Genomic DNA, 57,671 nt, shown 5'->3' on the forward strand with positions numbered 1-57,671 from the left:
AACGAAACTCAGCGGCACAGTGCGGCACTCAAAAGTGCAGGTCAGAACCCCGTCAGCCTATTCCCACTCGGTGGTTATAGTTTTGCCGTCTCGTCACTCCAGTTGCACCCAGTTTTCGGCGGCATCTCGAAGTGAGTGCCGCTGAATGACGCGACGTCGCGTTTCATCGGCTTCGGGGACAAAAGCTGGGACAACTTCAAAAACCATTTTCAAACTCAGAGTATTGAGTTTTTATTTTTGTCCCAAGGGGCACGGAGAGCCGCCTTTGGAGGCTCGATATCGCCGAAAAACGCCCGTTTTGAAACTCAACCGCCTTTGAGCCTGCAAACCACCAGCTTCAACAGTAAGTGAGTCGACGCGGGTGGCTTACGAGCCGTTCACAAAACCGCAGGCCACAGGTCTTTGTCAACGATAAGCAAAGTGAATAGTCTCAGGTGGCTTGCCCATGAGTTGGCGTAAGCCTGTTTAGCAAAAGGCTAATCGGACACGACAGGCCGCCCGCATGGCGACGGCGTTTCCCGTGCGGGCACAAACAGCCCTGCGTGCCCTGTCGCGCGATATCCCAATGCGACGTTCAGAACCCTACCCGCCAAGCAGCCACCTCGCGAAATTCAGCACGAGCACGCCCTCCCGGGTATGGGGCTCATGCCTCGTGCGAGTGATGAGAATCTTCGGGAATGCATCCCCGATGGATAGAATCGGCGCAATCTCCCTCTCGAGCGTCGAATCGGCGCCGATATCGTCGCTCACATACACTTTCCTTCCCGGTTTCGAAACTTGGAAGGCAGTATGCGCAAGGATGCGTCGAGGTGCGATCCCAGTCGTACCATGCCAGCAGAGATGTCGAGGCACATTCGTTCATGCTGCAATGCGGGCATCGGAGATGAAAAACAGCCCGTCGGGTAGTCATGGGCGTGCGGGAGCCCGCATCAGTAACCTGCCTCCTCGGTTGTCCCTTCTTTGCATGGTCGTCTACATAAAGGAGGAACCAGCCATGCAGATCAGCATGCTTGCCCTTCTTGGGTCACGGACCGGGGAGGCGAGGGCCTCCGTCGGGACCGCCCCGAGCAACCGGCATATCCAAGGAATGACAAGGCTCGATCGCTGTGCTGGTCAGGATGCCGAAGCGGGCCGTCCGCCAATCGGAATGCGGGTCAGGATGCTGCAACGTGATTCCAGCTGCAGGATACGGCTCCTTTGCGGTTGCCGCAAAACCTGCTGGCAACATTCTTACTATCCGAATGATGTACGCATCCCTTGGGATCGTTTCGCCTGACCAGGGCCATCTTCAGCGCCTCATCGGCCAGCTCGGCAGGCGCCTCTTCCACGCGTAATAGCCCTGGCGGGTCACCTATGCAACCAAAGATACAAAAGGAATCGAATGGCCAGAGAGGATTGCCCTTTCCGATGGTCGATTCTTGACAAGCAAACTCAAGCCTCGTTAATATTACATGGTTTGCCAGACCGAATTAACAAAGGAGGGGTGTCGTGGTTGGTCTTTTCCGCACGTGGATGAGCGCCTAGAAAGCGGCGCTGTTGTGGCGTCGCGCTGTTTTTCTGCACGCCATTTCACGATTGGACATAACCATGATATTTGAAACCTCTCGGCGCAGGTCTGTTTCGCTGTGCCATTCATGGCAATTTAAGATTTGTTTCGTATGGGGCGGGGAGCTCGTGTCGACATTGACGAGCTTGATTCTCCAAATGGGTCTCATTTGGCATATCGCCCTCACGACAGAATCATCTTCCCTCCTCTCCCTGGCATCGTTAGCAGGCTTTCTGCCGATTGCTTTGTTCGGAGTCCTTGCGGGCGCCGTTGTCGACAGGCTGCCTTTGAAACGTGTTCTCATCGGCGCCGACCTCTTCGTTGCCGCGGTGGGCGCCGCCTTGGCGATTGCCTCGTTGGCCGGCAGCTTACCTGCGTGGTCAATACTCATCGCCCTGTTTCTCCGCGCAGCTGGCACTTCGTTCTACACGCCGGCCTCCCAATCCCTCACGCCCCATCTCGCCCCGCCAGAGCATCTCGTTCGCCTATCGGGAGTGATGCAGGCGATTCAGTCCGCCGGATACATTCTTGGCGCCGCGCTCGCGGCAGTGATTTATCCTGTGGCGGGCATTACCGCCATGATTGCCCTCGACGTGCTGGGGGCGCTTTTCGCTTCTCTAGCTGTCCTCGCCGCTCAGATAGACGCAGGAGGACTCGACGAAGCCGACCGCAGCTCGTCCTTTTCCAATAAAGTTCGAGAACTTTTCTCTGAGATTTCGGACGGCTACAAGCTGATCAGGGGATACAGGGGGCTGTTCGCCCTTCTTTGGTGCGGGTTCGTCTTCGCTTTCGCGTTCTCCCCACTCGCGGCATTGTTCCCAATAATGACCTTGGGACATTTTGGCGGTAGCACGGGGGATGCTGCTTTGGTGGAGGTCCTTTTCTCCGCAGGCATGCTGGCTGGGTCCGGCATTTTGGCGGCCACGGGAGGGTTCCGCAATAAGTCGCTCACCATGGTCGCCGCGATCGCCGGCTTCGGCGTCGTCGCAATCGCATCCGGATTGCTCGGCCCGTCGATGTTCGCCGTTTTCCTACCGGCGAGCTTTCTTATGGGCGCATGCTCCCCGTTGTACGCGGGAACCCAGACTGCCCTTATGCAGGAGCAGATACCTCCTGAGTACCTAGGCCGCGTTTTCGGCCTCTACGGAACCATCATGGCGTGGGCCATGCCCATGGGCCTCGCGGCCCCCTCCGTTTTTGCGGATCTGCTTGGAGCTCCGTTATGGTTCGTCGGCTCTGGAGCGACCATGGTACTGCTTGCGATGGCTATGCTGCTTGCTCCGAGCGTCCGAAACGTGGGGAAAAGAGATACCGGGCGGATTCAATAGCCCAAGTATTCGAAAAAAAGAGGCGGCAGCCATCGGTTCACGCGTCAGCCTTCAAGCCCTTGCGACGACGAGGTATTGCGCCGACATCCCACATCGCGCTCCTTATTCGTCGCCAACTATCATTTTCGGATTTGCCGGCTTGCGCAAGGTCAAAACGCTCGCGCCGGCAATTGGGCAAAGGCGAAAAATCGACGTGAGCAATCTTTTTTGGCATAGCTGCGCTTCCAGTAAAAGGCTAATACACAAAAGGCGGTTCAACCTATGGAACTCATAGTCAAAGCTAAAGACATCTTTTTGGAATATGCCGGCCGCGATATCCTGGATATCGAAGAGTTGGAAATCTACTCCTACGATCGCATCGGCTTGGTGGGAGACAATGGCGCAGGCAAAACCAGCCTGCTTAAAATTCTGAGCGGCAATCTTACCATTGCGGACGCCGACGTCAGGCGCTTCGGCAGCATTGCCCTCATCGGCCAACTCGATGAACTCGACCTTGATGCGGCTCAGGACAGTGGTGAGATGCTCTCCCGTCTCAACGTCGCCGGAGTGGCGCAGGAGACGATGAGCGGCGGGGAGGAAACACGCGCCAAGATTGCCTCTGCACTCTCCCAGCATGCAAGCGCGATCTTCGCCGACGAGCCTACGAGCCACCTCGACCAAGACGGCATCCGCCTTCTCGTCGGACAACTCAAGGCATTTGATGGGGCTCTGCTCATCGTGAGCCATGACCGTCATTTTCTCGACCAGGTGGTAGACAAGATCTGGGAGCTCAAAGACGGCGGTATTTCCGAATTCTGGGGTGACTACTCCGACTATCTGCGACAGAAAGAAGAAGAGCGCAAAGCTCAGGCGACTCGATACGAAGAGGCGATGCGCGAGCGCGATCGCCTCGAAGCCGCCATCGAAAAACAACGGAAAAAAGCACGGCAGGTCGACGCCAAGCGGAAGGCTGCGAAAAAAAGCAACGAGTATGCAGGTCGATTGGGGCATCAGAAAGCAACCGGCACCAAACAGAAGAGGATGTACCAGGCGGCTAAGGACATGGAGAAGCGCCTCGAAGCGCTCGAAGGGATTGAGGCCCCAGATAGCATTCGCGCCGTGCGGTTCCGCCAGAGCAAGGCCCTGGAACTGCATAGTAAATTTCCCATCTCGGCAGACGATTTCAGCTTGAGCTTCGGCAACTGCATGCTCTATGACCACGCGAAATTCGAGATACCGCTCGGTGCCAAAGTGGCCATCACCGGTGGCAACGGTACAGGAAAGACCAGCCTGCTGAAGGCAATCGCTCGACGCGCCGACGGTATCAACATCTCTCCCAAGGCAGAGATCGGTTACTTCGAGCAAACAGGCTACAAGTTCGACGCCCGTCAGTCTGCGATCTCGTTCATGCAGGATGGTTGCGAGTACAGCATGACCGAAATTCGAGGCATCCTCGCCTCTATGGGAATCGGACCGCGCGACCTGACAAAGGACGTTGGCGTTCTCTCGGGAGGCGAAGTCATCAAGCTGCTACTCGCGAAGATGCTGCTGGGCAGATACAACATCTTGCTCATGGACGAGCCTGGAAATTACCTGGACATCAAGAGCGCCGAAGCCCTCGAGCAGATGATGAGCGCCTATGCCGGAACGATAGTGTTCGTCTCCCACGATAAGAGGCTGGTCGAGAACGTCGCAGACATTGTCTACGAAATAAAGGACACCAAGCTAGTCAAAATCTTTCAGCGCGAATAGCCCTAAATGAGCAAGAAATAATCCCCGAACGGAGACAAGGGAGTAAAACGGCAAAGAAAGAGCCTCCGTCCCAACGCAGGGAACGGAGGCTCTTTAATCGCTTTTACTCATCTCCGTCGCTGGTGGCTTTGTCATGACTCTCGTACGAAACGAAACTCAGCGGCATAGTGCGGCACTCAAAATCGCAGGTCAGAACCCTGTCGTCCTACTCCCACTCGACAAATTCAAGTATATGAGGAAGTATTTCTCTTGAATTTACAGGTAAAATATTCGCAAATTTGCTAATATTTTACCTGCTATTTTCGGCTGTCAATTTTCTTAGTATCAAAATAGTATCACAAGAGGCTGGAAAATGCAACAGAATTATGTGGAGCTCTACATAATTCTGTAACCTTCTTTGCTGTGGTGTATCAAGTAATCTTACTGAACATATGGCGCACCTTGTCCAGGCGGCTGTTTGGACGGCGGGGCTGGATGACCGGCTCGCCGACAGCGGCCTGATACCCTTTCAGTTCTGTAAGACATACGCTCCGCCCGTTGGTGTAAAAGGCCAGATCAGTACGGTATGCCTGTATATAGCGGGCGGGAATTTCGCCAGTAAAGACAACTTCATCCTTTTTTACCTGGGCCGTTTCGATGGTGGCACAGTATTTCGGTGCATCATGATAAGCCCTGGAAAGGTATTCCTGGGGCGCATAGAGGGTGAAGGAGAGATAAGGTTCCAGCAGCTGCGTCCCCGATTCCTTCAATGCCTGTTCCAATACAATCGGGGCCAATGAGCGGAAGTCCGCCGGCGTGCTGACTGGACTGTAATAAAGCCCGTATTCAAAGCAAATCTTACAGTCCGTTACGTTCCAGCCGAACAAGCCCTGCTCCAGCCCGTAACGGATACCATCCCTGACAGCGTTTTGAAAACTCTGGTTCAAGTATCCCAGCGAAACCCGGCTCTCGTATTGTACGCCGGAGCCAAGCGGGAGTGGTGTAACAGACAGTCCGATAGATGCCCAAAACGGGTTGGGCGGCACCTCGATATGGATGGTGTGGCTGGCTGCTTTGAGCGGCCGCTCCATATAAATGAGGGTGGGTTCCTTTACCACTGTTTCAATCTTGTATTTTTCCGACAGCAAAGCGGAAACGACCTCCAACTGCACCCGGCCCAAAAAAGAAAGAATGATCTCATGGGTGATGGAATCCACTTCGCAGCGCAAAAGCGGGTCAGTATCCGCAAGTTGCGTAAGAGCGTCCAGCAGCCGTTCTCTTTGCGCTGCCGTTTTCGGCGCAATCGTCGTCCGCAGCATGGGGAGGGGGGCCTCGCGCCACCTTTTACGAGGGAGCCGGGTTTGATCCCCTAATACATCGTTTAACCTCACGCTGTCGCTGGGAAGGATAACAATTTCGCCCGGATAAGCGGTGTCTGTCCGAACAATTTCCCCTTTGGATGGAATACGCATCTCTGTGATTTTCAGCTTTTCTCTCCCGGCCAGGGCCACCGTATCCCGCAGGCGCAGCGTTCCGCTGTATAGCCGCAGATAGACACGCCGCTGGCCGCAATCGGTGTACTCAACCTTGAAAACGCTGCCGCATAGGGTGGCGCTCCCCTGTTCCCCAATCGGTTGGAACAGTCCTGTCACCGCATCCATCAACGGTTGAATGCCAAGGCCCTTTTTGGCGCTGCCATGATAGACCGGAAACAGGGAGGCTTCTTGAACCCGCCGCTGTTCCTCCCGCGCAAGTTTTTCCTGGCTGATTGGTTCTCCTGCGATATACTTTTCCAATAATGCATCGTTATTTTCGATGACCGCATCCCATGCTTCTATGTCGGTATTTTCCTCCAGGACTATTTCCGGGGACAGCGACACCGTCTGCTTGATGATAATATCGGCGGAGAGCTTATCCCGAACAGACTGAACCACGCTCTGCAAATCAACGCCAGCCTGGTCGATCTTGTTGATAAAGATAACGGTGGGAATGTTCATTTTCCGCAGGGCATGGAACAGAATACGGGTCTGGGCCTGCACGCCATCTTTCGCGGAGATCACCAAGATGGCCCCATCTAAAACAGCCAAAGAGCGGTACACCTCCGCCAAAAAATCCATGTGGCCGGGCGTATCCACAATGTTAACTTTACATCTGTGCCACTGGAAGGAAGTGACTGCCGCTTGAATGGTAATCCCACGCTGCCGCTCCAACAGCATGGTGTCCGTCCTCGTTGTCCCTTTTTCGACGCTCCCTGGTTCTGAAATGGCTCCACTGGCATATAGCAGACTCTCCGTCAAGGTCGTCTTTCCAGCGTCTACATGGGCAAGAATCCCGATATTGATAATGTTCATGTCTATCCTCCATACAAGGCCCGAATGGGCGCAAAAATCCCCAGCGGCTAATACTTTTACCGCTGGGGATCATGACTTCGGACACACAAAAACACACACGGCTTACATAAGCTGCTGTCCGTCACGATATTTGCTTAAAAGGCAAAAGTATTCTTAAATTGGGTACAAAAACCAAGCCCCTGCAAGGGGCAAGCATTTTTGCGCCCATTATCAAATTTTATTTAAGAATACCTTGCCGCATATTTGGTAGACTCCTCAAATCAGGATAATAACAGTATATCATAGTGCGCTCTAAAAAACAAGAAATTATTTTACCCGATTCCCCAAATAAAACTGGAGGGCATTCACTGGAACACCCTCCATTTTTGGTGATTATCGCAACCGAATCAGGACGCCAGGCTAGGCGGTGAGCTCCGCTCGCACCTGCGTATGCTGAGTTTTTACTCCCCATTGCATGCAAAGGCATTTTCGACGCACCCGGGGAGTAAATGACGCAGTGGCTTACACGGCGGCACGCGGTAGTACGCCGCGGCATTTCCCCTGATTACTCCCGTTTTCATTGAGACGGAAAGATTCTTTACTCCCCATTAGCCACCTGGGGTAACGCCGTACGGAGACCGCAAAAACGCCCATTGAGTTCGATTTGAGTTTCACAGGCCACGAGACGGTCCCGTTTTGCCCTCGGAGACAAAAATCGCGCGTCTACTCACTTGGGATGAATCCTTACTCCCGTTCCTCCGAATGCCGCACCGTGCCTTGCCGTCTTGAAACACGGGGGAGTAAATTGCGAAATCGCAGGTGAAAGGGAGTAAAACGACAAAGAAAAAGCCTCCGTCCCAACGCGGGAACGGAGGCTCGGTTATCGTATTTACTCACCAACATCGCTGGCGGCTTTGCCATGACTCTCGTACGAAACGAAACTCAGCGGCACAGTGCGGCACTCAAAAATGCAGGTCAGAACCCTATCAGCCTACTCCCACTCAATCGTCGCGGGGGGCTTGGGCGTGATGTCGTAGACCACGCGGTTAATACCCTCGACCTCGCTCACAACGCGGCTCGAAATCTTGCTCAGCACGTCGTACGGAAGCTTGGCCCAGTCCGCGGTCATGGCGTCGGTACTCTCGACCGCGCGCAAAATAATGGTGTGGCCGTAAGTGCGCTCATCGCCCATCACGCCAACCGAACGGATGCTCGGCAACACCGCAAAATACTGCCAGCAGGCGTGCTCGGAGTTGCGCTTACCCGTTTGCTCAAAGAGGCGCTGGTTGTAGGCATCAAGCTCTTCTCTGACGATAAAATCAGCGTCCTTGAGCGTCGTGAGTTTCTCGTCGGTAATTTCGCCAATAATGCGAATAGCAAGGCCAGGGCCTGGGAATGGCTGACGATACACCATGGAATCGGGCAGACCCAGCGCGCTACCCAAGGCGCGGACCTCGTCTTTGAAGAAGTGATCCAGCGGCTCGACCAAATCAAAACGCACGCCTTCGGGGAAGGGAATCAGATTGTGGTGGCTCTTAATCGTGGAGGCCTTACCACCTGTTTTACGTGCGCCGCTCTCGATAATATCGGGGTAAATGGTGCCCTGTGCCAAATACTTCACGCCATCGAGCTTTTGCGCTTCCTCGAAGAAGACCTTCCAGAACTCGCGGCCAATGATGCGGCGCTTTTTTTCGGGATCGGTTACGCCCGCAAGCAGGCGCGCGTAGCGCTCTTCGGCGTGCACGTGCACCAGCGGAATATCAAACTCGTGGGCAAAGACTTGCTCGACGCTTTCGGGCTCGCCCTTGCGAAGCATGCCGTGGTTAACAAACACGCAGGTCAACTGGTCGCCCACCGCGCGATGCACGAGTGCTGCGGTCACGGCGGAATCCACGCCGCCGCTCAGCGCCAGGATGACTTTATCGGAGCCAATGTGCTCGCGGATCTCGGCAACCTTTGCTTCGATAAGGTTGTCCATCGTCCAGTTTGGCTCAAGTCCGCAAATCTTAAAGAGGAAATTCGAAAGCATGGTTTGCCCGTAGGCGGTGTGATTGACCTCGGGATGGAACTGCGTTGCAAAAAGACGGCGCTCGGGATTTTCGTACGCAGCAATGGGGCAGGTCTCGGTGCTTGCCGTAAGCGTAAAGCCCTCAGGAAGTCTGTCGACGGCATCGCGGTGGCTCATCCACACGGTTTGCTCGTCGGAAGGCGTGCCTTCCAACAGCTGCGACTCACCGTGGCGCGTCAGAGTTGCGGGACCATACTCGCCCTTCTCGGTATGTGCAACGCTACCACCGAGCGTGGCTGCCATGATTTGCTCGCCATAGCAAAAGCCGAGGATCGGCAGACCCAAATCAAAAATGGCGGGATCCATACTGGGGGCGTCTTCGGCATACACCGAGGCGGGGCCTCCCGATAAGATCACCGCTGCAGGTTCCATAGCCGCGAGCTCAGACGCCGAAATATCGCAGGGCACAAGCTCGGAATATACATGCAAATCGCGGACGCGACGTGCGATGAGCTGACCATACTGTGCGCCAAAATCAAGAACGACAACACGCTGAGACGTGCTCGAGGTGCTTGACGCACATGAGGCGCTCGATCCGCTCGGGACGTTCGACGTGTTTGAAGTATGTGAAGTGCTAGAGGCCATAGATACTCCTTTGAAGGTTGTGACAAGCGAGCGAATATCCGTGCGTGGGTGCGGCGGTGCGCACACTGCAACATAGCAATTTTATGCAGCATATAAATAAAACGCTCGTACTCGCTATAATAAACGATTATATGTGTTGAGACGACCATAAACGACTACGGAAACGGCTCATGTAAAACAAACGCATAAGTCGTTCGTTAAGATCCGAGAAGCCCGCAAGCTGGCGCCCACCGTGCTCGTACTCACTGTGTTCGTACCCACGGTGCTTGTACTGCACATGCCTGCACTGCACTTGTGCCAATCACGCTCGCACCACGGGATTCTCGGGACCTAAAGGAGCTTTTTGTGTTTCGTAAGACTAAAAATACCGATGAAGCAGTCGCATCATCTGCAGCGCACAACACGCCAAGCACGACGCATGGCGTTTCTCGTGGTGCCGACGCCCTCAATCGCTACCAGCAGCTACGCAAAAAGCGCTCACGCATAAGCATCCTAAAGCGCATTCTTGCAGGTATTGGCGTTGCAGCAACGCTTGGTATTATCGCCATCGCACTGTACATCGGCTATATTAACGCAACCCTGCAAAGCGGTATCGATAAAAACCTCCTCAAGCAACTGCATATGACCGAGCCCGGCAGCACTTTTTACATGCTGCTACTTGGTGTCGATAAGGACCAGAATCGCGTCAACAGCAAGGAGTACGGCAAGGATCCGCACGCGTACCGCTCTGACTCGATTATGCTTGTGCGTGTGGATCCCAAAAATAAAAAGGTGACCTTGGTATCTATTCACCGCGACACGCTCGTGGAACTCAAGGGGCACGGCAAACAAAAGATTAATGCCGCCTATTCGATTGGCGGGCCTGCCTACGCGACTGAAGTGATTTCTAAATTTGCGGGTGTGCCCATCTCGCACTACGCCGACATCGACTTTGACAATTTTGTTTCCGTGGTCGATAGCATCGGCGGTATCGAGGTGACCGTTCCCAAACGCGTCAACGACAAGAAGGGCACAGGCGAGGTGGTCGAGGCTGGCAAGCAGGTGCTCAACGGCAAGCAAGCCTTGGTTTTGTGCCGCGCGCGGCACGCCTACGATGCCTATGGTGACGGAGACCTGTATCGCGCCGCTAACCAGCGCATGGTCATCTCGGCCATTGGTAAAAAGATTCTCGAGCTCGACCCCGTGAGCATGACCAATGCAATTGCTAAGCTTGCAAACGCCGTGACAACCGACATGGACGTGAACACCATTGTTGGTCTTGCAACGCAGTTGCGCGGTATTAATACCGAGAAGGACATCTATTCTGGCATGGAGCCTACGACCTCGCGTTATGTCAATAACACCTGGTACGAGATTTGCAACACGAGCGCCTGGCAAAAGATGATGCAGCGCGTTAACAAGGGACTTTCGCCTTACGAGCGTCCAGAAGATAACCCCACCATTGGTATTGCGGGTGTTTCGGGGGGCTTTAGCAACACGCCGACAACGGGTAATGAATCGACGACGCCCAACGGTACCAACCCCAACGGTACCAACCCCAACGCCGCTGGCACCAATACCCAGGCGAATCGTTCGGGACGTGTGCGCGTCTTAAATGCTGCGGGAACAAATGGTCTTGCAGGACGCATTAGTGCGACTCTCAAAAATCGGGGCTTCAATGCAAAACCTGGTAACGCTAACACCACGTATAAAAAGACGATCATCGTGTACAACGGCGATAACGAGGCAACTGCCCAAGCCATTAATGATACCTTGGGTGGCGGCATTAAGGTTGTCAAGAATAACGGCCAATATGCCACAGATTATGACGTTTTCGTTATCGTGGGTGCCGATAAGAGCAAGCAGCGGTAGAACTTACACGTTTTCTTGAAGGTAGACCATAAAACACTCCGCCATAAACCGAAAGGCTTTGAATGCACCTCACAAAACTTTTTTGAATCGTGGGGTGCAAAATGGGCGAAGAACCTAGAGTCGTAAAATTCTCAGCGCTACAGAATCATCGGAAACTTATCAAATAAGGCTATAGTGCTTCAATATCCATCTGTACTTCGTAATTTTTTCACAGAGAAACCCTTACTAAAGGTTAGACACCATTAGCTTGAAAGACTTTGTTCAATGGTTGTAGCTGACAGTAAAGCTACACGTTAAATCTAAAGTGCATGATATCGCCATCCTGAACAACGTAATCCTTGCCTTCCATGCGCAAACGACCAGCGTTTTTACAGCCAGCTTCTCCATTGTAGGCAACGTAGTCCTCAAAGCTCGCAACTTCAGCTTTAATAAAGCCTCGCTCAAAATCTGAGTGGATCACACCAGCAGCCTGTGGAGCTTTAGCACCCACGGGAATAGTCCATGCCTTGACTTCCATCTCACCCGCAGTGAAATAACTTTGCAGTCCCAACAAAGAGTAGGCTTCTTGGGCCAGCGTCTCAAGTCCGCTTTTTTCCAAGCCGAGCGAATCAAGATACTCACGCGCATCCGCAGGGTCAAGGTCAGCAAGCTCTGCTTCTATCTCGGCACACACGGCAATCGGCTTTTGTCCATCCAGCATGTCGAGCTCAGTCTTTAAGCCATCTTCATCGGTGTTGGCAACATACAAAACGGGTTTCATCGTAAGCAAAAACAAATCATGCGCCGCGATCTTCTCGTCATCGCTCATATCCATCTGAGCGGCACGGTAACCTTCATTGAGCCATGCCTCCAACTTGCGAGCAATCTCGAGTTTGGACAGGTTGTCCTTATCGCGCTTGGCCTCTTTTTCGAGCTTTGGTAAGGCTTTTTCCAGCGTTGCCAAGTCTGCCAAAATGAGCTCCGTGTTGATAATCTCGACATCGGAAGCTGGATCCACGCGCCCCTCAACATGCACGACGTCGGGGTCTGAAAAATAACGAACAACCTGGCAGATAGCATCGGTCTCACGAATGTTTGCCAAAAACTGGTTGCCCAGGCCCTCGCCCGCATTGGCGCCTTTGACCAAGCCGGCGATGTCGACAAATTCCACGGTAGCGGGCACAATGCGCCCAGGATTCACGATGTCGGCAAGGGTTTGCAGACGCGCGTCAGGCACATCAACAATGCCGACGTTGGGGTCGATCGTGGCAAAAGGATAGTTGGCGGCCAGCCCCGACTTACGCGTCAGCGCCGTGAACAGGGTCGACTTACCAACGTTGGGCAATCCTACAATACCTATCGACAAAGCCATCTTCGTGTACCTTTCTTATGCGTGCGCAGCTCTCGTGTGCAATAGCTTTCGCTTGCAGCAATCCCCGATCACGCAAACTCGCTTCAAGCTTGCTGCGTCATAATCACTTGAAATAGTCGCTGCTTAGTATAAGGGATAAACTAGCGCACGTCCTCAGCGGCATCTCCTATATGCGAAATAACACGCAATCCCTGCCGAGAAGATCGTCGAGTTTGTCGAGCATGACCAATAATTGCGGGGGCTGCGGAGGCCTTGTCGGCGTGTTTTTGGGTGCGCCCATTAGCACTCTTTTCGGCGCTCTGCTCGGCTCGCTCGTCGACGCATGCATCGGTGCGCTGATTAATACGCTTATCGGCAATATATACTAGCAGCGGTTCGTCAGGCGCGAACGCGGGCGCTGTGGTGGATGCTGATGTATTTTGGTTGGGCGTACTGGGAGCGCTTGCTGAAGAGCGGCGCTGCACCTCGTTGGTATTCTCGTCAACACCAGCGGCAGCCGCGCCAGACGCGCTAGCATCATCACGCACCAGCTCACTCGAGGCAAGTTCGTCGGCGCCGTCTGCTAAGACGCGCAGGGCAATGCCCACCGAATGCGCCGTGACGCCCTTCTCGCCAGCATCGTTCATCAAGACCTTAAAACTGCGCATAAGCTGCTGCTTTCCTTTTTGTGTCAGGGCATGCAGTCGCTCACGTTGACGAGCAAGTGCCGCTTCTTCTCGCTGTTTGACGGGGTCTTTGACGACAAGCGCCGCGGGGTCATACGGCTCCATAAACAGCGCGCCTGTAGGGCAGCTGCGCACACACGCGCTGCAGTCCATGCAGTAGATGGGCTCGACCGACACGCGCCCTCGATCGTTCATGTCGATGCAATGAGTGGGGCACACATCAACGCACAGATCACACGAGGTGCACTTAGTACTATCGCACACGGCGGTGCGCGGCGAAAAACGATCTGCCAGGCGCGGGTGATCTTGCAGCGCTTTGAGCAGCAGCTGTCGTTTTTGCACAATAGTGCGCTTGCGGCGCGATGAACTCGTCTCGCCCGTTATACGCTCGAGCGACGTTTGCAGCTCGTCAATGCGACGGCCGTGCTCCTGCAGTTTTTGCTGCACGCTCACAGCGCCTGCAACCAACGGATTATGCATCGCGAGCATCGATTGCCCCGCCCGCAGCGCATTGTTCACAAATTGCTGACGCTCGTAGGAGCGCTTTTTAGCATGATTGAGTTTGCGTGGATTGGTCTCGAGACCCACGCTGCGACCCGAGAGCTTCTCGGCACGCGCAATATAAGACATGTAGCAGGCCTCGCCCGTGGTGGTACGACAGGTATCGCACACGCCCTTGGGCAAAAAGACAGACAGGTTGGAATAATCCACCAACACCGAGAACCACACCTCAGCGGGCACGGCCCCCACGCAGGGCAAAAGCACTTCGTTTTCGGCGGGGTGGCGGCGCAAGGCGCGGGTGCAGGTCACGTAGCACATCTCGTGCGTTGCCGCAGCCTCGACAATGCGGTCATACAGCTGGCGCGCCGAATGGTGCGAATCGGTAAAGGCATCCGTCGGACACGCTGCCACGCACAGACCACACTTGCGGCACGCGTCCGAAACGCTAATCGCGCTCTTCTCGATAGTAATGGCCCCAACAGGGCAAACGCCCAAACAAGCCGAACACGCACCCGCATCGCGCGTCATGCAACGCGTGCAGGGAATGGTGTTTGCGCGGGGAGTAAATTTGTACGTATCGGGATTAAATGGAGTTTGTTGGCTGGAATCATCCAAGATGCGACCGAGCGCGTCCAACGGATTGGAAAGCGCGCTCAGATCGCTTTGCATATCTATGAAGCTGTCGAGAAGATCATGTCGTCCGTCAGCCATACAGTAAGCGCTCCTAGCGCAAGAACTTCTCGACCTCGGCCGTAATGCTGGGTGCATCAAAGCCGTAGTGACTCAAAAGCTCGAGGGCGGGACCCGACTGGCCAAACTCATCGCGCATACCAATGCGATGCACGGGTACGGGATGATGCTCGCCGAGTGTCTCGGCCACAGCGGAACCCAAACCACCAATGATGGAGTGCTCCTCGATGGTCACGACCTTGCCCGTCTTCGTGGCGCTTGCCACAATAAGCTCCTCGTCCAGAGGCTTAATCGTGTGGATGTTCACGACCTCGGCCGAAATGCCGTCTGCCTCAAGCGCGCGAGCGGCATCCAATGCTGCCGAGACCATAAGACCTGTGGCCACAAGGGTCACGTCCGAGCCTTCGCGCAGCACAATGCCGCGGCCCAGCTCAAAGTGGTAATCGGGATTCGTGTTAATAACGGGCGCAGCCAAGCGGCCAAAGCGCATGTACACGGGGCCCTCGTACTCGTAGGCAGCTTTCACTAAAGCACGCGCTTCAATATCGTCGGAGGGGCATGCCACTACCATGCCAGGGATGGTGCGCATAAGCGCAAGATCCTCATTGCACTGGTGAGTAGCGCCATCTTCGCCAACCGAAATACCCGCGTGAGTGGCGCCAATTTTAACGTTAAGGTGCGGATAGCCGATGGAGTTGCGGATCTGCTCAAAGGCACGACCCGCGGCAAACATCGCAAAGGTGCTCGCGAAGGGAACTTTACCTGTGGTAGCAATACCAGCAGCAAGACCCATGAGGTTAGCCTCAGCAATGCCTGCATCCAAAAAGCGTTCGGGGAATGCTGTTTTAAACATGCCTGTCTTGGTGGCTTCCGCAAGGTCAGCATCCAAAACGACCACATCATCGTGCGCGTGACCAAGCTCGACGAGAGCATGACCGTAGCTTTCGCGCGTTGCTATTTTTTTAACGTTGGTAACGTCAGGCTTGCCGCCAGGGATAACGTCGCTCACAGCTGCTCTCCAATCTTCTCAAGCTCAAGAAGAGCCTGCTCGGCCTGCTCATCATTGGGGGCTTTTCCATGCCAGCCAACCTGGTTTTCCATGTACGAAACGCCCTTACCCTTGATGGTTTTGCAAATGATAGCAACGGGCTTATCCTTCACGGAATGTGCCTCGGTAAAGGCGGCGCGTAGTTGATCAAAATCGTTGCCGTCGACCACATTGATCACGTGGAAATTAAAGGCTTCGAATTTCTCGTCAATAGGATACGGAGGATTGACCTCAACAATGGTACCGTCAATCTGCAGGTTGTTATTATCGACAATCACAATCAGGTTATCGAGTTTGTGGTTACCTGCAAACATGGCAGCTTCCCAGACCTGGCCCTCTTCGATCTCGCCGTCGCCCAAAAGCGCATAGACGCGAAAGTCGTCGCCAAAAATCTTCGCCGAGGTGGCCATGCCAACGGCTGCCGAAATACCCTGACCCAACGAGCCCGTGGTCATGTCGACACCAGGTGTGTCATTCATGTTGGGGTGCCCCTGTAGCGTAGAGTTCACGTGGCGCAAGGTGATGAGCTCGTCCTTCGAGAAGAAGCCCTTCTCGGCCAAGGTGGCATACAAACCAGGTGCGCAGTGACCCTTCGAAAGCACGAAGCGATCGCGTGCAGGATCGTTGGGATTTTTGGAGTTGATGTTCATCTCGACAAAATATAGGTAGGTAAAAATCTCGGTCGCGGACAGCGAGCCGCCGGGATGACCTGATTTAGCTGCATGAACGCCAACGATAATGCTTTTGCGAATCTCGTTCGCAAGTTTTTTGAGCGCGGGGGCATCCAGCGAGCGGCCGTCCGTTGTGCAACCGCCTGACGCGCAGGCATCTAGCTGTTGTTTTTCCATGTGGCTCCCCTACGCCTGTGCGACAACTTTGGCCCAGTCGGCAGCAAAGCTTGCCAGGCCCTGGTCAGTCAGAGGGTGATGCACGCATTTCTTCAGAGCACCAAAGGGTACGGTCACGATGTCGGCACCAAGCAGCGCCGCCTGGGTCACGTGATTGGGCGTACGCACCGAAGCAGTAATGATCTCGGGGCCACCCTCCTCGTCCCAGTAGCCGTAGCTGTAGTTCTTCACGCAATCAACCACGGTCTCGAGCTGGGCTATGCCGTCGTCGGCGATGTCGTCAAAGCGACCAACAAACGGCGAAATGTAACGAGCGCCAGCACGTGCAGCGAGCAGGGCTTGCGTTGCCGAGAAGACCAACGTCATGTTAACGCGAACGCCGTGACGGACAAGCTCATGCGTTGCAGGAAGCGAAGCCTCGCAAATGGGGAGCTTTACCACGATGTTGGGAGCAAGTGCGGCAAGGCGAATGCCATCAGCAATCATCTCTTCGGTAGTCTCGGCCGTGGACTCGGCAGAAACGGGAACATCGTCGCCGACAATCTTGCAAATCTTGACCATATGATCTTCAAAATCTGCCAGCTTACCACCCGTACGAGCATACAAGCTCGGGTTGGTGGTGACGCCGGACAAAATGCCCCAGCTTGCGGCTTCTTCGATATCTTTTAGATCAGCTGTGTCGATAAAAAACTTCATATGTCAATCTCCTTAACTGTTGAGCGACCGAACACAAGCGACGAAAGCCGCACCTGCGAAAAACCGTATCGCAGCGGTCGGCAGCGCCACAGCGCGCAGGTCGCACGGTTTACTTAGTCCTCCAGACCAGCATTGATCAGATCGGCAAGCGCTTGGGTATCATCGGTTGCACGAACTGCATCTCTGAACTTCTCGTCCATAAGCATAACAGCTGCCTTGGACAGGAGCTTTAAGTGAGTTGTTCCAGCTTCAAGACCAGGCACAAGCAGGGCAAGTGCTACGTCAACAGGTTGATCATCAAACGAAGGCCACTCAACAGGCTTGACGAGCTTCAGAAGCAGGATGCCGGCTTTATTAATAACATCACATTTGGCATGAGGAACAGCAAAACCATGCTCCATGCCCGTTGCGCCTTGCTCTTCACGAGCGATAAATGCGTCGTAGATACTCTTGGCGTCATCGCCAAAGCCCAACTCGACACCTTTTTGGGAAATAAGCTCAAGCGCCTTCTCACGAGAATCAACATCAACCTGGACAAGAATCTGGTCGGAGCTTACAAACTTACTCACAAAAACCTCCCTAAAAAATGAGCGGCCAGCAATCATTTGCCAGCCGCCCAGACTTACACCGAACTTCTCACCTTAGTCTTCAAGCGCAGCGCATACACGAGAAGTCAAATGATCAAGGTTCAGGCACTCTACATACTGGCGGATGGGGCGCTTGATGTGTTCGATCACAAAACGCTTGCCATCAATACCAGCGGCCGTAAGGTTAGTGTACAGCTTATCCATCTCTGTTTTAACCTCATTATCATTAAAAACGTAATGACCAGAGATATCAAGAATTTTTAGCGAGAGTTCTTCGTCGGCGAGAATATCTGCGACTTGCAGCTTGGTTTGCTCGCCCACCATCCACTTGCGCCAACGCTCGGTCTTGATGGCCTTGACCAGCAAGACTTCCTTCAAGTTGGAAGGATCTTTGCAAAGGCCTTCTTTCACCAAGATGTCCTGAACCGCGCAGAGCTTCAGGTATGCACGCGTCTCCTCGGTACCGTACTGCGGCGCGACGTTTGAGGCGGTCACGCGAGCAGGAATGTGCTCGAGCAAGGTGACGTCATCCATGTAGTCGGCGTTGTGCTCCTTGAGGCCCACGCCGTAGCGTGCGGCCATGTGCGAAAGTTCAATGGCGTTCTTAAAGTCGTAGTGCCCAACCTGCTCGGTGTAGCGGGTGAGCGTACCCGTCTGTCCTACGATGAAGGTGGGCATGGGCAGGTTGCGACGACCAAGCTCTACCTGCAAGTACTTGATGAATTCCTCGTACTTATCGGCAGACGTAAGGCCACCGTTGGTCTCTTCGGTGCCAACCTCGTAGCCGATCTCGGGAAGGCCTAGCGCACGGCGCTGCTGCTCGCAGTACTCGATAAGTTCGACGGTGCGGCGCTCGACAACGTCCAGGGGGATAACCTTGCCAATGACAAAGGGGTCCTTGGTGGGGTCAATCATCAGCAGGTCAAAGCCAGCTTTAATGTCAGCGAGATAGGAAGCCTTGGCCTTCTCCATAGCCTCGTCCTCGGGTAGGTGTGCATTGCGCTCCTCGTCGCGCTGCCAGGGACCACCGTGGTCGCGGCACAAATAGTACAGGCCGTCAAAGCCGACCTCGTCGGCAGCCTTTTTAATGTCAGCAGCAAAACGAACCTGATCCCAGCCGTTGACGTAGCCAGCACCAAACTCGTCCGAGTCAACCTGGTTGCGGCTTGCAATGAACATCAGAGGGAAATCGTGCTCCCGCGCAAGTTCGAATGACGCTTGCAACAGGTTGGGAGACATAGGTCCAATGCCTAAAATAGTCGACGATGTTCCAGACTCCTGCAGCTTGAGCATTCCTTCAACACATTTCTTGATAGGGAGCTTTTCCATGAAGATCCTTCCATTCCTAATTCGAAATTTACTACTTGTACTACTTTGCTCGTGATGTATCGTACCTTGCGCGTGTCAGCGCACGTAAGCGCAGCGACCTTCGCGCGATCTTCTCGTCAGGCGCTCAAGGTGCTTACTTTGCGTCTGCAGCCAGCTTTGGCTTCATGACAATCAGGATGACCGCGCCGACAAGCGCACCAATAACGATGTCCAAACAGAACAGGGGCATGTTATTCGTGGCAAATGCGACGATAAAACCACCGTGAGGCACGAAGCACTCGATGCCCTGGATAACGGCCAGCGCAGCACCCACAGCCGAACCGATCATGATGCCTGGCAGCGTGTGTGCCAGATCCTTAACTGCAAAGGGGATGGCTCCCTCGGTAATGCCGATGCAACCCATGAAGATGGCCGAGACACCCATTTGGCGGTCGGTCTCGTCGAATTTATTGCGAGCGAGAAGGGCGGCGATGCCGCAGGCTAAAGGCGGTACCGCAACGGCAACGCGAAATGCGCCATTAGGGCCATACACAGCCGTGGTCATCAGGGCCATGGTAAAGGTAGAGGCCGTCTTGTTAACAGGGCCACCCATATCAAAGGCGGTCATAAGGCCAATGACGATGCCGAGGACAACAGCGGATCCACCCTGCAAATTCTTGAGGAGGTCTGTCAGCCAACCCATAAAGGCGCCCAGGGGCACAGCTAATACGTAGACGTACAAAAGACCCCAGACCAGCGAGGTAAGGATCGGGATGATGAGGATGGGCATGATGGTGCGGATAACATCGTTGACCTTCCAGGTCTTCATCCATTTAACCCAGTAACCGACACAGATGGCCAAAACCATGCCACCCAAAAAGCCAGTCGAAACTTCCGTCTCGCCAACCATAACGGGGTTGCTCACGAGGTAACCCATAATAAAGCCTGGCGCTAAAGCGGGCTTACCCGAAAGCGAATATGCAATATACGCTGTCATGACTGGGATCATCATCTTGATACCAGCCATACCAATCACGTTCAAATTCTGCATGAAGGGATTGGTGAGCTCCATGCCACCCGCGCCTGCTTTACCAGACGCAAGAGAAAATGCTAAAAACACACCGCCGACGACCACAATGGGGATAAAGTACGATACGCCCGTATTGAAAGCTTTGAGCAGGTCTTTGCCCAAGTTATCGAACAACCCCTTCTGTTTTTTCTCCGAAGCCATTTTGTTCCTTTCCAAGAGAACAACACTTACTCGACACGTGCTTTATTGCTTGTTTACTCGCCGATAAGTTCGAGCAACTCGTCAATCGCCGATGCGGCGTCACGAATAACATCAGCCGAACCTACAACAAGTACGCGATCCTCGTCGCGCTTCTCGTCAAAGCGTTCGTCACCCTCAATGCCCACGTCAATCGCTAACAAAACGCCATCAGCAGACTCGATGTCATCTTCATCGAGCTCGTTGTCTGCGCCGTAGCCACCCTGCGTCTCGACCTTGTACTCAAAGCCTCGTTTTTCGCACTCGTCCTCGATAGCCTTCTGTGCCATAAAGGTGTGGGCAATGCCGACAGTGCATGCTGTTACTGCAACGATTTTCATAACTCACCCCCTTACGCTTCTTCATTGAACGTTCACGTTTCACCGCAAAATTCGTTGCAAAGAATCTCTCTGGGTGTTTGCTCGGTTTCTTTTGCCTAGAAACGTCTTGCTACACTTAGTGTAAAATACGGGTGCATTGACGCAACGGCTATTCTGTAAACGCAGATAGATGCCGAATTTTTAGAAATTTAGTTAAACGTTTAACTAAGGGGTTAATATGGTATTTTTCACTGTTACAAAAAAGTCAAGAAGTATTTGCACTATTCCGCCAACGGTAGCTGCGGTTTTATGTGCGATATCGAGTAGTATTTTACGTAGGCATTGATGCACCATTCGACAGCGTTTTTGCATTGGTGCACCATTCGACAGCGTTTTTAACGCGACACCGTTCTTACCGTGACACCCAAAGGATGGCTATGACTCGCACTGCAGTGACTATTACCGATATTGCACGGCTCGCAAAAACCTCAACGGCAACCGTTTCGTACTATTTGAATGGTCGCTTTGAGCACATGAGCGAGAAGACTCGTCATAAGATCAAGCAGGCCATCATCCAAACGGGTTATGTCCCTAATGCACAATCGCGTATGTTGTCTGCAAAAGATGCACGCACGGGTGTTATTGCGGTGCTTATTCTCGATAATACCAACGCTTGGAGCGGTAAACTCATTAGCGGCATCGAAAGCGTCGCTTTCAAACATGCGTATCAAACCATTTTGTGCAACTCTAATTTTCGGCCCGAAGTCGAGTCGATGTATGTCGAAAAAATGCTCTCCCTCGGCGTTGACGGGTTTATCATCCAGCCAACTTCGCAGTTTATGACCATCCGTAAGCGCATCGAAGCCGCTGGTAAAAAGGTTGTTTTTTACGATACTGATCTGTACGACTTCAACACCTGCTGGATCAAAACCAACCTGTATGAGGGTGTGTATTCTGCTATTAGTCACTGCATAGAGCAGGGCTACGATTCGTTTGTGTTGCTCGCGGCGTCGGATTCTGACAGCGATGGCTTTGCGTCCAATACGCGCACGCGCGCCGAACGGCTGCAGGGATTTGTAAACGCGCTCAATACGCATGATTTGCACTACACGGGCATCGCGGTAACGCACACCACGCCCGATGTGGCTCAGCTGCAAGAACAGCTCAAAAACGTGATTGTACCCTCCAAAAAGACGCTTATTTTTACACCGCATCAGTGGATGCTTTCGCGCTCTTTTCGAGCGCTTACGCCTGTGGCTCACTTGATTCCCGAGCGCATCGGGCTTCTCGGCCTGAACAATGCCGAGTGGTGCCAGCTTACAACGCCTTCGATTTCGACCATCGTTGAGCCTATTTACCAAGAGGGAGCACTGGCCTGCGAAATGCTCTTTGAGCTCATGCACAACGCAGATGCGCAGCCGAAACAAAAAGTACTCCCCTGCAGCTTTTTGTGGCAAGCATCCACACGCTAACAGGGAAGTACTTGGTTAAGCGTTGCAAAATTGTCTTTGTGCGCTACAGCACCTCGTCGGCGTTACAGAACCTCGTCGCGACCATAGGCGGCGTGCCACGCCTCGCTAAAACCGTCGACAGCAGAGGTCGTCCCAGGATGATCGAGCATATCCCACACCACCGAAGGTGGAACCGTCACAGCTTGAATACCTGCGGCGATAAGCTCGTGCACTTGATACGAATTCTTAAAGGAGGCAGCGACAATCTTAGTGGGCAAATTCTGAAGCTTGAGCATTTGCAACAAGTCTTTGACCTGGCCCAAGCCGTCGCCAAACGACTGCATGCGGTTTACGTACGGCGCCAAATAATCCGCACCATTCATTGCAGCAAAGAAGCCCTGGTCTGCCGAATAAATCGTTGTGGCCAACACGCGCATGCCTTCCTGCTTGGCAGCTTTAACCGCCTTAAGGCCCGCATGAGTCACAGGGATTTTTACGAGGACGTTTTTGGCACGAAGCGCATGTATCTTGCGGGCATCGCGCATCATTCCCTCAAAATCCTGGGCAATGACCTGCATAAAGAAGAGTTGGTCGTCGTTGAGCACCGAGAGCATCTCGTCAACAACCTGCTCGGGCGTTTTGCCACTCTTGGTAATGATGGTTGGATTGGTTGTCACACCCGTCACCTGCAAAAGCTCCGAAAGGCGCTTCACTTCCTGCACATCAGCTGTATCCAAAATCAGTTCCATGCTGTTCGTCCTTTCTCGTCCCGTTGGTTTCTTGTCCCGCGAATTTCTCGTCTTACGAGCAAATGGCGATTGAGGCGCTTGCGCCAATGCGATCCGCTCCAGCTTCGATCATAGCATAAGCTTCCTCTTTGCCATGAATACCACCTGCGGCTTTAACTTGGCACACCTCGCCGACCGTTTGACGCATGAGTTCCACGGCATGCACCGTTGCTCCGCCTGTCGAGAAGCCCGTCGAGGTTTTCACAAATGCTGCGCCTGCGCGCATAGCACATCTGCAACCGGCGACGATCTTCTCGTCATCCAAAAGGCAGCACTCCAAAATAACTTTTACAGGAGTGGTAGGCACAGCGTCGACAACCGCCTTAATGTCGGCGGTGCAAGCGTCGTAGTTTTCCGCGAGCAGCTCGCCCACGTTAATGACCATGTCGACTTCCGTGGCCCCATCAAGCACGGCCTGATGAGCCTCGAAAGCCTTGGAGGCACTGCTTGCAGCACCCAACGGAAATCCGATGCAGGCGGTGATCCCAACCTTCGAATCCTTGAGGCAGGCTGCCGCAAAAGGTACCCAATAACTGTTGATGGCCACTGTCTTAAAGTTGTATTGCTTCGCTTCATCGCAGAGCTTTTGAATATCGGCCTGTGTGGCATTGGCCTTAAGCTGCGTATGATCGATATATTCGTTTAAGGGTTTCATGTCATGCGCTCCTTTGTGTGATTGGTTGCATCGTGGTGTTTGCGTCACGTGGGTTGATCGCGTCAGTCTTCGCGTCGTGCGGATCGCATCGCCACCGTCGCAGCGCCACCGTCGCGTCGATTGCGCGTCCGCTTACTTCAACAAAGCGTGTACCGTAGCGACAAGATCACTGGCGCAAAGCTTGTATTCTTTTTGCAGCCAGTCAGGTGTTCCAACCTGCCCAAAGATCTCGCAGATACCGTGACGCTTAAAAGGTACCGCGATACCCGCTTCCGCAAGCGTTTCTGCAACCGCAGAGCCAAGACCACCATTAATGCTGTGATTTTCGAACGTCACTACGGCCTTCTTGCCCGCCGCTTCAGAAATCACAAGCTTGCGATCCAGCGGTTTGAAGCAAAACATGTCAATCACTTCTACCGAAAGGCCTTCGTCTTCGAGCATACGTGCGGCATCAAGCGCATCTTTAAGCACTTGACCTGCACTTATGACAAGAATATCGCTCCCCTCGCGCAAAATATTGCCGCGGCCAAGCTCAAAGGTTGAACCTGGTTCGTAAATGTTGTAGGTATCTTTGCGCGTGGTACGTATGTAGCGCATGCAGGATGCTGCGTCGGGTATTGCGCTGGTGGATTTGCTGGGCTTCTCGGCGGTTGGCTCGTTGGTCTTCTCGGCAGATGCCGTCGTTGCAGCAAAACTCGACAGGCGCACAAACTCTCGAATGATCCACTCGAGCTGTGTCGCGTCGGCAGGATCCACAATAACAGAGCCTGGTATCATGCGGATAAGGGCTGCATCTTCCCAGGTAGTGTGCGTGCCACCGTTGCCACCAGCAGTAAAGCCAGGGTCGGAACCCCATACGGTTATGGGATTGTGCGCATAGCCACCCGACAAAAAGATCTGGTCAAAGCATCGGCGAGTGACAAAGGGGCCAAACGAATGGCAAAACGGAATGAAGCCTTCCGAGCTCATGCCCGCAGCAATGCCAATCATGTTTTGCTCGGCAATGCCCACCTCAATAAATTGCTCGGGGCGCTCTTTTGCGATTTTGAGCGTGTTCGAAGCGCCACCGAGGTCGGCCTCCAAGCACACCACACGCGGATTGTCCTTCATTAAATCAAGAAGCGTATGTACAAACACATCGCGATGAGCGGGGCCTTTTGTCTGTACATCTTTTACTAGGCTAAACACTATGCCTCACCTCCTGCAGAAGTTTGAATGCGTGCGGTGCAAGCACTGACCTCGTCGCGCGCCTCATCCGAGCAGGCGCAGGCCATGGCATGACCCTGCAACTCAAACGAAAGCGCTGCAATGCGTTGATCTAGGCTCGCAAGCGCTTTAGCGGTTTGCTCATTGATCTCGTCGTTATTCCACTTCATGGAGTGGTTATCCTTAGCATTTTCGAACCAGGGGACGCCCGCGCCCTTTATGGTATCAAGCACGATCGCGTTTGCTGAAGTGTGATGCTGTTTAGCTGCGGTAATGGCAGCGTCGATAGCTTCGACATCCTGCCCGTTGACCTTTTGTGTATGAAATCCAAACGAGCGCATCTTCTCGGCAATATCAAAGGGATCGAGCACCTCTTTGGTCGTGCCATCGAGCTGCTTTTTATTATCGTCGATAAACACGATGCACTTATCGAGGCGCTTTGCGGCGATAAAGGCAAAGGCTTCCCAGCATTGTCCCTCGTTGAGCTCGCCGTCGCCCACGATGAGGTAGACGTAGGTGTCCTTGTGCAACAGCTGTAGTGCATAGGCAACGCCCGCGGCCTGCGAGGTACCCTGCCCCAGCGAGCCTGTAGTCACATCAACGCCAGGCGTCTTCAGGCGATCGGTGTGCGACGGCAAATGCGTGCCACCGTCATTGAGTGTATACAGCCACTCAGCTGGGAAATAGCCTTCTTCGGCAAGGCAGGCATACATAACAGGACCCGCGTGTCCTTTGGAAAGCACAATGCGGTCTCGACCATCCCAATGCGGGTCGTTTGCACGATGCTTCAGGTGCTTTTTGTAAAGCACCGCATAGAGGTCCGCTAACGAAAGCGATCCTCCCACATGTCCATACCCTCGCTTTTGCAACAGAGCAAGCACATCACGGCGCAATTTAGTAGCAAAAAGCTGCATTTCTTGTAACTCGTGTGTATCCACGCAACACTTCCCTTCCACATACCGCAAACACAAACGCACTCATGGGCGCACGTAGGCGCTCACACAAGCAGCACATACAAAAGCACCGCCAAGCTGCGGTGCAAGCGCTCTCAAACCTAGGTGCGCAAACTTATTTATCTTTTAATGCTTCCAACACTTCTGAGAGCTTGGCTTCCAGCTCGTCTTTATCCAAAATGTTCATGATAATGACCTTGCGATCGTCAGGAATTTCGCTGATAAAATCTTTGAGGTCATTGCCGATAACAAACAGGTCAGCGGCCGTGGGGGTAATGTCCGAAATAGTGGTGTGATCCACCTGAATGTCGGGATAGCCCAGCTTTTTTACAATTTCTTCGGTGTTCATGTGCACAATCAGGCTGGAACCCAAACCAGACCCACAGCAGCATAGAATTTTTTGAACCTTCATGATCGCTCCTTTTTCTTTTCGACGATGTTTCCTCATAGGATGCTACAAATGAAGCCGACGCACACCTGCGGCGCCGGCTTCATAGTAAAGGCAGTAAAACCTGCGGTGCACACCTACGTTACAAAACCTACCTTACTCCTGCTTCTCCTTCTTGGGAGCAACGAAGTTGTAGATAATCGGCAACAGGAAGACGGCAACACAAATGAGCATCAGAGTCATGCCGTTGGCGTAGTTGATGACGTTACCAAAGACGATTCCCATCCACGAGAAGTCTGCGTCCGAGAAGGTCGCGCCGCTGTAACCCAGTGCCGTAAATACGGGCATGCAGATAGCAGGCAAGAAGGTAATGAGCAAGCCGTGTACAAAAGCACCAGCTACGCAACCCTTGACGCCTCCTTCGGCATTACCAAAGACGCCAGCCGTTGCGCCACAGAAGAAGTGAGGTACAACGCCAGGAAGGATAAGGGCCACAGGGATCGTAGCGTTAATGCCACCCAGAATAAACAGGCCAACAATACCGCCGATAAAGGAGCTGATAAAACCAATGGTTACAGCATTCGGTGCATAGGTATATGCAATGGGGCAGTCCAAAGCAGGCTTTGCACCTGGGACGAGTTTATCGGCAATGCCCTTGAATGCGGGAACGATCTCGCCGATGATCAGGCGGACACCGCTTAAGATGATGTAGACACCACCAGCAAAGGCCAAGCCACCCGAGAAGGCCCATACAATCCAGTTAACCTTGGTCTCGGTACCGATGTTCATGAGGTCCTTGAGAAAGCCAAACTGTGCCTGGAAGGCCTCGGGGTCGCTCTGGAACAGGGCGGGGCCCTCGACCAGAAGGCCGCGGCCAACCGCAATGCCCGTGACGATAATGAACAGCGCAGCCATGGTAATACCAATAGAAACCGTGGTGTCACGCAGGAAAATCAAACGCTTGGGGAAGTTAATCTCTTCCGTCGACTTACGCTTGGGGTCGTTGGCAAACAAGCGGCCAACCATGCCAGCAAGCCAGTACCCAAAGCCACCAAGGTGACCTAAGGCTACCGAGTCGCTGCCCGTCACCTTGCGGAAGGTAATCTGGCAGTATGCGGGCGACAGCACCATGATGAAGGCGAGCAAGCAACCACCTGCAAGGTAGAGCATCCAACCCTCGAGGTGACCAGCGCCGCCGAGAATAACGGCGATCATGCACGCCATATACAGCGTGTGGTGACCCGTAAGGAAGATGTAACGCATGCGAGAAAAGCGCGCCAAAATAATATTGAATACCATACCGATGGCCATGATAATAGCCGAGCTGACACCGAAGTTCTTCAGTGCGTCTGCGACGACCGCCTCGTTGTTAGGCACAACGCCTTGCATGTTAAAGGCATAGTTAAATATCTGGCCAAATGCGTTCAGCGAGCTACCAAGCAAGAAGCTGGCGCCTGCTCCCAAAACCAAAAAACCAACAATGGTCTTGAGGGTTCCTTTAATAACGTCCTCAATAGGCTTTTTTTGCAGGATTAAACCTAAACAAGAAAGCAAGCCTACCAGGATAGCGGGAGTCGACAAAATGTTAATAATAAAGTCGAGTAACGCCATCACACACCCCTTTCATCACTCGTGCTGTCCTATACAGTCACGTTTGTAAACAAGTTGTAGATCTCCTCGACCGATTGCGCTTGTGCAATCTGCGTAATCTTTTGAGGATCGGAAAACATCGTTGCCAAAATTTTCATCACGTCGATGTGGTCGTTGGGATTCTCGGCAGCAAGGGTTACCAAAACCGCAACGGGATCATCTCCTTCTTTGAACACCACGCCTTTGCGCAGCACACAGACTGCGAGCTGCTGGTGAATTACACCCTGCTCGGGACGCGCGTGGAGCAGCGCGAGGTTTGGCGCGAGCACAAAATAGGGTCCGTATTTGTGGGTGTTCTCGATAATACCCACGGCATATGCTGGAGTGACAAAACCGCCATCTACCAGGGGATTTACGGCGACATGCACCGCTTGTTCCCAGTCGGCACAGCCGTCGATGATCTGAATATTGTCCTTACTCAGCATTTCTTCCATCAGCATGTGAGAACTCCTATCATGCGTACGCGCACTGCGGGTGCGCGCTACGTACGTGCGGCTTGGGTTGCTGTAGGCGCGCTTGCGACTCACTGCAGACACGCGTATCCGCGCTCATCCGCGCGCATGAGAGCAAAACCCTTTACGTTGTGTATCTTATCAATGTTTTCTAAAAACTTCCATGATTTTTTATCGTTTTTTCCAGATTTTTCCAGATTCGGTAGTTTTTCGGGCAAAAATGGTAGTTCTATAGCAAAGACCTTGCATTACAATGACAATGATATGCGCGAGCCATTGCACGCGTCCGCACCGTTTGTATCGTCCGCACTGTATGTACCATCCGAGAAGCTTAAGTCATTAAGGGAAGTCGAAGTTGTTTCGCCGGGAACGTCACGCTGATATTTTGCATATGCTACACTCACAGCATCGTGTAGAGGTGGACGACCTTGCGAAACTCTATCAAGTGGGTGCCGACAGCATTCGCAAGGACTTGCAATACCTCGCAAAAAAGGGCCTGTGCAAACGCGTCTACGGCGGAGCGCTCGAGGGTGACGATCCTCAACTCGTAAAAACATATCTCGAATCACGTGGTTTAAGTGCAGCATTTCTTGACGAGAAGCCCGTCTCCGCGCACGACAAAAGCCCTGATGAAGCCCATGAACCTGGGACATTTTTCTCGCAGATGATGTCGTTTCCGCGCCATGTCTACGACCGCCTGAACGAAGACGATACCGTACGACAAATGGACGCTGCCATGCAGGCGGCAGCCGAAGCGCAAGCAACCGAGGCGCAAGCGGGCGCTTCGCCGAACTTCTCGCTCGGCCATATTTCCGAGCAGGACGACCCCGAGCAGGACGAAGGCAGAAAACTCGTTGCGCAGCGCGCCTACTACGAAATCAATGATGGCGACTCAATCTTTCTTGATTTGTCCAGAACGAATATCGAAATTGCCAAGCTTTTGGCGCAGGGCTCTAAGCGAACGATTGTGACCACCAACATGCTTGATGTGATCAAAATTCTTTCCACCGCGCCGCATATTACGACGCTTGCCATTGGAGGCCTACTTAACATCGACCTCAATGGCTTTGTGGGCTCTTCCACGATTAGCCTTCTTGAGCCGCTGCTGTTCTCGAAGGCGTTTATTGGCGTTGGGGCCATTAACCTGCAGAATCAGGCGGTTACCGCAAGCGATGTCGATAGTGGTTCCGTTAAAGAGAAGGTCATCCACAACGCCTCGTATAAGTTTTTGCTCGCTAATAAAGAGAAGTTCGGCCGCGAGCAAAATTATCGTTTTGCCAGTATCACGGATTTCTCGGCCATTATTACCGACTCGAATGATCCCGTCATTCTTGAAGAGCTTCAGCGTATGGGCACCCCCGTACTGAGGGCATAGTTCGTTTTTGCGAGCATAACTCCAGAAATTTGTAATAAAAAAAGAACTGCCCTGCTCATCGCGATGATGGCAAGGCAGTTCTTGAATAACTATGTATCTCTTACGGGAGGCGTGGCTTAGTACATGCCGCCGCCCTGGCCGCCCTGTGCTGCTGCAGCAGAGATGGCCTCTTCGATGGTGGTGTTCTTAGGAACATCCGAGACGGTAGCTTCGGTAATAAGGATGAGCGAAGCCACAGAAGCAGCGTTTTGAAGTGTGGTGCGGGTGACCTTTACAGGATCCAGTACGCCCATCTCGATCATGTCGCCGTAGGTACCAGAAGCAGAGTCAAGACCCTGGCCAGCAGGCAAGCTCTTGATCTTCTCGACAACAACAGAGCCTTCGTAACCAGCGTTGTTAGCAATGGTCTTCACAGGAGCCTCGAGAGCCTTGCGAATGATGTTAACGCCGATAAGCTCGTCAGCATCGCTGGTCTTTACGTCATCAAGTGCGGCGGAGGCCTCGATGAAGGCTACGCCACCACCAGAAACAATGCCCTCCTCGACAGCAGCACGGGTTGCCTGCAAAGCGTCCTCGATGCGGTGCTTGATCTCTTTGAGCTCAACCTCGGTAGCAGCACCAACCTTGATGATTGCTACGCCGCCCGAGAGCTTAGCAAGACGCTCTTGGAGCTTCTCGCGGTCGAAGTCAGAATCGGTGTGCTCAATCTCGGCCTTGATCTGGTTAACGCGGTCGTCAATGGCATCCTTGGAGCCAGCGCCACCAACAATCGTGGTGTTGTCCTTGGTGATCTTAACGGACTTAGCGCGACCGAGCATCTCGGCGGTAACGTCGGTAAGGTTAACGCCAAGCTCCTTCATAGCAACTTGACCACCAGTCAGAACAGCGATGTCCTCGATCATGCGCTTACGACGGTCACCGTAGCCAGGAGCCTTAACAGCAGCGATGTTGAGCGTGCCACGAAGCTTGTTGAGGATGAGCGTTGCCAAAGCCTCGCCCTCGACGTCCTCGGCAATAATAAGCAGCGGCGAGCCAGACTTCTGAATAGCCTCGAGTACAGGCAAGATGTCTTGGATGTTGGTGATCTTTTGGTCGGTCATCAGGATGTAAGGATCCTTGAGGTCAGCCGACATGGTCTCGTTGTCAGTTGCGAAGTATGGAGAAATGTAGCCCTTATCAAACTGCATACCCTCGACGGTGTCGATGTCCATGCCAAAGGTCTGAGACTCCTCAACGGTAATAACGCCGTCTTTGCCAACAACATCCATGGCGTCAGAAATCTTGTGACCAATCTCGGGGTCACCAGCAGAAATGGTGCCGACGGAAGCAATCTGCTCCTTGGTAGAAACTTCCTTGGATGCGCTCTTCATCTTCTCGACAACAGCGGTAACTGCCTTGTCAATACCGCGACGAATAGCAATAGGGTTAGCGCCAGCGGCGACGTTGCGAAGGCCCTCGTTGACAATGACCTGGGCGAGAAGAGTTGCGGTGGTGGTACCATCACCAACGGTATCGTTGGTCTTAGTAGCAACCTCTTTTACCAGCTGAGCACCCATGTTCTCGACAGGGTCGGTCAGCTCAATTTCTTTTGCAACAGAAACACCATCGTTGGTAATGGTGGGAGCACCGTAATTGCGCTCAAGAGCAACATAACGACCCTTGGGGCCCATCGTGGTGGTTACCGCATCTGCCAAAGTGTTGACACCTTTGGCAAGCTTTGCACGGGCGTCAGTGCCAAAATTAATATTTTTAGCCATAAAAGATTCCTCCGAAAGTTTGTGTATCAAGCTTCACGTTTTGCGTTTGCGCTGTGCGTTTTGCGCTGTGCGCGTTATTAGTTCTCGACAATCGCGTAAATATCGTCGGAGCGAAGAAGCAGGTACTCCTCGCCATCGATCTTTACGTCATTACCACCAAACTTGCCATAGAATACCTGGTCGCCAGGCTTAACCTCGGGAGCTACACGCTCGCCCTTATCGTTAAGCTTGCCTGCGCCCACGGCGATAACCTCGCCCTGCTGTGGCTTTTCCTGTGCACCACTCGAAATATACAGACCAGAAGAGGTCTTCTCTTCTCTAGGAGCAGGCTTTACCAGAATGCGATCACCCAATGGCTTAAGTTTCATTGTGAACCTTCCCTCCATGCGCTTACTGTGCGCATCTTTGTGGCCAGATTACAAGACCATCTACGAACTTACTGTTTTGATAGTACCCAGCTTTGAAAGAATATACACAGTTTTTTAAAAAATCTCTATCATGTACACTTAGATTTTCTCTAAAAGGCACATATATTTATGTAGAGTCCTCATATACAAGCTCTACGCTGCTCATTTTTAATGTATGCAGATTTTGAACAAGGGATGTTGGGTTCAACCCGTCTTGTCTTGTTGGATTCAGCCCGCCTTTCGGACTACTCCGCGCCAAGTTCATCAAGCTGCTTGAGCCACAGCTCTGCTACCGCGTCCGAAGGTATGCGCAAGTCTCCGCGTGGCGATACCGCCACAGAGCCTACCTTAGGTCCGTCAGGCAAACAACTACGCTTGAACTGCTGCTGGAAGAAGCGCTTATAGAAAACGCGTAGCCAGTGCAGAATGGTGGTCTTATCATACGCGGTATGCGTGAACGCCTGACCTTTTGCGACAACAGCCCCGCGAGCGGCGACACACGCGCTGGAACCCGCACGACTCGCGCCCGAAGACGAGCAAAACGCATGGCACGCTAGACGATAAATCTTTGCGGGGATAAAACCGTAGCGAAGCACATAGTACAGGAAGAAATCGTGCAGCTCATAGGGCCCCACCACCTCTTCCGTCTTTTGCGCAATGCTTCCATCAGCACTCGCGGGCAAAAGCTCGGGTGAAACAGGCGTCGCAACAATATCCAGCAGCACGGCCGAGAGCTCCTCCGACTCACACACATCGGCCACATAATCCACCAGATGGCGCACCAGCGTCTTGGGCACGGAGGCATTCGGCGCATACATAGACATGTGGTCACCGTTATAGGTGGCCCAACCAAGTGCCAGCTCCGACAGGTCGCCCGTGCCCACTACCAGTGCCGATTCGCGATTTGCAATGTCCATCAGCACCTGCGTGCGCTCGCGCGCCTGCGCGTTTTCGTACGTCACATCGTGGATATTCTCGTCATGGCCAATATCGGCAAAATGCTGGCGCACGGCATCCACGATCGAAACCTCCAGCAAGCTCGACCCTACCGCCTGACTCAGCTCGCAGGCATTCGTATGCGTGCGCTCGGTCGTGCCAAAGCCCGGCATCGTCACCGCAAGAATACCCTCATGATCGAGGTCGAGAAGATCAAACGCTCGCGCACACACCAGCAACGCGAGGGTGGAATCAAGGCCGCCCGAAAGCCCTACAACCACGCGTTGAGACCCCGTGTGCATAAGACGTTTTGCCAGGCCATGCGCCTGAATTTCAAAGATTTCCTCACAGCGCTGCTGGCGCTTCTCACCAGAAGAAGGCACAAAGGGGTGCGGATCGACGTATCGCGTGAGCGTCACGTCGGCAAGCGCAAGGTCAAAAGTCGTGGTGACAAAGCCTTGCGAACGTGGGTCTACCTGTGTTGTAAAGGTCGAAACGCGGCGGCGATCGGCAACTAGGCGCTCGATATCGATCTGAGCTATGGCTATATGCGCACCAAAAGGCTGCGTCTGTGCCAACAGCGCGCCATTCTCGCAAATCAAATTATGACCGCCAAAGACGAGGTCCGTGGTGGACTCTTCCCAACCAGCACTGGCATAGACATACCCCGCAGCAAGGCGCGCACTTTGGCTCGTCACCAGCAAGCGGCGGTACGCGCTCTTCCCCACCACCTCGGGAGAGGCAGACAGGTTAGCAATGAGTGTCGCGCCAGCAAGCGCGGCCTGCGTTGAAGGAGGTTGCGCGATCCACAAGTCTTCGCAGAGCTCCACCGCAAGGCATACGTCGGGATTGCTGACTACCGAGAAGAGCTGGCGCGTGCCAAAGGGGACCTGTTGCGCTCCCGCAAATGCTATGGACGAAACCTCTTGTGGTCCCGCTGTAAAATGACGCGCCTCATAAAACTCATTGTAGTTGGGTACCGCCTGCTTGGGCACAAGTCCCAGCAACCGTCCCGCACTAAAAACAGCTGCGCAATTATAGAGCTTTTGCTGCACAACCACAGGGAGTCCGACGCAAATGCAGGTTTCAAGATCGCTGGTCTTATCGATAAGGTCGCGCAAAGCTTGTTGCGCCGCATCGAGCAAGGTTTCTTGCCAAAACAGATCTGCGCAGGTATAGCCCGTCAAACCGAGTTCGGGAAGGATGATAAACTGCGCACCTACCTGATAGGCCTCGCGAATGCTCGCAAGGGTTTGCTCAGTATTGTAGGCAACGTCGGCAACGCGCAGATGTGGTGTTACTGCCGCTACGGTGATAAAACCGTCCTTCATGGGACTTCCCTTCGCCTTGGATGTGGTGAGCGGGCGCTTCGTGGCGCTGGTTGGAGCATCTGTCAAGAGCACGATATTCTCGGCAGATGGTCGGACAACTCGTCGAGGCTAGACTTGAGCTAAGCCTCAAACACGATGCGGCCTTGCACGGCCGTCATTTTTGCATGCGCCTGTTGCAGCTGGTCATCCTTACAGCTTACAAGATTAGTATCCCACACGACAAGGTCGGCGTACTGGCCCTCCTGCAAGGTTCCCAACTCGTGGCTTCTGCCCACCGCGCAGGCACTGCCATAGCTATACGCTTTGATCGCTGCGACGCGTCCCAAGGCATGCTCGGGATACCAGCCGCCGTCGGGCTCGTGCGTCGTAGGAGTTTTGCGTGCGCATGCGGTATACAGCACATCCATCGAGGTCGGAGGCACGACGGGAGCGTCGGTGCCAAAGGCCATGGTCACGCCCTGCTGCTCCATCTGGTCAAAGGGCCACATGCGAGCAGCGCGCTTCTCGCCCAGGTCACGGGCGGCCTGCGTAATATCAATCGTGATATGCGGCGGCTGCATGGAGGCAACCACGCCCGCGGCGGCAAAACGAGCTATGTTTGCGGGATCAATATCTTCTATATGCTCCATCGTAAAGCAACCCTGTTTGGGAGCACCATAGCGCTTATGTGCCTCTTCAAAAATCGATAAGGCCTGTGCCACCGCCTCGTCACCAATGGTGTGAATGCGCACGCCATGCCCTGCCTTGGCAGCTTTGAGTACCAGTTCATGCATTCGCTCGGGCGCGATGGTGGGACGACCTACATCATGAGGACAACGCGGATTGCGGTAGGGCTCGGAGCACCACGCGGTATGTTGACTGCTTACGCCATCAAAAAATTGTTTGAATCCAGGCGCGCGCAAAAGCGGGGTCTGGCAGCGTGCCTGCAGGGTTTCCAAATTGGAAAGATCGTCGGTGAGCGTCGGGAACATATGTACACGCACGTTGAGTTTGTCGTCAGCCCCGAGCGCCTCGTAAACCTCGGGATTGATGCCGTCGGCACCAGCGATAAGCGACAGCGCCATATCGCACACACTCGTCACGCCCATCGCATTGAGCTTGGCAAAGTAGCTCGTGTAAATCTCTTTGAGCTCGTTGGTGGCAAAGCTCGACAAAATACGTGCCACGTATTTCATGCCTGCAGCTTCGCGGATAACCCCAGTGAGCTCGCCGGACTCATCGCGATCAAAGCTTCCGCCCGCGGGAGGCTGCGTGTCGTTAGTAATGCCCAGCTCACGCAAGCCGCAGCTATTCACCCACAGGGTATGGGCGTCGCCCGAGTACATCGCAACGGGACGATCAGGAAACGCCTTGTCCAACGACGCCTTGGTGGGAACGATGCGCGGAGTCCAAAGGGCTTCTCGCCAGCCGTGACTCACAAGCCAGCCCGTTTGAGGACGCGTTTGTGCGAAGGCAACCATGTGCTCCACACAATCCTGCTCGCTCGTACCAGCATACTCGCATGCGAGCTTTGAGGGAAAGAGCGCTGCATGAAAGACGTGCTGGTGGGAGTCGTGAAAGCCTGGGCAGATAAAATTGTCGAGCGCATCATAGACGACGGGGGTGTCTGATTCTGGCTGTGAGGCCTGCTGTGCAAACTGCGCGATGGCCTCGCGAGGCAAAATTGCTGCGATGCGTCCATCTTTGATGACAAGGGTTGCGGGCACATCGGGTTTCTCAGCAGAAAGAAAGACGTGGTTAGAAGAGATGACCTGCAGCTGTGGTTTCATGATTACTCCTCGGTAGATGAAGCGATAGCATCGCTCGAAGCGATAGCATCGCTCGATGCGTTGGTATCTTCCAGATAGCGCGCCAAAAATTCGCGCGTACGCTCGTGCGCGGGATTCGTAAAGAGCGTATGCGGATCGCCCTGCTCGGCAATCACGCCTTTGTCCATGAAGAGCACCTTGTCCGAGACGTTTTTAGCAAAATCCATTTCATGTGTGACCACTACCATGGTCATGCCCTGGGCCGCGAGGTTGCGCATGACATTAAGCACTTCGCCGACGATTTCGGGGTCAAGTGCGCTGGTCGGCTCATCAAAAAGCATGAGCTCGGGCTCCATGCATAGAGCGCGCGCGATGGCGACACGTTGCTTTTGACCGCCCGAAAGCGAGCTAACCGACGCTTTTGCGAAGTCTACAAGCCCCACAGCTTCAAGGTGCTCAAGCGCCACTCGTTCGGCTTTGTCCTTGGACATTTTTTTGAGGACCGTTGGCGCCAAAGTGCAGTTATCCAGCACGTTAAGATTGTTGAACAGGTTAAAGCCCTGAAACACCATGCCAATTTTTTCGCGGAGTTTATCGACATTCACGTGGCGAGCCGCCAGATCCTGCCCATGGAACCACACGTGGCCCGAATTGGGCGTTTCGAGCAGATTAATGCAGCGCAGCAGGGTCGACTTGCCGCTTCCCGAGGTACCAATGATGGTTACCACCTCGCGCGGCATAACCTCAAGGTCAATGTCTTTGAGCACCTCGTGGGTGCCAAAACTTTTACGAAGGTTCTCGATTTTAATAACGGGTGTTACCTGCGCGTCGCGTGTGGCGTTCGCATCCTGCACGCCATTCTCGGCACCAGCCTCCGCACCCGCAGCCTCGGCGGCCGCCGTACGAGACGGACGAAAACTACGAGATGTCACCATTATTTTTCCTCCTCCCAGAAAGCATCCTTGTTGCGCTTATCGACCACCTTAAACGTGTGGGCGATCTTCTCTTGCGCCGTCTTCAGGAATTTTTTCTTTTCTTGGGTGGTTGTATGCTCATGCATCCACGCATCTTTTTGCGCCTGCTGCGCGTCTTTTTTGCGCTGCGCCTCGGCCTTTTTCGCCGCACGCATATGAGCTTTCATTTCGGCACGCGCACGTTTCCGTGCGAGCTCCTCGGGCGTCAACGCCTGTACCTCCACCTTGCGAGGATCGGCTTGGGCCCCCGCCACACCCTGCGTGTGGATCATATCCGATGTCGATAAGACCAATCCAGGCGACGGCACTTCCATGCGCCGTGCCAGCGCGCTCAAAATTCTTGATGCGATCATCGTCAACACAAGGTAACACAGGGTGGCGACGGCATAGACCTCCAGCTGACGATAATAAATGCCCGCGACCGTCGTGGTAGCAAACATCAGGTCAAACACGCCGATGACCGATAAGACCGACGAGTCCTTAATATTGACAACGAGCTCGTTGGAAAGCGCGGGGATCGCATTTTTGATGCCCTGCGGAAACACAACGCGCGTCATCGATTGCCATTGCGATAAGCCCAACGAACGCGCCGCCTCATTCTGGCCCTTATCGACAGCCTCGATGCCACCGCGAAGGACCTCCATCATGTACGCGGTTGAGTTCAACGAAATCGTTACGAGGCCAGCCACAAAGGTGGACCACAGCGCGCCTACCTCAGCCGCCGTCATACCACCCGAGCGCAAAATCGAAAAGCCCGCAAAGTAAATGAGCAGCGACTGCACCATCATCGGGGTGCCGCGCACGACCGCCGAATAAAACTTCGCGAACCACACGCCCACCGTCTTCAAAAAGCGGACAAAATCGTTGTCGGGGCGGTCGATTTGTTGCGTGCGCAAAAATACCAGCAGCACCGCTAAGAAAAATGCGATGATCGTACCAAAGAGTGCCAGTTCAATGGTGGCGAGAATACCGCGCAAAAAGACGCCTCTCCCCTGGTACACCATGTAAATAGCCCCTGGCAAAAAGCCTTGCGGATTCGCATCGGCTCGCACGCTGCCCGCCACAATAAAGGCGAAGCTCACGACAATGCGGTCGATACAAAAAATCAGAGTGATGCCCAACACGAGCATTGCGTACAAGCGCACAAAACTCTTGAGTGGCTCTTTGACAAAAATGGACGTCCTCGCGTAATCGCGCCAACTCACGAGCTTATTGAGCAACGCAAACGATGCCAGTCCCAAAAAAGCGAGGAGCACATAGTATAAGATGCACTCAAACGAATAAAATGGCGCCAAAAAACTCCACGGACTACGAACCTGGCTCGAAAGCCACATTCCAATACCAGCAACAACACTGGTACTTAAAAAAACGTACCGATGGTCTGCGGCAAGAAAACGCACAATGGGTGAGGCAGGTGCCTCATCGGGGATCGCAGCAGACGCCTTGGTAGTCACCGCGGCGGTCCTAGCTGGAAGTGGTTCTTCGCCTTGTTGATTATTCATTTTGTATTCCCCTTATTAGAATGCAATCTGAAACTTGCAAAACCTTGCATTGGTAACGCACAAACTGGTCGCGCACAGCAGCTGGTCACATGCAAAACGCGCAGCACAACGGCAAAGCCCACGCACAAATGGGAAAGCTCACGCGCCACGCATGGCAGCACAAACGCCTCGAGCGCTCAAACGCTCGAGAAACAGCTGCACTACCCCTGCGTATTACGTTGGTTGCCGATCAATGCACGCATCAAAAATTTCTTTGCGCCTATCGAGCGATACTCCTTTAAAAATCTTATTAAGTTTGGCAAGAAGCTCGTCCTGACCCTTCTTAATGCCTGCGTTACAGGGGATGGTCTCTTTAAAGCCTTCTCCCTTGGCAAACGAAACGGCAACAAGATTGGGATTGACGCGTAAAAGTCCTTTTTCATTCTCGGTATTAAAGGTAATGGCATCGCAAGTACCTTGATTGAGTTGAGAGAGTTGCGAGGGCACCGACTCAACAGGTGTAAGGTGTTTTACCTGCGGAATCTCGTCAATAACGGTGTCGAGCAAAGTGTCTTTTTGGCCAAGTACCGCCGCGCCCGAAAAATCTTTAAGCGAGCGCGCCGATGCGTAACGAGAGTCCTTTTTCACGAGCAGACCAAAGCCACCCTCAAAATACGGATCAGAAAAATCAATAGCTTGACGGCGCTCATCGGTTGTCGACATGCCCGCCATAATAATATCGATCTGACCGTGGTTCAGCGCGTCGATAAGCCCCGAAAAGGCCATCTTCACAGCGACTGCTTCCAGGCCAAATGCCTTCGCGACAATTTTGGCAAACTGCACGTCGTAGCCATCAGCATAAGCGCCTTGCACATTTTGGATGGGGATGGTCGTGTCGGATGCGGTGGAAGTTTGCCAGTTATATGGCGCGTATGCAGCTTCCATGCCTACACGAATAATTTTGCCATCGCCAAAGGAAATGCCGTGCGATTTTTTCTTGGGATTTTTTAATAAATCAACAGTACCTTCTGGTGCGGGACCACAACCCGCTAATAAGGAAAGACCAGTGGTAGTTATGAGCAACGTGCCAGAAAGCGTAAGAAACGTACGCCGAGAAAACATATGGGGACCAGCGGTGGGTAGCACCCGGTATGACGTGTTTGGCGCAGATCTATGTGACGAACCATCATTTTTGCTATGAGACATTTCTTCCTTCTTTCTAGCAAAAAAGTGTGTTATCCCTTCCGCATACACAGCCGAAGAAAACCCATTTTTCTTCCCCTTGCAAACAATGCGTGAAAGCTCTGCATGTTATTACGCTAGTGTAGCGATCTTTTGGGCCAAAAACGATTAAATTTTATAAACGGTCATATACCGTTAATAGACGGTAGCAAAAATAAGCTATTTTCGATTTTATTGTGCGATTCAAGCGATTGCCCGTGCGAGTTTCTCGCTAGCCACGTGATCTTATCGCCAGGCGCGTGATCTTCTCGTCGAGCGCTCGATCTTATCGCCAAGATTTCGCAATCGGCGTGTACGTGTCTGACCAGGTCCCAAGCGTAGCGTGGGGATCGGCGTCCAGCGTGAGGGGCACAAACTGCTTCGCCTTGTAATTGCGCAGGGCACAGACAGCAATCATCGCGCCATTATCGCCACAGACCGACATCGGGGGCACGGTCACGCGCACACCCATAGCACCAAACTTTTTGCGATACTCTTCGCGGAGCTGCGGATTTGCCGCCACGCCACCGCCAACACAAAAGTCGCGGACGCCTGTTTCCTTAACTGCGGTGATCGCCTTGGCAACCTGGACATCAATGACAGCCGCCTCGAAGGAGGCCGCCAGATCGGGCAGGTTAATGGGACGACCCGCCTTGTTCTCGCCCTCAATGTAGGTTATGACTGAGGTTTTAAGGCCAGAAAGCGAAAAACGATAATCGTGGCTGTGCATCATCGCGCGCGGAAAATGAATGGCTTTTTTGTTGCCTTTGGCAGCAAGCTTGCTGATCACGGGACCGCCCGGATAGCCAAGGCCCAACGCCTTCGCGACCTTATCAAACGCCTCGCCCACCGCATCGTCAATGGTGGTGCCCAAAATGTCGTAATCGCCCCAGTCGCGCACGTGCACGAGCATGGTGTTGCCGCCCGAGACAAGACTCGCAATAAACGGCGGCTGCAGATCGGGCGTCTCGAACAAATTTGCCAACAGATGCCCCTCGAGATGGTGTACAGCAATAAGCGGCAAGGCAGCACCCGCACAAAGTCCCTTCGCAAACGCAACGCCCACAACGAGCGCTCCCACAAGGCCAGGACCTGCGGTAACACCAACAGCGCTTAAGTCAGATGGTTCCAAGGTATTGCAGCCGAAGTGCGCTCCTGCTTGCGCCATGAGCTCTTCGAAGACACCCACGATGGCTTCTACATGCTTACGAGAAGCGATCTCGGGAACGACGCCGCCGAAGCGCGCGTGAAAATCGAGTGATGTTGCCACGACGTTGCCACAGATTTGTCCTGTGGAGTCGATGATGGCCATGCCTGTTTCGTCGCAGGACGATTCTATCGATAAGACCAAGTCACCTGCAGCTTTGAGTGCATCGAGCGTTTTTTGGCTGCGCGCCTCTGCCACGATGGGCCAGGGGCGGATTGATGCCTGTGGGCGTGCTGCAACGAAAGCGGAGGTTGCTGTGGGCGCCGTGGACGCTGTGGACGCTTGGTCGAGCCCTGCCAGCGGCAGCACCGAGCGCATAATCAAGGCATCGCGAGAAGGCCCATAATACTGAGGACGTGTTCCTACCTGCACAAAGCCGAGCTTCTCGTACAGCTTACGAGCGGCTGTGTTGTGCTCATATACCTCAAGCGAAATGGTTTGCGCATTGAGCATGTGCGCATCGTACGCAAGGCGCGCAATCAGCCGTGCCGCAATGCGGTGACGACGATGGTCAGGATGGACATCCACCGTCAAAATTTCAAAATCATCGCCCGCGAGCATGCCGCCCGCCACCGCAATAATGGTTCCCGTATCGTGCGCCACCCACCAACTGCGACCATCCGAGCTAAGCTCATCCGCAAAGTTCTGATAGGTCCACGCCTGATGCGGCGAGCCCTCAAAGCAAAGCTCATCGAGCTTGTGCACCGCTTCAAGATCGTTAATGCTCATCGGGCGAAATTGCAAGTGCCGATCAGCCAGCACGTCAGCCGTCCCCGTCACAAAAACCGAGGCAGGTGCCTGCATGCCAAGGCGTTTACGCTCGTTTTCTTCTGCATCCGACAAGCGCGTATAGACGGGCAACACCAGCGCTGGGTCACCATTGGCTCTATCGAGAAGAACACCTAAGCTTGCGTATCCACGCATTAGGCCTTCGGATGAGGGATACCAGAGTTTCTCGTCATCGCACACATATAGGCCTGCCTCTTCAAAAGAGGCGCGATGTTTAAGAAGTCCGTCGCCCACAAGTTGCAAGCTCGATGCTTCGGGCAGCTCAGCCCATTTTTGCGCCGCCTGGCGCGCTTTACACACCGTCTCGGTTGGAAAACGGCGATGTGCACCTGCGTCATCAAGGGTATAGAGCCCTGGGTACACTTCGCCGCGCATGGCATCGGCAACGACGCCAACGTTTCCGCGCAGGCCCGCTTTCCACGCTGACCACGCAACGCTATCGAGCGTAGAGGCTCCATACAGCGCGACCTTTGCGCTGCAGGCAAGGCCCTTGGCAGTGGCAATACCAATACGCACGCCCGTAAACGAACCAGGGCCGCGGCCCACCACAATGCCCTGCACGTCGCTCATTGTAAGACCCACATCGGCAAGCGCTTGTTGCGCCGTGACAATAAGTTCGACGTTTGCCTGCCGTCTGCACGCATGATCGCGCACCGCAAGCATGTTGACCTGATCGTGCTCGTGGGTGTGCGTGCGGTTCCACTGTGCTACGCCGCAGACCAACATATCGGATGAGGTATCAATAACAAGCACGGTTTGTGTCTGCGGTTGTGGTTGCGGATCGTGTCCTAATTGCGCTTCGTGCTCTCGTTGCACTTCGTGTGGTAGTTCTGCCATATATCCTTCATTCATGCTCTTGTAAGAGCTTATACATCAAAGCGCTGAGCAAGTTGCTCCACTAATTGAGAAGCCCGTGCCCCGCGAGGGTGTAAGCTAATACGACGCGGTGGCTCTATACCAGCTGCTACCTCGCTATCAAGACGCGTGAGATACACATCAAGCCCGTCGTCGCCCAGTTCATCCAAAAATTGTTCGCCCCATTCGATAACACAGGGACCATCTGCCCCCAGCACATCCCAAAGACCTGTATCTCCGAGTTGCTCCGCATCGTTTAAGCGATATAAATCAAAGTGATACAAGGGCAAGGTTGTGCCCTCGTAGACCATCTGAATGGTAAAGGTTGGACTCGTCACTTCTTCATGCACGCCCATCCCCTGTGCAATACCCTTGGTCATTTGCGTTTTCCCGGCACCAAGGTCTCCCGTTAAAACGAGAACATCGCCTGCCTGCAAGCAAGCACCAAGCTGTATGCCAAAGTCACACGTTGCGTCGCAACTCGTCGATATATAGGTATGAGCATCGCACTTTTTGATGCCCTCAGATGGCAGAGCTTCTGATGTCATATTGGTGCCTCTTACACGTAGACCTTCTCGAGGCGCATGCCAAAGTTGCAGGTCACCTCATAGTTAATGGTGTTTCGCAGTGCAGCTATATCGTCGGCCGTAATGCTGTAGTTATCGTCTGAACCCATAAGAATGACGTGGTCACCGATCGCAACGGGACGCTGCTGATTGTAACTGCGACTGGTGAGGTCGACGGCAAACATGCACTGGTCCATGCAAATGCGACCAACCTGTTGACAGAGCTGACCTGCGGCAATAACCTGCATCTTGTTTGAAAGCACGCGCGAAAGGCCATCGGCATAGCCCACGGGAATGGTTGCAATTTGTATATTTTGCTTAGGCACACGATAGGTAAAACCATAGCTCACGCCATCGCCGACCGCAGGAATATGCGTACGTGTGACGCGCGCATGCACACTCATCACAGGGCGAAGATCAATGTAGGGCATGGTGGTTTGTGCAGCATGCAGACCATACAAGCCAATGCCAACGCGGCACATGTCGTGCTGCGTTGCGGGATGCAAAATGGTTGCAGGCGTATTGTTGCAATGCACTAATCCGTGCTCAAGACCTGCGTCCTCAAGCGCCGAAACCGCATTCATAAAACGAGAATACTGCAGGTCAAAGTCCCATCCCTGCAGCTCATCGGCAGTAGCAAAGTGTGTAAAAATGCCCGCACACTCCAAACCGCGATGAAAATCGATCATTTGACGAAATTCCAACACGTCTTGCGGCTGCAAGCCAATGCGGTTCATGCCTGTGTCAACAACCAAGTGGTACGATGCCACGCGATGCGCAAGTGATGCTTGTTCGCCCAGCGCAAGGGCAAAATCCTTAGTATAAACGGAGGGCATGATGTTATATTCCAGCAGGGCAGGGATCGCCGTGGCGGGCGGTTCCGATAAGACCAAGATGGGCTTGGTAATACCAGCCTTGCGCAGGGCCACACCCTCCAAAACGGTCGCAACCGCAAATTGATCCGCCCCCGCGTTTGCCATGATTTTTGCGCAGGTCGCGGCCCCATGCCCGTAGGCGTCGGCTTTGACAACACACATCATTTTTTTGCGAGGAGCAATGCAATTGCGCCAAGCGCGGGTGTTATAGCGCAAGGCTCCCTGATCAATTTCTACCCACGACCAGCGGGTATCGGGCGCATAGCTTGCATCGGGAGAATAGCTTGCCATAACGCTACAGCTCCTTATGCTTGTGAGATCTTCTGAGTTCGCTCGTGGCATCAATGTCGTTGGAGGTGTTTTGTGCGTCAGCGGTCACGGCGCTCACAGCAGAGTCACCATCGTCCGTGCCGCCCACCGCGACCAGGTGCTCCAACGCGTCGGTTGCGCGCCCAAGCTGCTGCACTAAATCGTTGGCCATAACGCCGCGAGTTCCAAAGGTCTTCTCGGCAAGAAGGGCACAACGAGCATGAATCTCGCAGGCAAAGGCGCAGAACAGCGGCAACTGAGTCGGATCGATGGCTGCTTTTGCGAGGCGCGCGGCAATAATGCCCGCAAGCACGTCGCCCGACCCAGCGGTCGCCAACGATACGGGACCTGGCTTGGGGAGCACAGCCGACTCGACGCCCACGCAGGCAGTTGCGTTGCCTTTTGCCACAATGGTAAATTCCGAGCCGCCGTCGGCCCACACAATGCGACGCGCCGCCTCGAGTGCCGAGGTCAACGAGTCGGGAGGCGTGTCGGGAAGCCCCATGAGGCGTCCCAGCTCACGGCGGTGCGGCGTCAAAATCAAGGGTGCATTGCGGCGCACAAGCTCGGGGTAATTATCAAGGCGATTCTCGGTAATGCGCGCCAAACAATTCAGGGCATCCGCATCCATGACAAGCGGCACCTTGACGCCCAACAGGCCCGAACACAGCGAGGTGGTCGCGGCCGTTACGCGTATGCCGGGGCCCACCAACACACAGTCTGCGCGTTCGGCAAGTTTGACGATAATATCGTGTGCTTCTTCCGAGAAGGTCCCCGTGTCTGCATCGTACGGGCAGGGAATGACAGGGATTTCGACAAGTTGTGTTTGTACGATACCTGCAATGCAAGCAGGTACGGCCAAGCTCACATAGCCCGCACCAGCGCGTGCTGCGGCACGTGCTGCCAAAATTGCAGCTCCAGGATAGCGAGAAGATCCCGCCACGACCAATACACAGCCTCGTCCATACTTATCGGCCACAGCAGTGGGCATGGGTAAGATGTCCAAGTAATCGCTTGTCTCGCAACGCCAAGCAACGGGATCGGCCTTTAAGACAAACTCTTCGGTTTGTTCGGCAAGCGGTGCAATGACGATGGAGCCGCAAGCATCACGGCCCTTATCGGCCAAAAGGCCTGGCTTGAGCGCAATCATGGTTACGGTGACATCGGCGTAGATGCAAGCGCCGTGTATGTGGCCCGTCTGCGCCGAAAGTCCGCTGGGAACGTCGACAGCCACTGCAGGCACGCCGCTCATGTTGATAGCATCGATCCAAATATTAAAAGGTGCGGTGGGCGTCTCGCGAAAACCAGTGCCGAGCATGGCGTCAACCACAACGTCTGTCGTGAAGAGAAGCTCCTCGAGCTGGGCACGTGGAGGCGCAACTTGCACAACCACACCTGCTGCTACCGCACTGCGGGCAGCCACGAGCGCCAAATCGCTCTGCAGCGACTCGGGTGCCACGGGGCTCACCACCGTAGGAACAATGTCGTAGCGCAGCAACTCTTCAGCTGCAACCCAACCGTCACCACCGTTGTTACCCATACCTACAAAAATAAGTGCTCTACGGACACCATCCATATGCGCCACTTCTTGTGCAACCGCCAAACCAGCACGGTGCATAAGCTCGGAAATACTTATGCCAGAGCGATTCAAACTGGTTTCGACGAACTTAATGTCTTCGACATTAAGAACTGGTTGCATAGCGCATCACTACTCCTTGCGTGAGATATTGTCGTTGTCACTGCGGGCGGCGTTGTTATTAGTATTATACGTGCTCTTACATGAGCTGACATTCTCAATTTGCATATGCTCAAGCTCGTCGAGGACGCTGCGTGCCTCCCTAAACGAAGCTGCGAGCTCGGCTTTTTGATCGGATTTCTCGTCGAGCTTGGGGCGCACCTGCTCAGTCACGGCAACAGCATTGGCAATAGCGACCTCGTGGGTGAACGAAAGCGAAAGTGCGATTTCTAAAACCCCCTGCTCTTGCGCAATCTGCGCCGCTTTTCTTTGCAACAGCGCCAAGGGCTTTCCGTAACTGTCATGCGAAACCGAAATATCCTGTGCGCTAATCCCTTGCGAGAATCCCGTTCCTAGCGCTTTGAGTATGGCTTCCTTCGCTGCAAAACGGCAGGCAAAATGCTGTGCGGGGCGCGCCTTTGCCTGGCAATAGGCCCGCTCTTCGTCGGTAAATAAACGCTTCGCAATGCCAGGCGTGCGCGCAAGGGCACGCTCCATGCGAGCGATTTCAAAAATATCGACTCCTACACCTGCAACCGCCATGACCTTCTCGCCTATTCCACCTCGTGTGCTCGAACGAACTACTCGACCGCCGTACTCATCCAACGCGCTCAAACGAACTATTCCACCGTAACCGATTTTGCCAAGTTGCGGGGCTTATCGACATCGCAATGACGCGCCAAGGCAACGTAGCGAGCCAACATCTGCAGATGCACAACCGCCACGATGGGCATAAACAAATCCTCGCTCATCTGCGGAATCCACAGCACGTTGTGGCACAGCGCCGCCACATCGCTGTCGTGATCGGTCGCCACCGCAATGCAATGCGCACCGCGGGCAATAACCTCTTCGATGTTCGAAATGGTCTTATCGTGCACCTTATCCTGCGGCACAATGGCCACCACGGGAAAGTCCTTTTCAAGAAGGGCGATGGGGCCGTGCTTCATCTCGCCAGCGGGATAGGATTCGGCGTGCAAATAGCTGATTTCCTTGAGTTTGAGGGCACCTTCGGCAGCGGTGGTGGCATTCACGCCACGACCCAAAAACAGGCTGGAGCTCGCATTGGCAAAGGCGCGCGCGGCAACCTTGTCCTGCCAGCTGCGTGTCAGCACTTCTCGAATAAGTGACGGCAACTCACACAGCGCCTCAAACTTGTGCTTCACCTGCGCAAGATCCATATGATGTGTACGATGCGCGATGTACAGCGCTAGCAAAATGGCTGCAACCATCTGCGCCGTGTAGGCCTTCGTGGAGCATACGCATACCTCGGGACCTGCTTGGATGTACAGCACGCCATCGCTTTCGCGCGCGGCCGTTGAGCCTAACACGTTAGTAATCGCAAAGATGCGCGCGCCGAGCCCCTTCATCTTGCGTGCGGCCGAAAGCGTATCGGCCGTCTCGCCCGATTGCGAAATAATGACACACAGCGTGTGGTCGGTGACCAGCACGTCTTGGTAGATAAATTCGGAAGCGGTTTCGACCACCACGGGAATGCGCGCCCAGGTCTCGATGACGGTACGGGCGATAAGACCCACGTGGTAGCTCGTGCCACAAGCGACAACATAAATGCGGTCGATGGCAGCGACTTCGTCGTCGCTCATTTTGAGCTCGTCAAGCACGATGCCCTTCTCGGAAAGGCGATCCTTGAGCAAGCGCTCCAAGGCGTCGGGCTGTTCGGCAATCTCTTTGGCCATAAAATCGGGGTAGCCGCCCAAGGTTGCCGCGGAAGCCTCCCAGTCGATGGCATAGGTGCTGGGATGCGTCACAACACTACCATTGGACTCAACGACGTGGACGCCACCTTTACGAGACAAGCGCGCAAGCTGACCGTCTTCGAGCTGAATCACCTCGGCAGCCTTGCCTGCGAGCGCCGAAACATCAGAAGCCGCATAGACGCCATCGGCAGCTTGAGCAATAACCAAAGGCGAATGATTGCGTGCAACAACAATCTCGTCGGGAGCATCGGCGCACAGCACCGCAAGGGCCCATGAGCCGCGCAAACGTCCGCAGACAATACGCACGGCGTGCAGCAAGTCGCCCTTCGCGGGACCACGCATGGACTCCTCAATAAGATGGGCAATAACCTCGGAGTCAGTGTCGGAGACAAAACTATGCCCTGCTGCAAGAAGCTGCTCTTTGAGGCTGCGGTAATTCTCGATAATACCATTGTGCACGATGGCAATACGGCCCGTGCAGTCGAGATGCGGGTGGGAATTTTTGTCCGAGGGTGCACCATGCGTTGCCCAGCGTGTGTGGGCAATGCCAGCCGTCCCCAACAGATTGGCAGTCGAGGCCCGCTCGGCCAACACCGAAACGCGGCCAACGCATTTCACGCCATGGAGGCCGCCATCGACAGAAAGTACTTCAATACCTGCGGAGTCATAGCCACGATACTCCAGGGCGGCTAGTCCTTGCAGCAAAAATGGGGCGGCCTGTTTTGTGCCAACATATCCAACGATTCCGCACATACAACCTCCTGTGTATACGGGTACGACTGCAGAGTATGCATCGCGCGCTTACGCCCGCAAGCGTGCGCGCAGTCTATGCAAACTGCTTAAGCGCAGCGATCACAATCTTGTTTGCTTCTTGACAGAGTTTCTCTTCAGGGGCTTCGGCCAACACGCGTACCAACGACTCGGTTCCCGAGGCGCGCACCAGTACACGGCCATTGCCCCCCAAGAACTTCTCGGCCTGCTGCACTGCCTGCTGCACCTCTGCAGAGGCCATGGCCTGGTACTTATCGGCCACGCGAATATTATCGAGCTGCTGCGGATACAACGTCACGGGACGCACGAGCTCAGAGAGGGTTTCGCGCTCTGCACGAATGACCTCCATGATGCGTAGGCTGGTCATAATGCCGTCGCCCGTGGTTTCCAGATCACCGAAAATGATATGACCCGACTGCTCGCCGCCCAGCGAGTAACCATGTTTACGCATACAGGCGTAGACGTTTTTATCGCCCACGTCGGTCTTCTCATACGCAATGTGCGCGACATCAAATGCTTTGAACAAACCAAAGTTAGACATAACTGTCGGTACCACCGTGCCCGCAGCCAAGCGCCCGTGCTTGTTTAAGTATTTGGCGCAGACGTACAGAATGAGGTCGCCATCAACCACGTGGCCGCGCTCATCAACCGCAATGCAGCGGTCGGCGTCGCCGTCGTAGGCAAAGCCCACGTCAAGACCCTGCTCTACCACATGGCGCTGGAGCACCTCAATGTGAGTGGAGCCAGAATCGACATTAATATTAAAGCCGTTGGGGGTGTTATTAATCACGCGAACATCGGCGCCCAGCGCGTCAAATACGGGCTTCGCAACGCTGGAAGCAGCACCGTTGGCGCAGTCCAGACCAACCTTAACGCCCTGCAGCGAGAAGTTGGCACTGGAAATCAAATGCGCAATGTAGCGGTTGCGACCCTGCATATAATCAACGGTGCAACCAATCGCATTACCCGTCGCCAAGGGAAGCTCGAACGTATCGTCAATATAATCCTCAGCCTGCTGCAGAACTTCCTCTTCCATCTTGAAGCCCTTGGAGTTGACCAGCTTGATGCCATTATCGGTAAAGGGATTATGGCTTGCGGTAATAGCAATGCCGCAGTCAAAGTTGGCATCGATCGTCTCGTAACACACACCTGGCGTGGGAATGACGTGCAGCAAGTAGGCGTCGGCTCCCGAAGCCACCAGACCAGAAATAAGCGCTGCCTCAAACATGTAGCTCGAACGGCGGGTGTCTTTTCCTATAACAATACGGGCTTTGCGCTCGTTGCGCGCACCATAGTACCAACCAATAAATCGGCCGATTTTGTAGGCATGATCTACGTTAAGTCCTTCATTTGCTTTGCCTCTGAAGCCATCGGTTCCAAAGTACTTCATAGTGCCTCCTGTCATTTTGCTTGTACTATAGTACCCCATACAAAAAGAGGCCCACCACGACGATGAGCCTCTTCTACAAATTTGCAGGAATCGCAGGTTTACAAAAACCTTAGCGCTTCGAGAACTGCGGGCGCTTGCGGGCCTTCTTCAGACCGTACTTCTTACGCTCAACAGCGCGAGCGTCACGGGTGAGAAAACCTGCCTTCTTGAGCTCGGGACGATACTCGCCTGCGGTAAGCAGTGCACGAGCGATGCCCAAGCGCAAAGCGCCAGATTGACCAGAGATGCCGCCACCATCAAGGCGTGCAATCACGTCAAAGTGGTTGACTGTATCGGTAATTTTAAAAGGAGCAAGAGCGCCATCTACGAGGTGCTGACGACCAAAGTAGTCAAGCGCGTCGCGACCATTAACGGTAACCTTGCCAGTGCCGGGAACGAGACGTACGCGTGCGACAGCCTCCTTACGACGGCCTGTGCCAGTGTAAACAGCGGTAGTATCAGCCATCGGTTAAGCCTCCAAATCAATCTTGGTGGGGTTCTGGGCAGCGTGAGGATGCTCCGAACCAGCGTATACATGCAGCTTGCGGTATTGCTGAGCGCCAAGGCGTGTCTTGGGAAGCATGCCCTTGATTGCGTGCTCAATAACTCGCTCGGGGTGTTTTTCCATAGCCTCTTTGTAGCCTACGGTCTTCAGACCACCCAAAAAGCCAGAGTAACGCCAATATGATTTGTGATCAGCCTTAACACCAGTAAGAACGACCTTATCGGCATTAATGATAACAACGTAATCACCGGTATCGGTGTGAGGGGTGTACTGAGGCTTGTTCTTACCACGAAGAATCATAGCAACCTTGGTCGCCAAGCGTCCCAGGGTTGCGCCCTCAGCGTCTACGAGCACCCAGTTGCGCTCGACTTCGCCAGTTTTGGCATAATGAGTCGATTTATTCACGTGACTCCTCCAACATACAGATGCACTCGTTTCTGGACAAACAAGTGCCGCTAATCTTTTACAGAAATTACGGGGCTGTACAAAAATAGCTTTCAAATTATACACCAGCTGCACAAAATAAGCAGCATATCGCCACTTTTGCGCAAGCAATCACGTAATATTCACGCAATCGGAGGTAAGGCATGAGGATCAAACGCGACCAAGCGCGGTCAAACACGGGTCAAACGTGAAGCTCTCTTATCATTTTTGAGAACGGCTTCCGCATACGGCTATAATAAAGCAGCTAAGCGCTTAAAGGAGCACCATGATCACCCTGACCTCTGTAGATTTTTCTGAACTTGACTCGACCGCAAAAGCCCACACCCACACCCTGCCCATCGAGCAAACCAGCGTGTGGGCGCGCTATCAAAACACCATCGACGGACGCCGTCCGTGGGGCGCCTACCTTATACAGCAGAACGGCGAACTTCTCGGCTTTATTTCACTCATCGAATTTACGACACACGGCTATCGTTACCTGCGCTCGATGCATGGTCCTTCGTGGCTAGCAAAGCCTGACGAGAAGACCGAGGCGGCGTTTTTGCAAGCCTTGGTAGCCGACGTCCGCGCGCGCGATCCCAAAGTCGTGTTTTTGCGTGTCGATACTTGGTATGAAGCGATGACCACGCCCGTACTTTCGACCGTGCCTTACGACCAGACTGTCGTGATTTCGCTGGAGGATAGCGACGACGAGATCTTAAACCGCATGAAGAGCCGCGGCCGCCGCGATGTGCGCAAGGCCCTGCGCGAATGCGATGCTGTATGCAGCGACGAGACCGAGCAAGCCTACCAAGATTTTTCGCCCTATTACGCCATTATGCAGCAGACCGCTCAGCGCGATGGTTTTAGCTGCTCGCCCATGAGCGACTACAGCGATATGCTCCAGTCGCTGGGCAAAGAGCATTGCCGTGTTTTTGCCGCACGCTTAGATGGACAGGTGTTGAGCTGGTCAATTGTGACGCTGAGTGGCACGCGCGCCGTGCGCTACTATGCTGGCATGCGCTCTGATGCCATGCGTATGCACGTGACCGATAAGCTCGTCTATTGCGAGTGCTGTTTGCTTGCCCACATGGGCATCAAGGATTATGACCTCATGGGTATCGGAAGCGATTTTGCCCCCTCGCTCAAGCGCTTAAACGAGTTCAAAACAAAATTTACGACTCAGATTACGCCCGTGGCAGCTGGTCGCGACATTGCTGTTCGACCCTTGTTCTACCGCAGTTTGACACTGGCAAAAAAGTTGAAGACAGCACTGGGACGTTAAACGGGAACACTCATTGAGACCTTAAACGGGGGGGCACTCACTGCAGGCCTTAATAAAAACACATCAGCAAAACGCAGGCAAGCATCCACTGCTTACCTGCGCTTTTTGAGTTGCGGATAGTGCACGCCATCGTTTTTTGGAACGTACCTTAGTACGAAAGCACAAAAATCTACTTAGTGTGTTGCATCCTCGAAGAATTCCCACGCCTCAGCATCGCTTGCGCCTTCGTGTACAATCTTGCGAATGGCCTCGGCCATCTGCAAAGGATGTTGACTCTGGAAGATATTGCGTCCCATATCAACACCACGAGCACCTTTTTGAATCACACTATACGCAAGGTGCATTGCATCGCGCTCGAGAAGCTTCTTGCCTCCTGCAACAACGATGGGCACGGGGCACGCAGCCACGACCTCTTCGAAATCTTCGCAATCGTAGGTTTTAACAATTTGAACGCCCATCTCGGCAATAATGCGTGTGGCAAGTTTAAAGAAACGACCCGTGCGCTCCATATCTTTACCAACAGCGCACACACCAAGCGTTGGGATGCTGTAGCGAAAACCCGCATTCACAACCTGACTAAGATTATCAATGCTCGAAAGCTGCCCATCGGCACCAATAAAGGTCTGCACTGCCATGCAGTCAGCATTCATGCGAATGGCATCCTCAATGTCAACAGCCACAACCTCATGCGAAAGATCGGACTGCAGCATCGACGACCCCGAAGTCACGCGAAGGGCAATGCCCTTGGTGATTTGCGGTGGAACGCAACTACGAATCGCACCACGCGTGCCCATAAAGCAGTCAACATAGGGCGCAAGCTGCGGAAGAAGTAGGTCGAGGCGCTCAAGACCAGCCGTCGAACCCATAAAGTAGCCGTGGTCAAACGCAAACATAACCGTGTTGCCACTCTTCGGATCAAAAATATTGGAGAGATGCTTTTGCATACCCCAATCAAGACTATTGGCACCCTTTACATAAAATCCCTCGTTGTAGGCAAAGGGAGTGTCAACGTGATAGTTTTTAGCAACTTTGAGACCGTCAAGATCAGCCATATGCATACCTTCCTTAAGATAGCTCTGCGGCGTGCCAGCACACTGATGCCAGCACGCCACAGAAAAACGTAAAACTTACTCACGAGCTTCTTGACAAATCTGTCGAGAAGCTCGCCTGCTCGGCAGGTGTTACTCAGCACATGAAGCGCGCGCAGATACGCTCATGCACTTCGACAACCCATGACAGCAGTTCATTACAGCAACGCATTAGAATGCGTAGTTGTTCATGTTCTCCTTGGTGAAGACGAGACGCTCGGGCAACAGCACGACGCCGTTGTTCTTCTCGCCCGTCTTGGCGCCCTCGGCAATAGACTCATTGGCCTCAACCTTGACATCACCAATCTTCGGAATGGAGATGGTGTCACCAACCTTAACCTCGTTTCCAGCAGCAAGGTATGCGGCAACGTAGCAACCCATAGCGCCCTGTACTGCGCAGTCCCAAAGACCCCAGTTGTAAATGGTGCCATGCTCGCAGTAAGACTTAATCGACTGTGGGGAAGCAAAACCAGTAATGGTAATCTTCTTGGCATCGTAGCCTTTATTCTCGGCTGCCTGCAGCTGTCCAGGAAGTGCGGTGGAGTCATTGCAGATGATCAGGTCAATGTTGGGGTAGGCGTCCAAAACAGCCTCACCAATGGTGATTGCTTGCTCGGCGTCCTGGTTGGAGTAGTAGTTCTCATGAACATTCTTCCAGTTAGGATATTCCTTCTTGATGAGCTCTTGAGCTGCAACCTGCCAGGAGTTTTGGTCGGTAACCGTAGCCTGGGAGTAATGCCAAACGTAGGTAATCTCGTCCTTCTTAGGATCCTTGCCACGCTCCTTAAGACCAGCAACACCCATGTCAACAAGCATCTTACCCAAAATCGCAGGCGTGCCCTGAGAAACCATGAGCGTACGATCCTCGGGATTGGAGTCAGAGTCCCAGGTAGTAACAACAATGCCAGCCTCGGTAGCCTTCTTCAGGGCGTCAGAAACACCCTTAGCGTCAACGGTCGAAATGCAGATGGCGTCAACACCATTTGCAACAGCCTGATTAATGACGGATACCTGCGCAGAAACAGATGCGGTGGCGTCGCCAAGATAGTTAACCGTAAAGCCCCACTCTTTGGCCTTCTCTTGAGCACCCTTGTTGGCGGACTCGAAGAACGCGTTACCCGTTACCTTTGGGATGAAGGCAACCGTCTTGCCCTTTACATCTCCTGCTTTCTTTTTGTCATCGCCACCCTTCTTGTTGTCGCCACCAGTATTACAGCCCGCAAGAGCAAGGCCTGCCCATACTGCACCCGTGCCAGCCAAACCAATGAAACTGCGGCGAGTCATATCTTGCATAGTGAACCTCCCCCTTCTTCGCTCAGCTTCGTGCCGAGCAATCGGTTTTGAAGCATCGCCCAACATGCGCTTGGACGTTATGCTTCAGTTGACGTGCTGTCCTTTACAAACAGCGATTTCAAAAACGTGCCAATATTTGTACCACTCGTAGCTGCTCTCATGACGATAACAACCACGAGTAAGACACCAACAGGAATGTCCAAATACTGTGGACTTACTTTGAAGCACAACGGCAAACCAAAGCGTAAAAAGGCGATAACAAATGACGCCAAGCAGGTGCCCGCAATCGAACCCTTGCCGCCTGTCGAAAGCGTTCCACCCAATACCACCGCGGTAATGATATCCATCGTAAAATCGGCACCAAAATCGGACTTGGCTGTGCCTAAATACGCGGTGAGCACCGTTCCCGCAAGAGCGGCCGAAAGCGCACTGAGGATATACGTGGACATGATGATGCGACGGCTATTAATACCCGAAAATTCGGCAGCACTTTGGTTGACGCCCACCAGTGTGATACGGCGACCATACTTTGTCTTGTGTAGCAAGACAAAGGCGAAGATGAGCATGACGATGTAAATCAGCAGTTGGAAGGGGATTACCCCCAAAAGCTCGAAGCTCGAGATGAATTTAAAATCATCGGGAAATCCGCCAATGCCCTGATAACTTTCCGTCTTAGAAAGCGTAGAAATAAGCAGCGCGATACCCGAATACAAAAAGCTTCCACCTAGGGTAACGACCATCGCCTGCACACGACAATACGCAATAAAAAATCCCGATAGCGCGCCACAGGCAAGGGTGAGCAACGTCGCGACCGCTACGGCCCCCCAGATGGGCAGCCCAAAATCCTGCCAACCAACACCAATGGTAATAGAGGTCAAACCCACCAGCGAGGCAACCTGAATGTCGATGCCTCCTGTCACCATAACCAGCGTGACAAACAGCGAGATCATAAAAATGGGTAGGCTGTCGTTAATGCTGGTAAAGAGCAGTGCTGGACGCAAAAACTTGGCATTTGTCGAACCAAAAATGACAAACTCGCAGACGAGAAGGGCAATCAAAATAAGGTTCCAGTTTGTCTGTCCGCGAGACAAAAACTCTTTGATCTTCTCGCCAGCGCCGGACGTTACCGCCGCATTGATCTTGTTGGTCATCAGCGCCCACCTTCTCTCGAGTCATGAGGATTTATAACGTCAGCACCAAACTCGTCGATTTGCTGCGCGAGTTTATCGAGCGTAGGCAGCGTCGAAACGCGCGCATTCAGGCGAGCGTGGCGACTCTTGACGATGGTGCGGTGCTGCAACAGCGCATCGACCACGACGATAACAATAAGGATGACGCCCGTAATTGCGTTGTCGTAGTTGGACGAAAAACCCATAAACACCAAAAGGTAGCTAATAGAAGCCATGATGACCGCACCGACTGCGGCGCCAAGCGTAGAACCGACGCCGCCCAACAGGCTGACACCGCCCAGAACGCAAGCAGCAATGGCCTTCATCTCGTAACCGTTACCAGCCATCGGGGTGACAAACCCAATGCGGCTGCAGAACAAAATACCGCCAATAGCAGCAAAAATGCCGCAGATCACATAGGCAGCAATTTTGGTTTGTAAGGTAGGAAGACCCACCAGAGTTGCACCGTTGGCGTTATCGCCCACCGCCGCAAACCAGCGACCTTGGCGAGTCTTCACAAGCGTCAAGTGGATGAGAATAACCAATGCAATAACTGCACAGTAGTACACTGTTAAATTACCGATGCCGGTAACCGCCGAAAAATCTTTAAAGCGCTTGGGCAGGTTCTCGACCCACGCACCGTTGGTATACACATAAATAATCCCGCGTAAAACGCCATTGACGCCAAGGGTAAAAATGAGCGAGGGAGCCTTCATAACAGCAACACCCCACGCATTGACCAGACCGATAAGGGCGCCGAGCACGATGCCCACCGCGATTGCTGCTATAAGAGGCTGCCCATCGCGAAGCATGGTGCCCACCACTGCAGCAACAAGGCCAAGGTTGGAACCAACCGATACATCAATCTCACCAATAAAAAGCGTAAAAGCAACCCCGACGGCTACCAGTGTGTAGACAACCGAGGTATTAAAGCAGGCTGCAATATTGGCGGGAGTCAAGAAAGCTGGGTTAATGGCGCCAACTCCAACAAAGAGCATAAGCAAAAAGATAAGGGCGCTGAAGCCGCGCGCTTTAATGAGGCGTTTTACCACATTCACCAGGAGCCTCCTTACAGACCAAATGCAGCAGACATAAGGTTGTCCTGCGTAATTTCGGATTTTGTAAACTCGCGATTGATGCGCCCGCGATACATCGTAAAAGCGCGATCCGCAAGCTCGATAATTTCTTCCATATCGGAAGAAATTAAAAGGATGGAGACGCCCTGTTTGCGTAGCTCTTGAATAACAAAGTAAACGTCCGCACGGGCTGCTGCATCAATACCACGTGTGGGCTCATCCAAAATAACTACCTTGGGCTGCACCGAGAAGGCGCGCCCAATCACAATCTTTTGCTGGTTGCCGCCAGAAAGACCTCCCACTTCCTGGGAAAGTCCCGTAATTTTCGTACGGAAATTCTCAACATACGTCGAAGAAACATCCCGCTCTTTTTTGTTGTTGAGGATGACAGAACCTAGCTCATGGCGGTTGAGCAGCGAACTTGTGGTATTCTCGGCCACGTCACGAATCAAGAAAAGTCCGTCATTGAAGCGATCCTCGGGAACATAGCTTAAACCTGCAGCGATGATGTCTTTTGTCGACTTACCTGTGATGTCAATGCCGTCAACAAAGCAACGCCCTCCAAGCGTTTTGTCCATGCCATAAATGGTGGTAGCCATCTCGGAACGACCAGCGCCGACAATCCCTGCAAGACCCACAATCTCGCCGGGATACAGCGCCAAATCGACGTCAGCAAAGCCGTAGCCCGTAAAATCCTTGAGCTCAAAGACGGGTTTTCCGCTGTAGTCAATAGCCTTTGCGTCCTGTGTCACTTCGCGACGGATCTGCGCCACATCGGGCGGAAGCAAACCGTGCACGAGATCTTCTCGCGTGAAGTCTTTGACGTCACCGTGCATAGCCATGACGCCGTCGCGCAAAATGCCAACGGTGGTTGCCACCTCAAACACTTCGGAGAGACGATGTGTAATGTAAATAATGCCAATATGTTTTTGACGCAGTTCATCAATAACCGCAAAGAGACTTTTTACCTCGTCAAAGGTTAAGGCACTGGTGGGCTCGTCAAAAATCAAAATCTTGGAATGACGCATGAGGCCGCGAAGAATTTCAACCATCTCTTGTTCGGCGATAGACAGCGTTGAAGCTTTACGCCCAAGATCGAGGTCCCAGCC

At 53.6% G+C, this 57,671-nt stretch carries 47 protein-coding genes (1 of these 47 cut by a window edge); 7 read left to right on the forward strand and 40 right to left on the reverse strand.

The window, feature by feature from the left end:
* Window positions 1-582: 582 nt before the first annotated feature.
* Window positions 583-750: a hypothetical protein gene (locus HMPREF3192_RS06755; RefSeq protein WP_157966984.1), complete on the reverse strand. Its 168-nt coding sequence runs from the start codon at window positions 748-750 to the stop codon at window positions 583-585.
* A 419-nt stretch (window positions 751-1,169) separates the two neighbouring features.
* Between HMPREF3192_RS06755 and HMPREF3192_RS06760 the strand changes: the two genes are divergently transcribed.
* From HMPREF3192_RS06760 to abc-f, 3 genes are all read left to right on the forward strand, one after another.
* Entirely contained in the window at window positions 1,170-1,334 is a 165-nt protein-coding gene (locus tag HMPREF3192_RS06760) for a hypothetical protein (RefSeq protein ID WP_156334367.1), read from the forward strand.
* 253 nt (window positions 1,335-1,587) lie between these two features.
* Entirely contained in the window at window positions 1,588-2,874 is a 1,287-nt protein-coding gene (locus HMPREF3192_RS02525; RefSeq protein WP_066305042.1) for an MFS transporter, read from the forward strand.
* 261 nt (window positions 2,875-3,135) lie between these two features.
* Window positions 3,136-4,605 carry a ribosomal protection-like ABC-F family protein gene (gene abc-f, locus HMPREF3192_RS02530; RefSeq protein WP_005987409.1) on the forward strand — a complete coding sequence of 490 codons (1,470 nt, stop codon included), beginning with the start codon at window positions 3,136-3,138 and terminating at the stop codon, window positions 4,603-4,605.
* A gap of 410 nt (window positions 4,606-5,015) precedes the next feature.
* Here the strand turns inward: abc-f and tet(W) are convergent, their stop codons facing one another.
* Together tet(W) and guaA are read right to left on the reverse strand one after the other, a co-directional pair.
* Window positions 5,016-6,935: a tetracycline resistance ribosomal protection protein Tet(W) gene (gene tet(W) / locus HMPREF3192_RS02535; RefSeq protein ID WP_066305045.1), complete on the reverse strand. Its 1,920-nt coding sequence runs from the start codon at window positions 6,933-6,935 to the stop codon at window positions 5,016-5,018.
* Window positions 6,936-7,905: 970 nt separating this feature from the next.
* Window positions 7,906-9,567 carry a glutamine-hydrolyzing GMP synthase gene (guaA, locus tag HMPREF3192_RS02540; protein ID WP_082715577.1) on the reverse strand — a complete coding sequence of 554 codons (1,662 nt, stop codon included), beginning with the start codon at window positions 9,565-9,567 and terminating at the stop codon, window positions 7,906-7,908.
* A 345-nt stretch (window positions 9,568-9,912) separates the two neighbouring features.
* On the opposite strand from guaA, the gene HMPREF3192_RS02545 reads away from it, so the two are divergent.
* Window positions 9,913-11,418 carry an LCP family protein gene (locus tag HMPREF3192_RS02545; RefSeq protein WP_066305047.1) on the forward strand — a complete coding sequence of 502 codons (1,506 nt, stop codon included), beginning with the start codon at window positions 9,913-9,915 and terminating at the stop codon, window positions 11,416-11,418.
* 286 nt (window positions 11,419-11,704) lie between these two features.
* On the opposite strand, the gene ychF is transcribed toward HMPREF3192_RS02545, so the two are convergent.
* The 9 genes from ychF to HMPREF3192_RS02590 all read right to left on the reverse strand — a co-directional run bounded on the left by ychF (window position 11,705) and on the right by HMPREF3192_RS02590 (window position 20,720).
* Complete coding sequence (gene ychF / locus HMPREF3192_RS02550) at window positions 11,705-12,769, reverse strand: redox-regulated ATPase YchF (RefSeq protein ID WP_066305049.1); 1,065 nt, start codon at window positions 12,767-12,769, stop codon at window positions 11,705-11,707.
* Between the two features lie 140 nt (window positions 12,770-12,909).
* The gene (locus tag HMPREF3192_RS02555; RefSeq protein ID WP_066305051.1) at window positions 12,910-14,646 is read right to left on the reverse strand and encodes a 4Fe-4S binding protein; all 1,737 of its coding nucleotides are present in this window, start codon (window positions 14,644-14,646) and stop codon (window positions 12,910-12,912) included.
* 13 nt (window positions 14,647-14,659) lie between these two features.
* A complete protein-coding gene (locus tag HMPREF3192_RS02560; RefSeq protein WP_231723334.1) occupies window positions 14,660-15,634 on the reverse strand; it encodes a transketolase family protein in 975 nt (324 codons plus the stop codon).
* Window positions 15,631-16,521, reverse strand: coding sequence for a transketolase (locus tag HMPREF3192_RS02565; RefSeq protein ID WP_197414544.1), 891 nt, complete (start codon window positions 16,519-16,521; stop codon window positions 15,631-15,633). Before HMPREF3192_RS02565 ends, HMPREF3192_RS02560 begins: the two co-directional genes overlap by 4 nt.
* A gap of 9 nt (window positions 16,522-16,530) precedes the next feature.
* The gene (locus tag HMPREF3192_RS02570) at window positions 16,531-17,217 is read right to left on the reverse strand and encodes a transaldolase family protein (RefSeq protein WP_066305052.1); all 687 of its coding nucleotides are present in this window, start codon (window positions 17,215-17,217) and stop codon (window positions 16,531-16,533) included.
* A gap of 113 nt (window positions 17,218-17,330) precedes the next feature.
* The gene (locus HMPREF3192_RS02575; RefSeq protein ID WP_231723335.1) at window positions 17,331-17,786 is read right to left on the reverse strand and encodes a PTS sugar transporter subunit IIA; all 456 of its coding nucleotides are present in this window, start codon (window positions 17,784-17,786) and stop codon (window positions 17,331-17,333) included.
* Between the two features lie 72 nt (window positions 17,787-17,858).
* Window positions 17,859-19,133, reverse strand: a complete 1,275-nt coding sequence (locus tag HMPREF3192_RS02580) for a class II D-tagatose-bisphosphate aldolase non-catalytic subunit (RefSeq protein ID WP_066305055.1) — start codon at window positions 19,131-19,133, stop codon at window positions 17,859-17,861.
* Between the two features lie 133 nt (window positions 19,134-19,266).
* Window positions 19,267-20,343 carry a PTS fructose transporter subunit IIC gene (locus HMPREF3192_RS02585; RefSeq protein WP_197414545.1) on the reverse strand — a complete coding sequence of 359 codons (1,077 nt, stop codon included), beginning with the start codon at window positions 20,341-20,343 and terminating at the stop codon, window positions 19,267-19,269.
* 53 nt (window positions 20,344-20,396) lie between these two features.
* The gene (locus HMPREF3192_RS02590) at window positions 20,397-20,720 is read right to left on the reverse strand and encodes a PTS fructose transporter subunit IIB (RefSeq protein WP_066305057.1); all 324 of its coding nucleotides are present in this window, start codon (window positions 20,718-20,720) and stop codon (window positions 20,397-20,399) included.
* 416 nt (window positions 20,721-21,136) lie between these two features.
* Here HMPREF3192_RS02590 and HMPREF3192_RS02595 point away from each other — a divergent pair, with 416 nt between their 5' ends.
* Window positions 21,137-22,171, forward strand: a complete 1,035-nt coding sequence (locus tag HMPREF3192_RS02595) for a LacI family DNA-binding transcriptional regulator (RefSeq protein ID WP_066305059.1) — start codon at window positions 21,137-21,139, stop codon at window positions 22,169-22,171.
* A gap of 62 nt (window positions 22,172-22,233) precedes the next feature.
* Here the strand turns inward: HMPREF3192_RS02595 and HMPREF3192_RS02600 are convergent, their stop codons facing one another.
* The 7 genes from HMPREF3192_RS02600 to HMPREF3192_RS02630 form a co-directional block, all read right to left on the reverse strand.
* Window positions 22,234-22,899 carry a transaldolase family protein gene (locus HMPREF3192_RS02600; protein ID WP_066305060.1) on the reverse strand — a complete coding sequence of 222 codons (666 nt, stop codon included), beginning with the start codon at window positions 22,897-22,899 and terminating at the stop codon, window positions 22,234-22,236.
* A 52-nt stretch (window positions 22,900-22,951) separates the two neighbouring features.
* Window positions 22,952-23,593, reverse strand: coding sequence for a deoxyribose-phosphate aldolase (gene deoC / locus HMPREF3192_RS02605; protein ID WP_066305062.1), 642 nt, complete (start codon window positions 23,591-23,593; stop codon window positions 22,952-22,954).
* A gap of 132 nt (window positions 23,594-23,725) precedes the next feature.
* Window positions 23,726-24,781 (reverse strand): transketolase family protein, encoded by a 1,056-nt coding sequence (locus HMPREF3192_RS02610; RefSeq protein WP_066305064.1) that lies wholly within the window; start codon window positions 24,779-24,781, stop codon window positions 23,726-23,728.
* On the reverse strand, window positions 24,781-25,737 hold the full coding sequence (locus HMPREF3192_RS02615; protein WP_066305065.1) for a transketolase: 957 nt from the start codon (window positions 25,735-25,737) through the stop codon (window positions 24,781-24,783). Before HMPREF3192_RS02615 ends, HMPREF3192_RS02610 begins: the two co-directional genes overlap by 1 nt.
* A gap of 130 nt (window positions 25,738-25,867) precedes the next feature.
* On the reverse strand, window positions 25,868-26,164 hold the full coding sequence (locus HMPREF3192_RS02620) for a PTS sugar transporter subunit IIB (protein WP_066305066.1): 297 nt from the start codon (window positions 26,162-26,164) through the stop codon (window positions 25,868-25,870).
* A 132-nt stretch (window positions 26,165-26,296) separates the two neighbouring features.
* A complete protein-coding gene (locus HMPREF3192_RS02625; RefSeq protein ID WP_066305067.1) occupies window positions 26,297-27,751 on the reverse strand; it encodes a PTS ascorbate transporter subunit IIC in 1,455 nt (484 codons plus the stop codon).
* A 29-nt stretch (window positions 27,752-27,780) separates the two neighbouring features.
* A complete protein-coding gene (locus HMPREF3192_RS02630) occupies window positions 27,781-28,230 on the reverse strand; it encodes a PTS sugar transporter subunit IIA (RefSeq protein ID WP_066305069.1) in 450 nt (149 codons plus the stop codon).
* 430 nt (window positions 28,231-28,660) lie between these two features.
* On the opposite strand from HMPREF3192_RS02630, the gene HMPREF3192_RS02635 reads away from it, so the two are divergent.
* Window positions 28,661-29,617, forward strand: coding sequence for a DeoR/GlpR family DNA-binding transcription regulator (locus HMPREF3192_RS02635; RefSeq protein ID WP_231723336.1), 957 nt, complete (start codon window positions 28,661-28,663; stop codon window positions 29,615-29,617).
* A 116-nt stretch (window positions 29,618-29,733) separates the two neighbouring features.
* On the opposite strand, the gene groL is transcribed toward HMPREF3192_RS02635, so the two are convergent.
* From groL to rplM, 16 genes are all read right to left on the reverse strand, one after another.
* Window positions 29,734-31,374: a chaperonin GroEL gene (gene groL / locus HMPREF3192_RS02640; protein ID WP_066305072.1), complete on the reverse strand. Its 1,641-nt coding sequence runs from the start codon at window positions 31,372-31,374 to the stop codon at window positions 29,734-29,736.
* A gap of 77 nt (window positions 31,375-31,451) precedes the next feature.
* Complete coding sequence (gene groES, locus HMPREF3192_RS02645; protein ID WP_066305075.1) at window positions 31,452-31,742, reverse strand: co-chaperone GroES; 291 nt, start codon at window positions 31,740-31,742, stop codon at window positions 31,452-31,454.
* A gap of 284 nt (window positions 31,743-32,026) precedes the next feature.
* Window positions 32,027-34,048, reverse strand: coding sequence for an NAD(+) synthase (locus HMPREF3192_RS02650; protein WP_066305076.1), 2,022 nt, complete (start codon window positions 34,046-34,048; stop codon window positions 32,027-32,029).
* 119 nt (window positions 34,049-34,167) lie between these two features.
* A complete protein-coding gene (locus HMPREF3192_RS02655) occupies window positions 34,168-35,817 on the reverse strand; it encodes an amidohydrolase (protein WP_066305077.1) in 1,650 nt (549 codons plus the stop codon).
* Between the two features lie 2 nt (window positions 35,818-35,819).
* Window positions 35,820-36,731, reverse strand: a complete 912-nt coding sequence (locus HMPREF3192_RS02660; RefSeq protein ID WP_082715578.1) for an amino acid ABC transporter ATP-binding protein — start codon at window positions 36,729-36,731, stop codon at window positions 35,820-35,822.
* Complete coding sequence (locus HMPREF3192_RS02665; RefSeq protein WP_082715579.1) at window positions 36,731-38,272, reverse strand: amino acid ABC transporter permease; 1,542 nt, start codon at window positions 38,270-38,272, stop codon at window positions 36,731-36,733. Before HMPREF3192_RS02665 ends, HMPREF3192_RS02660 begins: the two co-directional genes overlap by 1 nt.
* A gap of 213 nt (window positions 38,273-38,485) precedes the next feature.
* The gene (locus tag HMPREF3192_RS02670) at window positions 38,486-39,457 is read right to left on the reverse strand and encodes a transporter substrate-binding domain-containing protein (RefSeq protein ID WP_231723337.1); all 972 of its coding nucleotides are present in this window, start codon (window positions 39,455-39,457) and stop codon (window positions 38,486-38,488) included.
* Window positions 39,458-39,758: 301 nt separating this feature from the next.
* A complete protein-coding gene (tsaD, locus tag HMPREF3192_RS02675) occupies window positions 39,759-42,194 on the reverse strand; it encodes a tRNA (adenosine(37)-N6)-threonylcarbamoyltransferase complex transferase subunit TsaD (protein WP_066305165.1) in 2,436 nt (811 codons plus the stop codon).
* 140 nt (window positions 42,195-42,334) lie between these two features.
* On the reverse strand, window positions 42,335-42,871 hold the full coding sequence (gene tsaE, locus HMPREF3192_RS02680; protein ID WP_066305079.1) for a tRNA (adenosine(37)-N6)-threonylcarbamoyltransferase complex ATPase subunit type 1 TsaE: 537 nt from the start codon (window positions 42,869-42,871) through the stop codon (window positions 42,335-42,337).
* Window positions 42,872-42,882: 11 nt separating this feature from the next.
* Entirely contained in the window at window positions 42,883-44,055 is a 1,173-nt protein-coding gene (alr, locus tag HMPREF3192_RS02685) for an alanine racemase (RefSeq protein ID WP_066305081.1), read from the reverse strand.
* Window positions 44,056-44,059: 4 nt separating this feature from the next.
* A complete protein-coding gene (locus HMPREF3192_RS02690; protein WP_082715581.1) occupies window positions 44,060-45,772 on the reverse strand; it encodes an NAD(P)H-hydrate epimerase in 1,713 nt (570 codons plus the stop codon).
* Between the two features lie 9 nt (window positions 45,773-45,781).
* Window positions 45,782-46,423, reverse strand: a complete 642-nt coding sequence (gene acpS, locus HMPREF3192_RS02695) for a holo-ACP synthase (RefSeq protein WP_331696492.1) — start codon at window positions 46,421-46,423, stop codon at window positions 45,782-45,784.
* A 5-nt stretch (window positions 46,424-46,428) separates the two neighbouring features.
* Window positions 46,429-48,276 carry a glutamine--fructose-6-phosphate transaminase (isomerizing) gene (gene glmS, locus HMPREF3192_RS02700; RefSeq protein WP_066305083.1) on the reverse strand — a complete coding sequence of 616 codons (1,848 nt, stop codon included), beginning with the start codon at window positions 48,274-48,276 and terminating at the stop codon, window positions 46,429-46,431.
* A gap of 73 nt (window positions 48,277-48,349) precedes the next feature.
* Window positions 48,350-49,684 carry a phosphoglucosamine mutase gene (gene glmM, locus HMPREF3192_RS02705; RefSeq protein ID WP_066305084.1) on the reverse strand — a complete coding sequence of 445 codons (1,335 nt, stop codon included), beginning with the start codon at window positions 49,682-49,684 and terminating at the stop codon, window positions 48,350-48,352.
* Between the two features lie 109 nt (window positions 49,685-49,793).
* Window positions 49,794-50,189 (reverse strand): 30S ribosomal protein S9, encoded by a 396-nt coding sequence (gene rpsI / locus HMPREF3192_RS02710; protein ID WP_066305086.1) that lies wholly within the window; start codon window positions 50,187-50,189, stop codon window positions 49,794-49,796.
* A 3-nt stretch (window positions 50,190-50,192) separates the two neighbouring features.
* Complete coding sequence (rplM, locus tag HMPREF3192_RS02715) at window positions 50,193-50,633, reverse strand: 50S ribosomal protein L13 (protein WP_066305088.1); 441 nt, start codon at window positions 50,631-50,633, stop codon at window positions 50,193-50,195.
* Window positions 50,634-50,937: 304 nt separating this feature from the next.
* On the opposite strand from rplM, the gene HMPREF3192_RS02720 reads away from it, so the two are divergent.
* Complete coding sequence (locus HMPREF3192_RS02720; protein WP_066305090.1) at window positions 50,938-51,936, forward strand: lipid II:glycine glycyltransferase FemX; 999 nt, start codon at window positions 50,938-50,940, stop codon at window positions 51,934-51,936.
* A 173-nt stretch (window positions 51,937-52,109) separates the two neighbouring features.
* Here HMPREF3192_RS02720 and lsrF read toward each other — a convergent pair whose 3' ends face one another.
* From lsrF to HMPREF3192_RS02745, 5 genes are all read right to left on the reverse strand, one after another.
* Window positions 52,110-52,988, reverse strand: a complete 879-nt coding sequence (gene lsrF, locus HMPREF3192_RS02725; RefSeq protein ID WP_066305091.1) for a 3-hydroxy-5-phosphonooxypentane-2,4-dione thiolase — start codon at window positions 52,986-52,988, stop codon at window positions 52,110-52,112.
* A gap of 207 nt (window positions 52,989-53,195) precedes the next feature.
* A complete protein-coding gene (locus tag HMPREF3192_RS02730; RefSeq protein WP_066305092.1) occupies window positions 53,196-54,317 on the reverse strand; it encodes a substrate-binding domain-containing protein in 1,122 nt (373 codons plus the stop codon).
* A gap of 77 nt (window positions 54,318-54,394) precedes the next feature.
* Complete coding sequence (locus HMPREF3192_RS02735; protein WP_066305093.1) at window positions 54,395-55,468, reverse strand: ABC transporter permease; 1,074 nt, start codon at window positions 55,466-55,468, stop codon at window positions 54,395-54,397.
* Window positions 55,468-56,544: an ABC transporter permease gene (locus HMPREF3192_RS02740; protein WP_066305094.1), complete on the reverse strand. Its 1,077-nt coding sequence runs from the start codon at window positions 56,542-56,544 to the stop codon at window positions 55,468-55,470. Before HMPREF3192_RS02740 ends, HMPREF3192_RS02735 begins: the two co-directional genes overlap by 1 nt.
* Window positions 56,545-56,555: 11 nt before the next feature.
* Window positions 56,556-57,671: the 3' portion of a sugar ABC transporter ATP-binding protein gene (locus HMPREF3192_RS02745; RefSeq protein WP_197414546.1), read on the reverse strand. 465 nt of this gene lie beyond the right edge of the window; 1,116 of the gene's 1,581 nt are visible here — the last part of the coding sequence; its start codon lies off the right edge, out of view — the gene reads right to left on this strand; the stop codon is at window positions 56,556-56,558.

The sequence above is a fragment of the Atopobium deltae genome, from assembly GCF_001552785.1.
Lineage (GTDB): Bacteria > Actinomycetota > Coriobacteriia > Coriobacteriales > Atopobiaceae > Atopobium > Atopobium deltae.

Coding starts and splice junctions, on each gene's coding strand:
- HMPREF3192_RS02655 (WP_066305077.1), bottom strand. CDS start 35,817: ATGAAACCACAGCTGCAGGTCATCTCTTCTAACCACGTCTTTCTTTCT.
- HMPREF3192_RS02580 (WP_066305055.1), bottom strand. CDS start 19,133: ATGGAAAAGCTCCCTATCAAGAAATGTGTTGAAGGAATGCTCAAGCTG.
- HMPREF3192_RS02555 (WP_066305051.1), bottom strand. CDS start 14,646: ATGGCTGACGGACGACATGATCTTCTCGACAGCTTCATAGATATGCAA.
- lsrF (WP_066305091.1), bottom strand. CDS start 52,988: ATGGCTGATCTTGACGGTCTCAAAGTTGCTAAAAACTATCACGTTGAC.
- HMPREF3192_RS02620 (WP_066305066.1), bottom strand. CDS start 26,164: ATGAAGGTTCAAAAAATTCTATGCTGCTGTGGGTCTGGTTTGGGTTCC.
- HMPREF3192_RS02670 (WP_231723337.1), bottom strand. CDS start 39,457: ATGTCTCATAGCAAAAATGATGGTTCGTCACATAGATCTGCGCCAAAC.
- HMPREF3192_RS02735 (WP_066305093.1), bottom strand. CDS start 55,468: ATGACCAACAAGATCAATGCGGCGGTAACGTCCGGCGCTGGCGAGAAG.
- HMPREF3192_RS02665 (WP_082715579.1), bottom strand. CDS start 38,272: ATGAATAATCAACAAGGCGAAGAACCACTTCCAGCTAGGACCGCCGCG.
- HMPREF3192_RS02590 (WP_066305057.1), bottom strand. CDS start 20,720: ATGAAAATCGTTGCAGTAACAGCATGCACTGTCGGCATTGCCCACACC.
- groL (WP_066305072.1), bottom strand. CDS start 31,374: ATGGCTAAAAATATTAATTTTGGCACTGACGCCCGTGCAAAGCTTGCC.
- HMPREF3192_RS02525 (WP_066305042.1), top strand. CDS start 1,588: ATGATATTTGAAACCTCTCGGCGCAGGTCTGTTTCGCTGTGCCATTCA.
- ychF (WP_066305049.1), bottom strand. CDS start 12,769: ATGGCTTTGTCGATAGGTATTGTAGGATTGCCCAACGTTGGTAAGTCG.
- HMPREF3192_RS02720 (WP_066305090.1), top strand. CDS start 50,938: ATGATCACCCTGACCTCTGTAGATTTTTCTGAACTTGACTCGACCGCA.
- glmS (WP_066305083.1), bottom strand. CDS start 48,276: ATGTGCGGAATCGTTGGATATGTTGGCACAAAACAGGCCGCCCCATTT.
- HMPREF3192_RS02565 (WP_197414544.1), bottom strand. CDS start 16,521: ATGGAAAAACAACAGCTAGATGCCTGCGCGTCAGGCGGTTGCACAACG.
- guaA (WP_082715577.1), bottom strand. CDS start 9,567: ATGGCCTCTAGCACTTCACATACTTCAAACACGTCGAACGTCCCGAGC.
- abc-f (WP_005987409.1), top strand. CDS start 3,136: ATGGAACTCATAGTCAAAGCTAAAGACATCTTTTTGGAATATGCCGGC.
- tsaE (WP_066305079.1), bottom strand. CDS start 42,871: ATGACATCAGAAGCTCTGCCATCTGAGGGCATCAAAAAGTGCGATGCT.
- HMPREF3192_RS02625 (WP_066305067.1), bottom strand. CDS start 27,751: ATGGCGTTACTCGACTTTATTATTAACATTTTGTCGACTCCCGCTATC.
- groES (WP_066305075.1), bottom strand. CDS start 31,742: ATGAAACTTAAGCCATTGGGTGATCGCATTCTGGTAAAGCCTGCTCCT.
- glmM (WP_066305084.1), bottom strand. CDS start 49,684: ATGAAGTACTTTGGAACCGATGGCTTCAGAGGCAAAGCAAATGAAGGA.
- HMPREF3192_RS02660 (WP_082715578.1), bottom strand. CDS start 36,731: ATGGTGACATCTCGTAGTTTTCGTCCGTCTCGTACGGCGGCCGCCGAG.
- tsaD (WP_066305165.1), bottom strand. CDS start 42,194: ATGTTGGTCTGCGGCGTAGCACAGTGGAACCGCACGCACACCCACGAG.
- HMPREF3192_RS02585 (WP_197414545.1), bottom strand. CDS start 20,343: ATGGCTTCGGAGAAAAAACAGAAGGGGTTGTTCGATAACTTGGGCAAA.
- HMPREF3192_RS02595 (WP_066305059.1), top strand. CDS start 21,137: ATGACTCGCACTGCAGTGACTATTACCGATATTGCACGGCTCGCAAAA.
- HMPREF3192_RS02650 (WP_066305076.1), bottom strand. CDS start 34,048: ATGAAGGACGGTTTTATCACCGTAGCGGCAGTAACACCACATCTGCGC.
- rpsI (WP_066305086.1), bottom strand. CDS start 50,189: ATGGCTGATACTACCGCTGTTTACACTGGCACAGGCCGTCGTAAGGAG.
- alr (WP_066305081.1), bottom strand. CDS start 44,055: ATGGCAAGCTATTCTCCCGATGCAAGCTATGCGCCCGATACCCGCTGG.
- HMPREF3192_RS02570 (WP_066305052.1), bottom strand. CDS start 17,217: ATGAAGTTTTTTATCGACACAGCTGATCTAAAAGATATCGAAGAAGCC.
- HMPREF3192_RS02600 (WP_066305060.1), bottom strand. CDS start 22,899: ATGGAACTGATTTTGGATACAGCTGATGTGCAGGAAGTGAAGCGCCTT.
- HMPREF3192_RS02690 (WP_082715581.1), bottom strand. CDS start 45,772: ATGCAACCAGTTCTTAATGTCGAAGACATTAAGTTCGTCGAAACCAGT.
- HMPREF3192_RS02730 (WP_066305092.1), bottom strand. CDS start 54,317: ATGCAAGATATGACTCGCCGCAGTTTCATTGGTTTGGCTGGCACGGGT.
- deoC (WP_066305062.1), bottom strand. CDS start 23,593: ATGAAACCCTTAAACGAATATATCGATCATACGCAGCTTAAGGCCAAT.
- HMPREF3192_RS02630 (WP_066305069.1), bottom strand. CDS start 28,230: ATGCTGATGGAAGAAATGCTGAGTAAGGACAATATTCAGATCATCGAC.